The 57,671-nt window shown below is 35.9% G+C and carries 57 protein-coding genes, 3 tRNA genes, 2 pseudogenes and 1 other annotated feature (2 of these 63 cut by a window edge); of the genes and pseudogenes, 34 read left to right on the plus strand and 28 right to left on the minus strand.

Features of this window, described 5'->3' with window-relative positions; translation table 11 throughout:
* On the minus strand, positions 1–110 hold the start of the coding sequence (gene hisS / locus HMPREF0819_RS06270) for a histidine--tRNA ligase (protein WP_004233557.1). Its footprint begins 1,168 nt before the window's first position; only the first 110 of its 1,278 coding nucleotides appear in the window; its start codon is at positions 108–110; its stop codon lies off the left edge, out of view.
* A gap of 288 nt (positions 111–398) precedes the next feature.
* Here hisS and rpmF point away from each other — a divergent pair, with 288 nt between their 5' ends.
* Complete coding sequence (gene rpmF, locus HMPREF0819_RS06275; protein WP_003066947.1) at positions 399–575, plus strand: 50S ribosomal protein L32; 177 nt, start codon at positions 399–401, stop codon at positions 573–575.
* Between the two features lie 16 nt (positions 576–591).
* Complete coding sequence (gene rpmG, locus HMPREF0819_RS06280) at positions 592–741, plus strand: 50S ribosomal protein L33 (protein ID WP_002262412.1); 150 nt, start codon at positions 592–594, stop codon at positions 739–741.
* Positions 742–819: 78 nt separating this feature from the next.
* Here the strand turns inward: rpmG and HMPREF0819_RS09510 are convergent, their stop codons facing one another.
* A complete protein-coding gene (locus HMPREF0819_RS09510) occupies positions 820–1,005 on the minus strand; it encodes a hypothetical protein (protein ID WP_004233591.1) in 186 nt (61 codons plus the stop codon).
* 28 nt (positions 1,006–1,033) lie between these two features.
* Here HMPREF0819_RS09510 and HMPREF0819_RS06285 point away from each other — a divergent pair, with 28 nt between their 5' ends.
* The 3 genes and pseudogenes from HMPREF0819_RS06285 to HMPREF0819_RS06295 all read left to right on the plus strand — a co-directional run.
* Positions 1,034–1,648 carry a CadD family cadmium resistance transporter gene (locus HMPREF0819_RS06285; protein ID WP_004233592.1) on the plus strand — a complete coding sequence of 205 codons (615 nt, stop codon included), beginning with the start codon at positions 1,034–1,036 and terminating at the stop codon, positions 1,646–1,648.
* Between the two features lie 11 nt (positions 1,649–1,659).
* Positions 1,660–1,998, plus strand: coding sequence for a Cd(II)/Zn(II)-sensing metalloregulatory transcriptional regulator CadX (cadX, locus tag HMPREF0819_RS06290; RefSeq protein ID WP_000711078.1), 339 nt, complete (start codon positions 1,660–1,662; stop codon positions 1,996–1,998).
* Position 1,999: 1 nt separating this feature from the next.
* Positions 2,000–2,389 (plus strand): annotated as a pseudogene (locus HMPREF0819_RS06295) (tyrosine-type recombinase/integrase); the annotation flags it as partial.
* A 479-nt stretch (positions 2,390–2,868) separates the two neighbouring features.
* On the opposite strand, the gene HMPREF0819_RS06300 reads toward HMPREF0819_RS06295, so the two are convergent.
* Complete coding sequence (locus HMPREF0819_RS06300) at positions 2,869–3,522, minus strand: EcsC family protein (protein WP_004233597.1); 654 nt, start codon at positions 3,520–3,522, stop codon at positions 2,869–2,871.
* Between the two features lie 613 nt (positions 3,523–4,135).
* On the opposite strand from HMPREF0819_RS06300, the gene HMPREF0819_RS06305 reads away from it, so the two are divergent.
* From HMPREF0819_RS06305 to HMPREF0819_RS06325, 5 genes are all read left to right on the plus strand, one after another.
* Complete coding sequence (locus HMPREF0819_RS06305; RefSeq protein WP_004233599.1) at positions 4,136–4,375, plus strand: GlsB/YeaQ/YmgE family stress response membrane protein; 240 nt, start codon at positions 4,136–4,138, stop codon at positions 4,373–4,375.
* Between the two features lie 61 nt (positions 4,376–4,436).
* Entirely contained in the window at positions 4,437–5,003 is a 567-nt protein-coding gene (gene amaP / locus HMPREF0819_RS06310; protein ID WP_044023436.1) for an alkaline shock response membrane anchor protein AmaP, read from the plus strand.
* An 11-nt stretch (positions 5,004–5,014) separates the two neighbouring features.
* Positions 5,015–5,185, plus strand: coding sequence for a DUF2273 domain-containing protein (locus tag HMPREF0819_RS08775; RefSeq protein WP_004233604.1), 171 nt, complete (start codon positions 5,015–5,017; stop codon positions 5,183–5,185).
* Between the two features lie 14 nt (positions 5,186–5,199).
* Positions 5,200–5,760, plus strand: coding sequence for an Asp23/Gls24 family envelope stress response protein (locus HMPREF0819_RS06320; protein ID WP_044023385.1), 561 nt, complete (start codon positions 5,200–5,202; stop codon positions 5,758–5,760).
* Between the two features lie 84 nt (positions 5,761–5,844).
* Positions 5,845–6,048, plus strand: a complete 204-nt coding sequence (locus HMPREF0819_RS06325; RefSeq protein ID WP_044023386.1) for a CsbD family protein — start codon at positions 5,845–5,847, stop codon at positions 6,046–6,048.
* Positions 6,049–6,329: 281 nt separating this feature from the next.
* Here HMPREF0819_RS06325 and HMPREF0819_RS08780 read toward each other — a convergent pair.
* The 3 genes and pseudogenes from HMPREF0819_RS08780 to HMPREF0819_RS06345 form a co-directional block, all read right to left on the minus strand.
* Positions 6,330–7,680, minus strand: a pseudogene (locus tag HMPREF0819_RS08780) (IS3 family transposase).
* 78 nt (positions 7,681–7,758) lie between these two features.
* On the minus strand, positions 7,759–8,112 hold the full coding sequence (locus HMPREF0819_RS06340) for a DUF1304 domain-containing protein (protein WP_004233620.1): 354 nt from the start codon (positions 8,110–8,112) through the stop codon (positions 7,759–7,761).
* 148 nt (positions 8,113–8,260) lie between these two features.
* A complete protein-coding gene (locus HMPREF0819_RS06345; protein ID WP_044023387.1) occupies positions 8,261–10,783 on the minus strand; it encodes a YhgE/Pip domain-containing protein in 2,523 nt (840 codons plus the stop codon).
* Between the two features lie 132 nt (positions 10,784–10,915).
* Here HMPREF0819_RS06345 and HMPREF0819_RS06350 point away from each other — a divergent pair, with 132 nt between their 5' ends.
* Positions 10,916–11,455 carry a TetR-like C-terminal domain-containing protein gene (locus HMPREF0819_RS06350; protein WP_004233631.1) on the plus strand — a complete coding sequence of 180 codons (540 nt, stop codon included), beginning with the start codon at positions 10,916–10,918 and terminating at the stop codon, positions 11,453–11,455.
* 92 nt (positions 11,456–11,547) lie between these two features.
* Here the strand turns inward: HMPREF0819_RS06350 and rpsD are convergent, their stop codons facing one another.
* The 7 genes from rpsD to mnmA all read right to left on the minus strand — a co-directional run bounded on the left by rpsD (position 11,548) and on the right by mnmA (position 19,900).
* Positions 11,548–12,159 (minus strand): 30S ribosomal protein S4, encoded by a 612-nt coding sequence (gene rpsD, locus HMPREF0819_RS06355; RefSeq protein ID WP_004233633.1) that lies wholly within the window; start codon positions 12,157–12,159, stop codon positions 11,548–11,550.
* 256 nt (positions 12,160–12,415) lie between these two features.
* Positions 12,416–12,688, minus strand: coding sequence for a Veg family protein (locus HMPREF0819_RS06360; RefSeq protein ID WP_004233634.1), 273 nt, complete (start codon positions 12,686–12,688; stop codon positions 12,416–12,418).
* Positions 12,689–12,712: 24 nt separating this feature from the next.
* Positions 12,713–14,074 carry a replicative DNA helicase gene (gene dnaB, locus HMPREF0819_RS06365; protein WP_044023388.1) on the minus strand — a complete coding sequence of 454 codons (1,362 nt, stop codon included), beginning with the start codon at positions 14,072–14,074 and terminating at the stop codon, positions 12,713–12,715.
* A gap of 34 nt (positions 14,075–14,108) precedes the next feature.
* Positions 14,109–14,561 (minus strand): 50S ribosomal protein L9, encoded by a 453-nt coding sequence (rplI, locus tag HMPREF0819_RS06370; protein ID WP_004233636.1) that lies wholly within the window; start codon positions 14,559–14,561, stop codon positions 14,109–14,111.
* Positions 14,561–16,537, minus strand: a complete 1,977-nt coding sequence (locus HMPREF0819_RS06375) for a DHH family phosphoesterase (protein WP_004233638.1) — start codon at positions 16,535–16,537, stop codon at positions 14,561–14,563. Before HMPREF0819_RS06375 ends, rplI begins: the two co-directional genes overlap by 1 nt.
* 86 nt (positions 16,538–16,623) lie before the next feature.
* On the minus strand, positions 16,624–18,528 hold the full coding sequence (gene mnmG / locus HMPREF0819_RS06380) for a tRNA uridine-5-carboxymethylaminomethyl(34) synthesis enzyme MnmG (RefSeq protein WP_004233641.1): 1,905 nt from the start codon (positions 18,526–18,528) through the stop codon (positions 16,624–16,626).
* Positions 18,529–18,778: 250 nt separating this feature from the next.
* The gene (gene mnmA / locus HMPREF0819_RS06385) at positions 18,779–19,900 is read right to left on the minus strand and encodes a tRNA 2-thiouridine(34) synthase MnmA (protein ID WP_004233645.1); all 1,122 of its coding nucleotides are present in this window, start codon (positions 19,898–19,900) and stop codon (positions 18,779–18,781) included.
* Between the two features lie 258 nt (positions 19,901–20,158).
* Between mnmA and sdaAB the strand changes: the two genes are divergently transcribed.
* The 3 genes from sdaAB to HMPREF0819_RS06400 all read left to right on the plus strand — a co-directional run bounded on the left by sdaAB (position 20,159) and on the right by HMPREF0819_RS06400 (position 22,440).
* On the plus strand, positions 20,159–20,830 hold the full coding sequence (gene sdaAB, locus HMPREF0819_RS06390) for an L-serine ammonia-lyase, iron-sulfur-dependent subunit beta (protein ID WP_004233647.1): 672 nt from the start codon (positions 20,159–20,161) through the stop codon (positions 20,828–20,830).
* An 11-nt stretch (positions 20,831–20,841) separates the two neighbouring features.
* Entirely contained in the window at positions 20,842–21,714 is an 873-nt protein-coding gene (sdaAA, locus tag HMPREF0819_RS06395; RefSeq protein ID WP_004233649.1) for an L-serine ammonia-lyase, iron-sulfur-dependent, subunit alpha, read from the plus strand.
* Between the two features lie 90 nt (positions 21,715–21,804).
* A complete protein-coding gene (locus HMPREF0819_RS06400) occupies positions 21,805–22,440 on the plus strand; it encodes an HAD hydrolase-like protein (RefSeq protein ID WP_004233651.1) in 636 nt (211 codons plus the stop codon).
* Positions 22,441–22,465: 25 nt separating this feature from the next.
* Here the strand turns inward: HMPREF0819_RS06400 and HMPREF0819_RS06405 are convergent, their stop codons facing one another.
* The 9 genes from HMPREF0819_RS06405 to yfmF form a co-directional block, all read right to left on the minus strand.
* Positions 22,466–23,101 (minus strand): transglycosylase SLT domain-containing protein, encoded by a 636-nt coding sequence (locus HMPREF0819_RS06405; RefSeq protein ID WP_004233653.1) that lies wholly within the window; start codon positions 23,099–23,101, stop codon positions 22,466–22,468.
* Positions 23,102–23,315: 214 nt separating this feature from the next.
* Entirely contained in the window at positions 23,316–23,909 is a 594-nt protein-coding gene (gene apf, locus HMPREF0819_RS06410; protein WP_004233655.1) for an aggregation-promoting factor, read from the minus strand.
* Between the two features lie 137 nt (positions 23,910–24,046).
* Positions 24,047–24,844, minus strand: coding sequence for an energy-coupling factor transporter transmembrane component T family protein (locus tag HMPREF0819_RS06415; protein WP_004233657.1), 798 nt, complete (start codon positions 24,842–24,844; stop codon positions 24,047–24,049).
* Positions 24,837–25,679 carry an energy-coupling factor ABC transporter ATP-binding protein gene (locus tag HMPREF0819_RS06420; RefSeq protein ID WP_004233659.1) on the minus strand — a complete coding sequence of 281 codons (843 nt, stop codon included), beginning with the start codon at positions 25,677–25,679 and terminating at the stop codon, positions 24,837–24,839. The genes HMPREF0819_RS06415 and HMPREF0819_RS06420 overlap by 8 nt, the downstream gene beginning before the upstream one ends.
* Positions 25,655–26,497: an energy-coupling factor ABC transporter ATP-binding protein gene (locus HMPREF0819_RS06425; protein ID WP_004233661.1), complete on the minus strand. Its 843-nt coding sequence runs from the start codon at positions 26,495–26,497 to the stop codon at positions 25,655–25,657. The genes HMPREF0819_RS06420 and HMPREF0819_RS06425 overlap by 25 nt, the downstream gene beginning before the upstream one ends.
* Complete coding sequence (gene pgsA / locus HMPREF0819_RS06430; protein WP_004233663.1) at positions 26,494–27,048, minus strand: CDP-diacylglycerol--glycerol-3-phosphate 3-phosphatidyltransferase; 555 nt, start codon at positions 27,046–27,048, stop codon at positions 26,494–26,496. The genes HMPREF0819_RS06425 and pgsA overlap by 4 nt, the downstream gene beginning before the upstream one ends.
* Positions 27,049–27,057: 9 nt before the next feature.
* Complete coding sequence (locus HMPREF0819_RS06435; RefSeq protein ID WP_004233665.1) at positions 27,058–27,987, minus strand: helix-turn-helix domain-containing protein; 930 nt, start codon at positions 27,985–27,987, stop codon at positions 27,058–27,060.
* A 66-nt stretch (positions 27,988–28,053) separates the two neighbouring features.
* Entirely contained in the window at positions 28,054–29,343 is a 1,290-nt protein-coding gene (gene yfmH / locus HMPREF0819_RS06440) for an EF-P 5-aminopentanol modification-associated protein YfmH (RefSeq protein WP_004233667.1), read from the minus strand.
* Positions 29,344–30,588, minus strand: a complete 1,245-nt coding sequence (gene yfmF, locus HMPREF0819_RS06445) for an EF-P 5-aminopentanol modification-associated protein YfmF (protein WP_004233669.1) — start codon at positions 30,586–30,588, stop codon at positions 29,344–29,346.
* 86 nt (positions 30,589–30,674) lie between these two features.
* On the opposite strand from yfmF, the gene yaaA reads away from it, so the two are divergent.
* Positions 30,675–31,058 carry a S4 domain-containing protein YaaA gene (gene yaaA / locus HMPREF0819_RS06450; protein WP_044023392.1) on the plus strand — a complete coding sequence of 128 codons (384 nt, stop codon included), beginning with the start codon at positions 30,675–30,677 and terminating at the stop codon, positions 31,056–31,058.
* Between the two features lie 2 nt (positions 31,059–31,060).
* A complete protein-coding gene (recF, locus tag HMPREF0819_RS06455; RefSeq protein ID WP_004233673.1) occupies positions 31,061–32,155 on the plus strand; it encodes a DNA replication/repair protein RecF in 1,095 nt (364 codons plus the stop codon).
* Positions 32,156–32,221: 66 nt separating this feature from the next.
* Here recF and HMPREF0819_RS06460 read toward each other — a convergent pair whose 3' ends face one another.
* The 3 genes from HMPREF0819_RS06460 to trpS form a co-directional block, all read right to left on the minus strand.
* Positions 32,222–33,088, minus strand: coding sequence for a GRP family sugar transporter (locus tag HMPREF0819_RS06460; protein ID WP_004233674.1), 867 nt, complete (start codon positions 33,086–33,088; stop codon positions 32,222–32,224).
* A 241-nt stretch (positions 33,089–33,329) separates the two neighbouring features.
* A complete protein-coding gene (gene guaB / locus HMPREF0819_RS06465; protein WP_004233675.1) occupies positions 33,330–34,811 on the minus strand; it encodes an IMP dehydrogenase in 1,482 nt (493 codons plus the stop codon).
* A 226-nt stretch (positions 34,812–35,037) separates the two neighbouring features.
* Positions 35,038–36,060 carry a tryptophan--tRNA ligase gene (gene trpS / locus HMPREF0819_RS06470; protein ID WP_004233676.1) on the minus strand — a complete coding sequence of 341 codons (1,023 nt, stop codon included), beginning with the start codon at positions 36,058–36,060 and terminating at the stop codon, positions 35,038–35,040.
* Positions 36,061–36,112: 52 nt separating this feature from the next.
* Positions 36,113–36,321: a binding site (T-box leader), on the minus strand.
* 206 nt (positions 36,322–36,527) lie between these two features.
* On the opposite strand from trpS, the gene HMPREF0819_RS06475 reads away from it, so the two are divergent.
* The 3 genes from HMPREF0819_RS06475 (at position 36,528) to HMPREF0819_RS06485 (ending at position 41,783) form a co-directional block, all read left to right on the plus strand.
* Complete coding sequence (locus HMPREF0819_RS06475) at positions 36,528–37,400, plus strand: YitT family protein (RefSeq protein WP_004233678.1); 873 nt, start codon at positions 36,528–36,530, stop codon at positions 37,398–37,400.
* 93 nt (positions 37,401–37,493) lie between these two features.
* The gene (locus tag HMPREF0819_RS06480; protein ID WP_004233679.1) at positions 37,494–39,116 is read left to right on the plus strand and encodes an ATP-binding cassette domain-containing protein; all 1,623 of its coding nucleotides are present in this window, start codon (positions 37,494–37,496) and stop codon (positions 39,114–39,116) included.
* Positions 39,117–39,206: 90 nt separating this feature from the next.
* Positions 39,207–41,783: a YfhO family protein gene (locus tag HMPREF0819_RS06485; protein WP_004233680.1), complete on the plus strand. Its 2,577-nt coding sequence runs from the start codon at positions 39,207–39,209 to the stop codon at positions 41,781–41,783.
* A 180-nt stretch (positions 41,784–41,963) separates the two neighbouring features.
* On the opposite strand, the gene HMPREF0819_RS06490 is transcribed toward HMPREF0819_RS06485, so the two are convergent.
* Both HMPREF0819_RS06490 and HMPREF0819_RS06495 read right to left on the minus strand, forming a co-directional pair.
* Positions 41,964–42,037: transfer RNA gene (locus HMPREF0819_RS06490), tRNA-Asn, on the minus strand.
* A gap of 32 nt (positions 42,038–42,069) precedes the next feature.
* A tRNA-Glu gene (locus tag HMPREF0819_RS06495) sits at positions 42,070–42,141 on the minus strand.
* A gap of 346 nt (positions 42,142–42,487) precedes the next feature.
* Here HMPREF0819_RS06495 and HMPREF0819_RS06500 point away from each other — a divergent pair.
* Positions 42,488–43,420, plus strand: a complete 933-nt coding sequence (locus HMPREF0819_RS06500; RefSeq protein WP_004233681.1) for an IS30 family transposase — start codon at positions 42,488–42,490, stop codon at positions 43,418–43,420.
* Positions 43,421–43,532: 112 nt separating this feature from the next.
* Positions 43,533–43,606: transfer RNA gene (locus tag HMPREF0819_RS06505), tRNA-Arg, on the plus strand.
* Positions 43,607–43,688: 82 nt separating this feature from the next.
* On the opposite strand, the gene rlmH is transcribed toward HMPREF0819_RS06505, so the two are convergent.
* The gene (gene rlmH, locus HMPREF0819_RS06510; protein WP_004233682.1) at positions 43,689–44,168 is read right to left on the minus strand and encodes a 23S rRNA (pseudouridine(1915)-N(3))-methyltransferase RlmH; all 480 of its coding nucleotides are present in this window, start codon (positions 44,166–44,168) and stop codon (positions 43,689–43,691) included.
* A gap of 211 nt (positions 44,169–44,379) precedes the next feature.
* Between rlmH and HMPREF0819_RS06515 the strand changes: the two genes are divergently transcribed.
* From HMPREF0819_RS06515 to HMPREF0819_RS06575, 13 genes are all read left to right on the plus strand, one after another.
* Positions 44,380–45,639, plus strand: coding sequence for a S1C family serine protease (locus HMPREF0819_RS06515; RefSeq protein WP_004233683.1), 1,260 nt, complete (start codon positions 44,380–44,382; stop codon positions 45,637–45,639).
* A 60-nt stretch (positions 45,640–45,699) separates the two neighbouring features.
* Positions 45,700–46,482, plus strand: coding sequence for a ParB/RepB/Spo0J family partition protein (locus HMPREF0819_RS06520; protein ID WP_004233684.1), 783 nt, complete (start codon positions 45,700–45,702; stop codon positions 46,480–46,482).
* Positions 46,483–46,685: 203 nt separating this feature from the next.
* Complete coding sequence (dnaA, locus tag HMPREF0819_RS06525; RefSeq protein ID WP_004233686.1) at positions 46,686–48,041, plus strand: chromosomal replication initiator protein DnaA; 1,356 nt, start codon at positions 46,686–46,688, stop codon at positions 48,039–48,041.
* A 158-nt stretch (positions 48,042–48,199) separates the two neighbouring features.
* On the plus strand, positions 48,200–49,336 hold the full coding sequence (dnaN, locus tag HMPREF0819_RS06530) for a DNA polymerase III subunit beta (RefSeq protein WP_004233687.1): 1,137 nt from the start codon (positions 48,200–48,202) through the stop codon (positions 49,334–49,336).
* Positions 49,337–49,466: 130 nt separating this feature from the next.
* Entirely contained in the window at positions 49,467–50,351 is an 885-nt protein-coding gene (locus tag HMPREF0819_RS06535) for a diacylglycerol/lipid kinase family protein (protein WP_004233688.1), read from the plus strand.
* A 10-nt stretch (positions 50,352–50,361) separates the two neighbouring features.
* Complete coding sequence (locus tag HMPREF0819_RS06540) at positions 50,362–50,556, plus strand: DUF951 domain-containing protein (protein WP_004233691.1); 195 nt, start codon at positions 50,362–50,364, stop codon at positions 50,554–50,556.
* A 146-nt stretch (positions 50,557–50,702) separates the two neighbouring features.
* On the plus strand, positions 50,703–51,482 hold the full coding sequence (locus tag HMPREF0819_RS06545; protein WP_004233692.1) for a CPBP family intramembrane glutamic endopeptidase: 780 nt from the start codon (positions 50,703–50,705) through the stop codon (positions 51,480–51,482).
* A gap of 11 nt (positions 51,483–51,493) precedes the next feature.
* The gene (locus HMPREF0819_RS06550; RefSeq protein ID WP_232007671.1) at positions 51,494–51,826 is read left to right on the plus strand and encodes a helix-turn-helix domain-containing protein; all 333 of its coding nucleotides are present in this window, start codon (positions 51,494–51,496) and stop codon (positions 51,824–51,826) included.
* A gap of 108 nt (positions 51,827–51,934) precedes the next feature.
* The gene (ychF, locus tag HMPREF0819_RS06555) at positions 51,935–53,050 is read left to right on the plus strand and encodes a redox-regulated ATPase YchF (protein ID WP_004233695.1); all 1,116 of its coding nucleotides are present in this window, start codon (positions 51,935–51,937) and stop codon (positions 53,048–53,050) included.
* A gap of 75 nt (positions 53,051–53,125) precedes the next feature.
* Complete coding sequence (gene pth, locus HMPREF0819_RS06560) at positions 53,126–53,695, plus strand: aminoacyl-tRNA hydrolase (RefSeq protein WP_004233696.1); 570 nt, start codon at positions 53,126–53,128, stop codon at positions 53,693–53,695.
* A gap of 5 nt (positions 53,696–53,700) precedes the next feature.
* On the plus strand, positions 53,701–57,198 hold the full coding sequence (gene mfd, locus HMPREF0819_RS06565) for a transcription-repair coupling factor (RefSeq protein ID WP_004233697.1): 3,498 nt from the start codon (positions 53,701–53,703) through the stop codon (positions 57,196–57,198).
* 180 nt (positions 57,199–57,378) lie between these two features.
* Positions 57,379–57,651, plus strand: a complete 273-nt coding sequence (locus HMPREF0819_RS06570; protein WP_004233698.1) for an RNA-binding S4 domain-containing protein — start codon at positions 57,379–57,381, stop codon at positions 57,649–57,651.
* On the plus strand, positions 57,638–57,671 hold the 5' portion of the coding sequence (locus HMPREF0819_RS06575) for an FtsB family cell division protein (RefSeq protein ID WP_004233699.1). Its footprint extends 338 nt past the window's final position; only the first 34 of its 372 coding nucleotides appear in the window; it begins with the start codon at positions 57,638–57,640; its stop codon lies off the right edge, out of view. Before HMPREF0819_RS06570 ends, HMPREF0819_RS06575 begins: the two co-directional genes overlap by 14 nt.

Below are 57,671 nucleotides of genomic sequence, written 5' to 3' on the forward strand. Positions count from 1 at the left end.
CTGTAGTTATATTTCTTAAAAGTTTCACGCGCAACGGCTTCGACATATTGCCATTTAGCACTTTCGCTAGGTAAAATATCTTGTGTTCCTTTAGGTTTTTGTAATTTCATAAATAAGATATACCGGCACCAAATTTTTGCAAATTCAGCCCATTAATTCCTTTCTACTATTGTAGCTATTCAATCACTCTTTATTTTATCATAAAAAGGGCAGCTAAAGAAGAAGGGACTATTTATTTTTCGTATTTTATTAAACCCAAACTCGCCTGAAAACGTTAAATTACCAACTTTTTCAATTTTTTTGTCAAGTAACTTTACTTTACAAAAAAGATATGTTATTATGTTAAAGTTGATTCAAAATCAAGAACAAATTAAAAATATTATCGGAGGAAATAAAACATGGCAGTACCTGCACGTCACACTTCAAAAGCGAAGAAAAACAAACGTCGTACACACTACAAATTGACTGCTCCATCAGTTAAATTTGACGAAACTACTGGAGATTACTCACGTTCTCACCGTGTATCACTTAAAGGATACTACAAAGGACGTAAAATCGCTAAAGCAGCTAAATAATTAGAAGGGAGATACCATGCGCGTAAATATTACACTTGAACACAAAGAATCTGGTGAACGCTTGTACCTTACTTCAAAAAACAAACGTAACACTCCAGACCGTCTTCAATTGAAAAAATACTCACCAAAATTGCGTAAACACGTAATCTTTACTGAAGTTAAGTAAGGGGTTCACTACACGTCATTAGACGTCAAAACATTGATTTTAAGCGATTTTTGATTTTTTGAAACTCATTATATCGCACTACAAATCAATACAAACTCTACCTTTTACTCTACCTTTTTTAGATAAATATATCATCTGGATATTGAAGTTAAGCCCTGCTATCATTTCGATGGCAGGGCTTTTTAATATTTGGTACACTAACTTCTTATCTATATTTTGGTGGATTTTAAGTTGACATCTACAAAGTTTAATGTTAGAATACATTCAAAAATATATTTGAATGAGGTGTTTTATGATTCAAAATGTTGTTACTTCAATAATCCTGTATTCTGGGACAGCCGTAGACTTACTTATTATCCTAATGTTATTTTTTGCCAAAAGAAAAAGCAGAAAAGACATCATTAACATCTATTTAGGACAATTTCTAGGTTCTGTTAGTCTAATATTGCTAAGTTTGCTTTTTGCATTTGTCTTAAATTATATTCCTAGTAAAGAGATTTTAGGTTTACTCGGTTTGATTCCAATTTTCCTAGGCCTCAAAGTTTTGCTTTTAGGAGATTCTGATGGAGAAGCTATTGCAAAAGATGGTTTGCGAAAAGACAATAAAAACCTGATCTTTCTAGTCGCTATGATTACTTTTGCAAGTTGTGGCGCTGACAATATTGGTGTCTTTGTCCCATATTTTACCACCTTAAATTTAGCGAATTTGATAGTGACTTTACTTACTTTTCTAGTCATGATTTATCTCTTGGTTTTTTCTGCCCAAAAATTGGCACAAGTCCCTTCTATTGGAGAAACTTTGGAAAAATATAGCAGATGGTTTATTGCCGTTGTCTATTTAGGATTGGGGATGTATATCCTGATTGAAAACAACAGCTTTGACATGCTATGGGCTGTGTTAGGCTAGGAGAAAAAATTATGAAAAAAGATAGTATCTGTCAAGTGGATGTTATTAATCAACAAAATGTTACAACCGCAACGAACTACCTTGAAAAGGAAAAAGTCCAAAAATCACTTCGCATTTTATCAAAATTTACCGATAATAAACAGATAAATATCATCTTTTATCTCCTTGCCGTCGAAGAACTCTGTGTCTGCGATATAGCCTGTTTACTAAATCTCAGTATGGCATCTGCCTCCCATCATCTTCGCAAACTAGCCAATCAAAACATCTTGGACACTAGAAGAGAGGGGAAAATTATATATTATTTTATAAAAGATGAGGAAATCAGAGATTTTTTTAATCAACTAGGATAACAATCGCTCTATTCCAGTTCCTTTGTCTATACTTGAAGAACTTCGAGATTTTCACAATGAAATGAACGAGTATCTTAAATTACACAATAGACCTGAAACAAAACTGATTTTCCCAACAATATACGGAAACTATATGTGTGATAGAAACGAGCGAACAACTCTCAAGAATAGATTAGCAGGGCTAGGATTACCAGATTATGGTTTCCATTTATTCCGACACACTCATGCTTCAATGTTGCTTAATGCTGGCACAAATTGGAAAGAGCTTCAAGTGAGAATGGGACATAAATCAATTTCAACCACAATGGATACTTACGCTGAATTAGCACCTCAACGAAAGTTAGAAGCTGTTGGTATTTATCTTGATAAAATTGCTGAACTAACGCAATAACTACTCTACCATTCACTCTACCTTTTACTAAGGAACATTACAAAAACGTTGATATATAAACGTTTCTAACAGCTAAAATAGAAAATACTTAACCTTTACTGAGGTGAAATAGGGATTCAATACGAATCAATACAAAAGAAAAACGCTGATTTCAAGCGTTTTTTCTTTTTGTAAAATGCAGTATATTACACTGTATTTCAATTCAATCTCTACCTTTTTCTCTACCTTTTTAAATTAAAGGTTATGACTCCTTATTCATTATATAACATCAATAAACAAGTCTTCCCATTGAGCAATAGATGTTGGAAGAATCGACTTATTGTTATTAGTACCTTTTAGAACGAAATCTCATAAACACAAAAAGCATCTCGTATAATAAATTCGAAATGCCTTGAATATTTTATTTAGCCAACTATTTGGCTCAGTAAAATATTTAAAGTATTTTTCATTCTAAGAATTATTGTAGTGAAGATGATTTCTTAATTCTGTAATCTCTTTGTTTCTATATTACTATTTTTTTCATCAAACTTATTTTCAAAAAACCATTTATATGCTCTTTCTGAAATCATTTTTGTTTCTAAATAGTCTAAACCGCCACCGACTACAGCTCCTACACCTGGAACTAATTTCCCTAAATTAACAATCCCTTTATTTCCAAATTTAGTAATTAATCTGAAACCGATTTTCTTATTAATCGAAATAAGTACTTTCTCAGGGATTTTCTCCACCATCTTTATTGCTACTTTTTCTCCTAGCTTAATTCCAGCCTTCTTTAATATCTGATTGACTGCAACACCAGCTAAACAAGCATAAACTAATGTCTGGGGTTGATTGCTTTTTAAATCATACCCAGCCATATATGCACAACAAGCTATCATACGCATCTGCACATATAATACATTCGCAATATTGGCAGGTACTGCAACTGGCAAAGTAATAATACCTCCTAATCCACTAACAACTCCTGACGTGGTACATTTTATCATTTGTTTGTTTAACATTTCTTTGCAAGCTTTTTCTTTGGAATCATATTTACTTAAATAATCATCTGCAAAACTATCGATTGGCTTACTAACCATAGAAACGCCATTTAATACGTACCAATCCTTATCCAAATTCAACAATTTCTTCATTATTTACCATAATTTTAATCCTAAGTATAAATTCTGATTTTTTTATATTTTCGAATATTGTACCACTTTTCTCTTATAGAGATACATTTATATTAAATATGATAAAATATTCTTTGTTAGAGGGGATATAAAATAAAAAAACTGTTTACACATTTCAATTATACATTTTATTTCTACTCTCGTCACTCTCACTTCTTAGGGAGTTTTTTTTAACATTTTAATTGGCTAAAAATCTTATGGTCATACTAACACAATCAAAGGTTTTATTGATGAATCATTCAATTATAAGAATGGTCTAATAATAACAACTATATATGTAGAGTATTAACGAAACTGTTCAAAAAACTACAAGAATCATAGCATAAAATACTTGCAAATCTATGCAATCGTTTACAAAAACGGCTAACGGTTTTTACTCTTCTTTTGTAAACGGAAACATTTTAATTGACTTATCATTTTGAATAAATTATACTGTTATTAACAAGTATATACTGACATTAATCTTATGATTATTAAGATTAATATAAAAATATTTTAGCTAAAATGTAACTCTTTAGATTGTTTGATTTTCCAAATAATCTAACATTCCTCAATTTAGAAAGGGGGAGACATTATGCTTTGGGCTATTATCGTAGGAGGCCTTATAGGTTTTATTGCTGGTGGAATCACTAAAAAGGGAGGCTACATGGGAATAATCGCTAATATCATTGCAGGTTTAGTCGGTTCATCTGTTGGTCAATTACTTTTCGGTGCATGGGGACCTAGTCTAGCTGGAATGGCATTAATTCCATCAATCTTAGGAGCAGTCATTGTTGTTGCAGTAGTATCATTTTTCCTAGGGAAAAATGAATGAACTTGAATCTTTTTGACAGGAATAGATTAAAGTTCAAATTCTGTTGATGAAAGGATTCGATATGTCAAAAACCAAAAAAATACTTTACCTTATTTTATGTATTTTAATCTTGACAATTTTGATTCCTATTTTGCTAGATTATCATAAAGTCAGTGGCTTAGGACTTCATTTAGTTGATTGGAAACAAATTTCCTTTTTAGACTTTTATCTTTCAAGATATATTTTCTGGGGTACTCTAGTACTTTCAGCTGTAGTGTTATTTCTAATGCTTGTTACACTCTTTTATCCTAAACAATATTTAGAGATTCAATTACCTGATGTTGATGGTGAACTAAAATTAAAAAATTCAGCTATTGAAGGATTTGTGCGTTGTGTGGTTGCTAATCACAATTTTATAAAGGATCCTACTATTAAGGTAAACAGTCGTAAGAATAAATGTTTAGTTCACGTAGAAGGACAAATGCTTCCATCGGACAACATTATTAAACGAACTCAAATAATTAAAGATGAGATTGCTAATGGATTGACACAGTTTTTTGGAATGAATCATCGTGTAAAATTGTATATTTCTGTAAAAGAATACAAGCCAAAACCACCACGTAAAAAAACTGTTAGTCGTGTAAAGTAAGGAAGTAAAAAATGGAATGGTTAAAAAAATACCAATATCCATTTCTTTTCGGATTGGCAGGTGTTATCTTAGCTTGCTTCATCCTATCCTATGGTTTTTTTAAGACTTTATTTGTCTTGATTTGTGCCACTCTAGGAGTTGGAATTGGATATTATATTCAACAAAAACAATTATTTAAATAGTAAAGGAAATGCATATGTCAAAAGTAGAAAAAAAAGTAGAAGAAATAAAAGGCGAATTGACCTACGAAGATAAAGTCATTCAAAAAATTATTGGCCTTTCTTTAGAAAATATTCCAGGTTTGCTGGCTATTGATGGAGGCTTTTTCTCAAACCTAAGTGAAAAACTTGTCAACACTGATAACGTTGCAAGCGGAGTCAATGTGGAAGTTGGTAAAGAGCAAGTTGCTGTTGATTTGAACGTAATTGTCGAATATCAAAAGAATGTTCCTGAACTATACAAGAAAATCAAAGAGGTTGTTGTTTCAGAAATTTCTAAGATGACTGATTTGGAGGTAGTTGAAGTTAATGTAGATGTTGTTGATATCAAGACTAAAGAGCAACATGAAGCAGACTCAGTAAGCCTACAAGACCGAGTAACTGGAGTTGTTCAATCAACAAGTGAATTTACTTCCGATAAGTTTGGAAGCGCAAAACAGGGATTGAGTGATGGCTTCTCAGCTGTAAAGGAAAAAGTTAGTGAAGGTGTTGAAACTGTCTCTGAAGCGACAGCTAAAGCAGAACCAAGAGTTCACTAAATTCTTTTATGCCTAAAAAATTTAAATGAATTATTTAAAAACGTTCATTTTCAATAATCTGATTTTCCAATGGAGGATAACACCATGTCAGTAGAAGAAAAATTTAATCAAGCTAAAGGCACTATTAAAGAAGGTGTCGGAAAAGTAACTGATGATAAAAAAACTGAAAAAGAAGGAGCTGCTGAAAAAGTAGTTTCAAAAGTTAAAGAAGTTGCCGAAGATGCCAAAGAGGCTATTGAAGGGGGTATTGAAGGCGTTAAAAATATGGTTAAAAAGGACGATAAATAATTCTAAAATCGATTGATTTTTCACTTAAAACATGGAAATTACTCTACAAGAAATTTAAGGTTGTTTTACTCCTAACTACTCACTTTTAAAACAACACCAAAATCTATGACGAATTCCTAACATTACAATATTACTCAGGTGAAAAATCAGCTTTCTTTAGTTTAATTTGAGATCCTTTCTAACCTCATATGTATATTCCTTTTGATAGTAATAGCACTCTAAAATCTGTAGTTTTGTTTAAACTATAGAAGTGTACTGACCCCCAAAAGTTGGACACTTAATTATGATAAGGATTTAGTTCTGTATTGCACAGGACTGAGTCCTTTTAATTTTGCCTTGATACGTTTATTGTTGTAATAAAAAATATAATCTGTAATGGCTTGTTCCAGCTTGTCAACCGACTTAAGAGTCTTTTCATAACCGTAAAACATCTCAGATTTTAAGATGCCAAAGAAAGACTCTATCATCCCATTATCTGGGCTATTCTCTTTCATAGGCATGGACGGACGGATTCCCTTAGATGCCAAAAAATCATGATAAGACTGATGTTGATATTGCCACCCTTAATCGCTGTGAAGAATAGTCCATCTGTAAGAGTCAGCTGGAAAGGCTTTTTTAAGCATGGTTTGGACCTGTTTTAAATCAGGTGAGCGTGATAAGGTAAAGTCAATAATCTCACTATTGTAGCCATCAAGAACAGGAGATAAGTAGAGGTTCTCCTTAATGTTTGGTAGAGCGAATTCAGTGAAATCTGTATAACATTTCTCATAAGGCTTGGTCTCTTCAAACTGAAGTTGAATCAGTTTATCAGCTCTTTCCCCAATCTCTCCCTTGTAAGACGAGTATTTATGCTTACAACGAGTACGAGCAGCGAATCCCATGACTGTCATTAACTGTTGAACCTTCTTATGGTTGATAACAAATCCACGATTTCTTAGTTCTAAATGAATACGACGGTAACCATAGTTACCCTTATAGTCAACGTAAATGGTTTGAATCATCTCTTTGACTTTCTTATCTTTATTAGCTCTATTAAACTGTTTCAACTGATAATAGTTGGTAGAGCGAGCTAGCTTAGCGGTTTTCAGTAAGAGGTCTAATCGAAATCCTCCTGAGACCAGTTCTCTAACTGTCTCCACCTTTTGCGCTGTAAGGCTTCGTCCCTCAAGCGTAATTCTCTCAACTTTTTTAGATAAGCATTCTCCGTTCTAAGACGTTCAGTCTCTTCAAGAACACGCTCTAGTTCAGTCATCTCTTCCCATTTTTTCTTGGGTTTACGTCCCATCTTACTTGGCCTCCCTCTTGTTTTCTCAACAATAGTATACCTGTTTTCTTTTATTGTGCTATCCAATTTGTGAGTATAGACTGGTGGGGAAGAGCATAATCAAGCGATACAGTGAGCTGAGATTGACCTTCAATAAGAACTTTATTAATGATTTCCTGCTTTAAGTTTGGAGAATAATAGTTATTTTTACCTTTTCTAACAACCTCAACGCCATGTCTCTCCATAAGCCGTACCATGTCTTTAAGATTGGAGAGACACACACCGTACTTTCGACTAATATAAGGCTAGGAAAGGCTGTCCTGTCTTAACTGATATATTTCGAGTTTATCTTCATAACTTAATTTCATACAAAAACACCCCAATTGTTAGATTTTTTTCTGTCTAACTTTTGGGGTGCAGGTCACAATGCGATACCTTTTATTTTATTAAAATAAAAATGTTAACAAAGCTAAAATAGCTAGGCCACCTTGCTTAAGTATGATTTTTTTATCAGCGGTCAAGCTACCATAAATTGCTGCCAAAATAACGTTCAAAAGAAAAATAACCACAATACTAATATTTTCTGTAAAGATACCGTAAAGTAAAAATACCGCAATCAAACCATTATAAATTCCTTGATTTTTAAATAGACTAGTTACAGACTCACGTTGTAACTCTTCTTCTGACATGTTAAAGACACGTGCTGTCGCTTTGGACTGCGTCGCAAAAGTTTCTAAATACATGATGTAAAAATGCTCTAAGGCTACTAAAATAGCTAAAACTATTGTAATAATTGACATGTTTTTCCTCTTTTCATAAATTTAAAGTTTTACAAACCTGTAAACCTGCCGTAAACACTTCTAAACTATGTGACTTTTGTTAAGTATACAAAAACCTACACAGTTCTTCAAATGATTTGCTTACAAAAAACAGAGGATAGAAAATCTATCACTCTGCATCTTGTTTTCTATAAATGATAAGTCCTAATACCATGAAGGCAATAAGGAATCCAATTAGAACACCAACTTCTTTTCCAATTGAGCATGTCATTGAAATGGTTTGACGTAAACCTAAAACAATGTAGGACATTGGCATATATGGATGTACAACTTGGAAGAATTTCGGACTAAGTTCAATTGGATATGATCCACCTGCAGACCCTACTTGTAAGAGCAACATAAGCAATGAAGCAAATGAACCATAGCGGTTATCCCAACCGACCAAGGCTGTAACAAGTGCCATCAATGTCCACCCACTCAAGATGATGAAGAGAAGTGTTTGCCAACCATAGTTAGCTTCAACTCCAAGAAATTGAATAGCTACATAAAGCATGATTGAACCTGCTGTTGAAATCAAACCATTGATGAACAATTTTTGTTTTGCCCATTCAAAACGATTCTTCACAGGACGTCCTGATAATGAATCAGCGAAGATTACGTTTGTTGAAAGAGCAACAACCATAAGTGACACAGCAATCATGTAAGGCGCCATACCAATACCATTTGTTTTCACGCTATCATGGTCTGTTTCTTTTGTTGATACAGGATTGGAAACCAACTTGGCGTTCTTATTTGTTACAGAAACAAGTGATAATTGCTTACTTGCATTTGTAAGTGAAGAGGACAATGTTGAAAGACCGCTTGTCAACGTTGTCAATCCACTTGTCAACGTGCCACTGCCAGCAGCTAACTGACTTGAACCAGAAGCTAATGCTTCTGCACCAGATTGCAATTGAGAAGCACCACTATTTAGCTTATCATTGTTTGCAGCTAACTTGTTAGCACCTGATGCTGCTTCACTTGCACCGCTTCTTAACTCATCACTTTTAGAATCGAGTTGATTAGCGCCATCTGTTGCCTGTTTAACACCGTCCTTCACCTCATCATTGTGAGAAGCTAATTCACTACTTCCTAAATTCAATCGAGATTCAGCATCTAGTAATGACTTATTATTACCAACTATTTGGTTAGCTCCTGTAGTTAATTGACCAACAACTGCTGTATAGCTAGAAATACCTGAAGCCAAAGCTGGAATACCTTGATCTGATGTCAAACCTGCTTTAAATTGCGTTAAACCATCTACTAATTGTTGACTTCCTGCACTAGCCGCTTTTAAGGCAGCTACTTTATCAAGAAGAGCTGATAAATTCGTTAATTGTGCTGATAAATCTTGAAGTGAGGCAAGCTGTGTTTGAATACCTGAAATTTGACTTGTTAAATTATTTGCAGTTGTTGCACCATTATTAGTGATAGCAGCATTAATTTCAGCTTGTTGTTCTGGGCTAAGACCTTGGTAAGCAGACGTTGACTGTACTGCTGACAAGTCTGAACTATTAATAGATGAAATCGCTGAACTCATCGCAGACAAATCTTGTCCAAGTTGATTTAAATTATTAAGATTTGAAATGTCTGGCAAGCTTGTATTATTTAGTTCATTTTGAATGGCTTGTAAGCCGTTATTTAGGTTAGTCGCACCTGCAATTAATTGATCTAGATTATTGCTACTTTCTGTTTGTAATTGATTAATACCATCAGTTAAATTTTTAGATTTAGCATTTAATTGAGTCAAACCAGCTGAAAGCTGACTTACGCCATCAGTATATGAAATTACTGCTGTTTCAAAGGCAGATTGACCGGCTGATAATTTGCCAACACCATCGACATAATCATAAATATTACCTGATTTTTCTGTCAAACCAGCTGATAATTGTCCGACACCATTGGTATATGCTGAAACACCTCCAGAGAGTTTATCAAGACCAGGTGCTAGTTTTCCAACACCAGCTGTATATTCACCAAGACCATTGGCAAGTGTTGTTGAGCCATCAGCAAGTTGTTGGCTGCCTGATGCTGCTGTGTTGAGATTATCTGTAATGGTTTGACTACCAGATTCAAGCTGTTGGCTTCCTGAGAGCAATTCATTGCCACCGTCACTTGCTTCTTGTAAACCGTCTTGTAAACCAGACATGCTCTTGAATACAGCTTTCGTATAAGTCTTCGTGATATTTTCAGAAACAGTATCTTTAAGCTTGGTCATCGCAGATTCGCTCATTTTAGAAGCGACAAAGCTACGTCCAGCTGTTGTCTGATATTTAATGTTCAGTTTCTTCGGTTTATCTGTTAGTAAGCTTGAAGCTTTCTCTGACAAATCTTCTGGCAAAGTGATAACCATATAGTAGTCACCATCTTTTAAGCCTTTATCAGCTTTTTTCTGACTAACAAAATGATAATCGAGAGCTTTATTTTTAGACATGCTGTCTACCATGTCGTCACCGATTGTTAATTTCTTGTCATTAAGCGTTGCTGTCTTGTCCTCATTTACAACTGCCACTGGTAAGTTATCTAAACTACCGTAAGGGTCCCACATAGAGCCTAAGAATGACAAGTTATAAAGAGCTGGAACAAGCGCAACCCCAATCATTGTTACCCAAAGTTTAGGATTTTTAATAAGTGCTTTTAATTCTTCTAACATATTTTCTCCTAATTTAGACACACTGTCCAAAAATTATGATAATATATATTATACAAGGATATAAAATAATTTCAAGACAAAAGAAGGAGTTTTTGGACACCCTGTCTAAAAGTGTTCAAAAGAGTTTTTAGTATGGCACATGACAACCGCAAAGCAAACTCAAGAAAAGCTATCCAAAAGGCTATGGTAACTCTCTTAAAGTCCGAAAGCTTTGATGACATCACAGCTATTAAAATCGCTAAAGAAGCTGGTATCAGTCGCTCAAGTTTTTACACTCACTACAAAGATAAATTTGAGTTAATTGATTCTTACCAACAGACACTCTTCAACCAAGTCGAGTACATTTTTGAAAAGCACGAAGGTAGTAAAGAACAGGCCTTTTTGGAAATTTTCGAATTTCTACAACGCGAACAATTATTATCAGCTTTGATTTCAGCAAACGGGACACGCGAATTTCAAACGTTTATCATCAATAAAGTCCGTATCTTTATCAACACAGACTTGCAACATCAATTTGGACGTGAAGTTGCTTTATCACCAATTGAAAGAGAGTACAGCAGCATTTATTTCGCCTATGCCTTTTTTGGTGTTTGTCAAACATGGATTGCTAAAGGTAAGAACGAATCTCCACGTCAAATGACTAATCTCATTTTAAAGTTATTACCTCTTTAAACAATTTTACTGCTGTTAGGCGGTTTTTTATTTTTAAAAAATAAAAAACCACGGCAAAAACCGTGGTTTTAAATACTTCAATAAACTGAGAATTAAAGCATTTTGTTGTAGTATTCAACGATAAGAGCTTCGTTGATTTCTGGGTTGATTTCGTCGCGTTCTGGAAGACGAGTCAATGAACCTTCAAGTTTTTCAGCGTCGAATGATACGAATGCTGGACGTCCAAGAGTAGCTTCAACAGCTTCAAGGATAGCAGGTACTTTAGCTGATTTTTCGCGAACTGAGATAACTTGACCTGGAGTTACGCGGTATGAAGGGATATCAACACGTTTACCGTCAACAAGGATGTGACCGTGGTTAACGAATTGACGAGCTTGACGACGAGTAGTTGCAAGACCTAGACGGTAAACAACGTTGTCAAGACGACGTTCCAAAAGAACCATAAAGTTGAAACCAAGAGTTCCACCTTTAACTTTAGTAGCTTGTACGAACAAGTTACGGAATTGTTTTTCACCTACACCGTAAGTGAAACGAAGTTTTTGTTTTTCAGCCAATTGCAAACCGTATTCAGAAAGTTTGCTACGGTTGTTAGGACCGTGTTGACCTGGCACGTAGTTACGACGTGCTAATTCTTTACCTGTACCTGTAAGAGACAAGCCAAGGCGACGTGATTGTTTCCATGATGGACCAGTATAACGTGACATTTAAAATGTCCTCCTATAAAATAAAAATTTTGTAGGAAATAACAATTTAGAGAATCCTGATTCGTGCAGTTGACTTTCATCTAAACAGCCAAGATTACTTTTCCGACTTCTAGAAGCTTTTCCATAAAAAGAAAAACTGTAGAAGAGCCAACTGTTGACGAGCTTCATACTCTCCCGCTATTATTTCACACGGAATTTAGTTTAACATAAAAAAAAGGCTCTGTAAAGCCTTTTGTATGCTAATTCTAAGATTAATTTAATCAAAATAACGAATCAATGTTTTTTCAGTTAAAATATCTGAATATGTGTATGATTCAACGTAAGAATTATTGATAGCACCTGGAACATCAGAATTCTCATTGTATTCAACGATAAATAATGATGGGTACACTTCAGTTAAACGACCGATTTTATTTTTTTCACGTTTACGGCCATTTTCTAGCGTCAATTCAACCAATTGACCTTCGTGTGCTTTAATATCCTCTTTAATTTTCTTCATTTTAGCAACATCTGCAAATGCATCGCTCATATTTTATTGTACTCCTTAATTTTATTAACGCTCTTCAAACTGCGCAATACTAGAAAATTTATTGTATTCCTTCTGGAAAATGAGTTTTACTGTCCCACGCGCACCAGAACGGTTTTTTTCCAAGATAACTTCAATGGTATTATCTTCAACAGCCTCATCGCTCTCTTCACCCTCACGGCGATAGTAATCATCACGATACAAGAAGGCTACAATGTCGGCATCTTGTTCGATAGATCCTGATTCACGAATATCAGACAATACAGGACGCTTATCTTGACGCTGTTCAACACCACGAGATAACTGACTCAATGCGATAACTGGTACTTTCAATTCTTTCGCCAAGATTTTCAATTGACGTGAAATATCAGATACCTCTTGTTGACGGTTTTCAGGACGTGTACCTGTAATCAACTGAAGATAATCGATAACGATTAAACCAAGTCCACCCTCAACTTCTTGAGATAGTTTACGCGCACGCGCACGAATTTCAGTAATTTTAATACCAGGCGTATCATCGATGTAAATTGGTGCTTCAGCTAAGGCACCTTGAGCAATCGTAATATTATTCCACTCTTGATCGGTTAACTGACCTGTTCTAAGGTGATGAGAATCAACCATTCCTTCAGCAGCCAACATACGGTCAACCAAACTTTCAGCACCCATTTCTAGGGAGAAGATAGCTACTGGTCGATTTTGCTTAGTTCCGACATTCTGTGCGATATTTAGTGCAAAGGCAGTCTTCCCGACGGCTGGACGTGCTGCCAAAATAACCAATTGATCAGGGTGCAAACCTGTCGTAATCTTATCCAAATCACGGAAACCTGTCGGTAATCCCGTAATATCACTCGTTTGGCGTGAACGGATTTCTAAGTTTTCGTAGTTTACTTTCAAGACATCTGAAATCTTGCGAAAACCACTACGATTACTGTGCTCGTTAATCTCAACAAGAGCTTTTTCAGCACCAGCAATCACATCCTCTGAATCCGTAGCTCCTTCATAAGCTAGATTTACAGTTTCTGTCAATCTAGAGATGATATTACGCAGCATTGCTTTTTCAGCAACAATCTTAGCGTAATACTCCGCATTGGCACTTGTTGGAACACTATTGACCAACTCAACAATATAAGACAAGCCACCAATATTTTGCAAATCTCCTTGATCATCAAGAATGGTTCTCACTGTTGTAGCATCAATAGCCTCATTACGATCACTTAAAGTAATCATAGCTTTAAAAATCACTCGGTGTGAGTATTTATAAAAATCATCTGGGCTAACAAATTCACGAACAGTGATGAGTTTATCTGGCGAGATAAAAATAGAACCTAATACAGATTGCTCTGCTAATAAATCCTGTGGCTGAACTCTCAATTCTGGCTCTTCTGCCAAACTTTTCACCTCCCCTAATAAGCTCGAATACGAATTATGCTTCTTTAATGTTTAATTTGATTTCAGCGGTTACTTCTTTATGTAATTTCACAGGTACTTCGACAGAACCAATTGCACGAATTGGGTGATCTAAAGTAATAGAACGTTTGTTAATTTTTAGACCGAATTGTTTTGACAATTCTTCTGCAATTTTCTTAGCCGTAATTGAACCAAAAGTACGTCCATCTGGACCAACTTTTTCAGTGAATTTAACAACAGTTTCTTCTTTTTCAAGCTCTGCTTTAAGAGCTTTTGCTTCAGCCAAAACTTCAGCTTGCGCTTTTTCTTCTGACTTTTGTTTTCCTTTCAATTCACCAATGGCTTGATTAGTAGCTTCTTTAGCAAGATTTTTCTTAATCAAAAAGTTTTGAGCGTATCCAGTTGGAACTTCTTTAATTTCGCCTTTTTTACCTTTTCCTTTAACATCTGCTAGAAAAATTACTTTCATTATTCTGCCTCCATATTTTCTCTTAAATCATTTTCAATCACATCAAGTAGCATTGCTTCAGCTTGGCTGACCGTTGTATTTTCTAGCTGACAAGCAGCCAATGTAAAGTGACCACCACCGCCGATTTCTTCCATCATACGTTGGACATTAATCTTACTACGACTGCGTGCTGAGATAGCAACTGTGTTTGGTGCCACTTGCACCAATACAAATGTCGCCTCGATACCAGCTAAAGATAACATGGTATCTGCCGCCTTACTAGCAACTACTTTACTGTAATTAACATCATCACGCCCACTTGCAATGATGATATTGTCATAAATTCTGCGACCTCGAAGAATTAATTCATTAACCAATCGGTATTCCTCAAAATCTGTTTGAGAAATATTTTGAATCTCAATACTGTCACTACCATGAGCTCGAAGATAACTTGCAACATCAAATGTTCTGCTTGTAACACTTGCTGAGAAGTTCTTAGTATCAAGCATAATACCAGCCATCAAGATGCTTGCTTGAATCTTACTCAAACGTTTCTTAGCATTTTGAAATTGAATCAACTCTGTAACAAGTTCACTGGCACTACTTGCACCACTTTCAATAAATGTCAAAACAGCATTTTCTGGGAAATTATCATCACGACGGTGATGGTCAACGACAATCACATCGTTAAACTTATTATAGAGCTCTTGCGACAAGGTCAAATCAATCTTAGAGTGATCGACCATAATCAACAACGATCTCTCAGTCAACATTGACAAAGCCTGATTAATCGTAATCAGTTTGGTCTTTTCATCCTCTTGCAATCGTTTGATAGCACGCGTGATATCTGGAGTCATTTCATTTGGATTGTACACCACATAAGACTCTTCATTAACGTTACTTGCAAAGAACTGCATACCAACAGCAGAACCAAGCGCATCCATGTCAATGTTACGGTGACCAACCACAAACACACGATCAACACCTTTAATGTGATCTGAAATAGCAGTCATCATAGCACGCGTACGCGTACGAGTTCGCTTAACAGTAGAAACAGATCCGCCACCGAAGTACAATGGTTTCTTATACTCATCATTTTCACAAATAACGACCTGATCTCCACCTCGAACAAGCGCAGTATTCAAATTTTGCAACGCAACTTGTCCAATTTGTTGGTGATTATCATCGCCATAAGCCACTCCAATACTAAGGGTCAGTGGTAAATTGTGTTCTTCTTTTGCCTGTTTTCGGAAAGCCTCCAAAACATTGAATTTATCGTCAATTAAAGTACTCAATACCGCATAATCTGTGAAAAAGTAGAAACGATCTAAATTAACACGGCGATAAAAAATATTTTTTGATTTAGTAAAATTCGAAATAAAGTTGGCAATGAAGCTATTGATTTGTGAAATCTCAGCATCCGACAAATCATCTGTAATGTCATCATAGTTATCGATTGAGATAACTCCAATTACTGGGCGCAAAAAAGCCACATCGCCTAACTGACGATTTCCCATAGATGTATCGAAGAAATAGAAAATTCCCGTTGATGAATCGATGTAAGATGAGTACTTATTGCCATTCAACTCAAATGTCTGACTAGCATCACCTTCACGCTTATTCCCAATAATTCTCCGAATGATGTCGTCCTCAAACTCTCCTTCTTCACTAGTAAAAATAAGCTCTGCGTATGGATTAAACCACTCTACCTCATTTGTCTCTTGATCAAATTGAACAACACCTACTGGCATTTGTTCCAGAAGATGTTTTAATCCAACTTCTGTTTTGTCGTTTAACAATTCAATTTGTTCAAGCTCTGATAACTCATAAGTTTCCTTTTGATAGTAGAGCAAAGCTACAAGTAAAGAAAGCGCCAAAAAGATTGCAGCTAAGATAGCTGACTCCGTCTGAAAAAGTCTGACACAAATAGCCAAGATACCAAATAAAATAAGGCCAATCATGACTAAGTGGATAGTTGCAAATCGAAATCTTTTCATTGGTTAACCTCTTAGCTTACAATTATACCATAAAACAGCCCTATTTAATAGGGCTGCGTTCTGTTTAATAATTACAGTTTGATGACTTAATCTTCGTGATGGCGATGTTGTTTTTGTTTACCTTCCAAGTAAACCATCAAGATTGAAATATCGGCTGGGTTAACCCCTGAAATACGGCTAGCTTGACCGATAGTTTCTGGATTAATTTTCTTGAATTTTTGACGAGCTTCTGTCGCAATAGAATCAATATCATCCCAATCGATATTAGCAGGGATACGTTTTTCTTCCATGCGTTTCATCTTAGCCACTTGATCAAGAGCTTTGTTGATGTATCCTTCGTATTTGATTTCTGTTTCCAAAAGTTCAATCACTTTGCTATCAAGTTTTTCTTCGGCTGGACCAACAAAGCTTGTTGCAATTTCATAATTGATTTCAGGACGACGCATGAATTCTTTAGCTGTCAAGGCATCTGTCAATGGTTTGAAACCTAATGCTTCGATACGAGCATTTGTTTCCTTGACTGGCTTGATTTTAAGACTTGACAAACGTGTCAACTCATTGTCAAATTGACGTTTACGCTTCAAGAAACGAGCATAACGTTCTTCATCAACTAAACCAACACGATGACCAATCTCAGTCAAACGCATATCTGCATTATCATGACGCAAAATCAAACGATATTCTGCACGACTTGTCAACAAACGATAAGGTTCCAAAGTTCCTTTAGTTACCAAGTCATCGATCATAACACCAATGTAAGCATCACTACGTTTAAGAATCATTTCTGGTTTACCTTGAACTTTCAAAGCAGCATTAATACCAGCAACAATACCTTGACCAGCAGCTTCTTCATAACCTGATGTTCCGTTAGTTTGACCTGCTGTGAAAAGTCCTGAGATTTTCTTCGTTTCAAGCGTTGCACGCAATTGGTGTGGAAGAACGATATCGTATTCAATCGCATAACCTGTACGCATCATTTCGGCATTTTCAAGCCCTTTGATAGAATGAACTAATTCTTTTTGAACATCTTCTGGAAGACTAGTTGACAAACCTTGAATATAAACTTCTTCTGTTTCACGACCTTCTGGTTCTAAGAACAATTGGTGACGTTCTTTATCCGCAAATCGAACAATTTTATCTTCGATAGATGGGCAATAACGAGGACCAACACCTTTAACAATACCAGAGAACATTGGTGCACGGTAAAGGTTTTTATTGATAATATCGTGACTAGTTTGGTTAGTGTATGTCAACCAGCAAGGAATTTGATCTTTAAGATAATCTTCATCATTTGACATGAATGAGAAATGATTTGGTTTTTCATCACCTGGTTGGATTTCTGTTTCATCATAGTTGATAGAACTTGCTTTAACACGTGGAGGTGTTCCTGTTTTGAAACGTCCAATTTCAAGACCAAGTTCTTTCAAGTTGTCAGCAAGACCGATAGAAGCCAAACTATTATTAGGACCTGATGAGTACTTGAGTTCTCCTAAAATAATTTCTCCACGAAGAGCTGTTCCTGTTGTGATAACAACAGCTTTAGCTGAGAATTTTTGGTTAGTGGCTGTACGAACACCAACAACTTTTCCATCTTCAACTAGAACTTCTTCAATCATTGATTGACGTAAAGTCAAGTTTTCTTGTTGTTCAACCGTATGCTTCATTGTACGTGAGTAAAGTGCCTTATCAGCTTGAGCACGAAGAGCACGTACAGCAGGCCCTTTACCAGTATTGAGCATTTTCATTTGGATGTAAGTCTTGTCAATGTTTTTACCCATTTCCCCACCTAGGGCATCGATTTCACGAACGACAATCCCTTTAGCAGAACCCCCAATTGCAGGATTACATGGCATAAAGGATAACATTTCCAAGTTGATTGTAGCGAGCATTGTTTTACAACCCATACGAGCTGCAGCCAAACTAGCTTCAACACCAGCATGCCCTGCACCAACAACAATTACATCATAATTTTCAGCAAATTCATGTGTCATGATCTAATTACAATATCAAGTAAACAGTTACTAGGTTTTATCCAATTTGAACAGCTTAAAATCTAGCTATCTACTTAAAGCATTCCTTTCCAAATATAAAATGATTTATAAAACACAAAAATGATCAAAACCCTCGAAAATTGTGCAGGAAAAACGCACAATTCTCATGAGCTTTGACCATCATGATTATTGTTATGATTATTGTATCAAATTAAGTTAAAATGTCAACTTATCTTTACAAACTTGTCAATTAGATGTATTGGCAAGCAACGCCGTCTTTGTAAGCCATATCGATGATACCGCCACCTAGGCATTCTTCACCATCATAGAATACGACAGCTTGACCAGGTGTGATAGCACGTTGTGGTTCAGCAAAAACAACTTCTGCTTTGTCACCTTTTACATGAACAGTAACTTTTGAGTCCGGTTGACGGTAACGGAATTTAGCTGTTACTTCCATTGTAAATTCTTCTGGCATATCACGTGTGAAGTGAACGCTTGAAGCATCAAGGCTAGTTGACATTAATGATTCATGATAGAATCCTTGACCAACGTAAAGAATATTTTTTGAAAGGTCTTTTCCGACAACAAACCAAGGAGCATTATCGCCACCTTGTTGACCACCGATACCAAGACCTCCACGTTGACCAATTGTATAGTACATCAATCCAGCGTGTTCACCCATATCACGACCATCAACAGTCATCATACGACCTTTTTGAGCTGGTAAATATTGACTAAGGAATTGTTTAAAGTTCTTTTCACCGATAAAGCAAATTCCTGTTGAATCTTTTTTCTTAGCCGTAGCAAGACCTGCACGTTCTGCAATTTTACGTACTTCTGGTTTTTCCAAATGACCAAGCGGGAACATTACTTTTTGCAATTGTTCTTGTGACAATTGGCTCAAGAAATAAGTTTGGTCTTTGTTATTGTCCGCTCCGCGAAGCATGTGAACTGTACCATCTTCATCACGAGAAACTTGTGCGTAGTGTCCAGTCGCCACGTAATCAGCACCAAGTGTCATGGCATAATCAAGGAAAGCTTTAAATTTGATTTCTTTGTTACACATAACATCTGGATTTGGTGTACGTCCTGCACGATATTCCGCTAGGAAATATTCGAAAACGCGATCCCAATATTCCTTTTCAAAGTTAACAGAGTAGTAAGGAATACCAACTTGGTCAGCTACAGCTGCTACATCTTTATAATCTTCGGTTGCTGTACACACACCGAATTCATCTGTGTCATCCCAGTTTTTCATGAAAACACCAATAACATCGTAACCTTGTTCTTTCAAAAGAAGAGCTGTTACAGACGAATCAACGCCTCCACTCATACCGACAACAACACGTGTTTTTGAATTATCTGTCATGATAATCCTCCCATCAAGATATTTTTTCGAACATAGGCTTGAAGGGCCTAGTTTTTCAAAAATCGATTTGAAGGTCGATTTTGAACGCGTGAAACCACGCGAAATCTATTATAACATGAAATCTCTATTATGTAAGTCTTTTATGCTTTCCTTTTACATTTTTTTCTCATTTTTAATCAAGTTAAGCGGTTTATTATCGTTTACCCAAGTCATATCCTTTGTTATAATAAGTAAGCATAGATTCTTAAAGGAGTAGATATGAAAAATCTTAAATTCCAATCCGTATTTGACATTATCGGACCTGTTATGATTGGCCCATCAAGCAGCCACACTGCTGGAGCTGTTCGTATTGGAAAAATTGTTAACTCTATTTTCGGAGAAATCCCTGATTTCGTAACATTTCATTTATATAATTCATTTGCTAAAACTTACCGTGGACACGGAACTGATAAAGCACTCGTTGCAGGTATTCTAGGAATGGATACTGACAACCCAGATATTAAAAATTCATTAGAAATCGCCCACCAAAAAGGGGTTCGCATTTATTGGGATATTTTAAAAGACAGTAACGCTCCTCACCCCAATACGGCTAAAATTACCGTAGAAAAAGGGGATAAAAACATGAGTATCACTGGTGTGTCAATCGGTGGTGGAAATATCGAAGTCACTGAACTCAATGGCTTTTCTGTTTCTCTCAAGATGAATACACCTACTCTAATCATCGTTCACCAAGATATCCCTGGTATGATTGCTAAAGTAACAGACATCCTTTCTGAGCACAATATCAATATTGCTCAAATGAATGTTACCCGTGAGCGTGCTGGTGAAAAAGCAATTATGATTATCGAAGTAGATTCACGCGATTGTCACCAAGCTGTCGAACAAATTCAACACATTCCTCACTTACATAACGTGAACTTCTTCGATTAGAAAGGAAAAAGATGTTTTATTCTATTAAAGAATTAGTCGAACAAGCAGACCAGAGATTTGACGGCAACATCGCTGAATTGATGATTGCAACAGAAACTGAATTAAGTGGACGTAGCCGTGAAGAAATCATCCATATCATGGAAAAAAATCTTCAAGTCATGAAAAATTCTGTTACTGATGGATTAACACCAAGTAAATCTATCAGCGGTCTAACTGGCGGTGACGCTGTCAAAATGGACAATTACCTAAAATCAGGTAAAACATTGTCAGATACCACTGTTCTTACAGCAGTTCGAAATGCTATTGCTGTCAATGAACTAAATGCAAAAATGGGACTTGTCTGTGCCACTCCAACAGCTGGTTCTGCCGGATGCCTGCCTGCTGTACTAACAACTGCAATCGACAAACTAAACCTTTCTGAAAAAGAACAACTCGACTTTTTGTTCACTGCAGGAGCATTTGGTCTAGTAATCGGAAATAACGCCTCTATTTCTGGTGCTGAAGGTGGCTGTCAAGCCGAAGTTGGTTCTGCTTCAGCAATGAGTGCAGCTGCGCTAGTCAAGGCTGCTGGTGGATCTGCTTTCCAAGCCAGCCAAGCTGTTGCCTTTGTTATCAAAAATATGCTTGGGCTTATCTGTGACCCTGTCGCAGGGCTCGTCGAAGTTCCTTGTGTTAAACGCAACGCTTTAGGATCTAGTTTTGCACTGGTTGCTGCCGACATGGCTCTGGCTGGTATCGAATCACAAATTCCTGTTGACGAAGTCGTTGATGCGATGTACCAAGTTGGGGCAAGTCTTCCAACAGCCTTTCGTGAAACCGCCGAAGGCGGGCTCGCTGCTACACCAACTGGACGTCGTCTTCAGGCTAAAATATTTGGAGAATAAAGATTTAGTATTTTAATACTAAATTCAAAAATTGCTTAGTAATTGACGGAGTTGTCAATTAATGTTTACAAAATTTACAGGAGAGTAAATGTGAAATCAATTCTATTTGACCTCGATGGAACACTGGTAAATTCAAGTCCCGGCATCAAGGCAGCATTTAATTACGCTTTTGAAAAGTTACAATTACCTTCACAGACCGACAAACAACTGTCAACATTCATCGGTCCACCTTTAGAAGTCACTTTTGGGAATTATTTTGACCAAACCGATGACATTAATCACGCTATTAAAACGTTTAGAGACTATTATGGTACTAAAGGAATTCATCAAGTTTCGCTTTATGAAGGAATTTCTGATGTGCTAGAAGAGTTAAATCATTTAAACTATTCACTCTTTGTCACAACAAGTAAACATCAACCAATGGCAAGACAAATGTTAACAGACCTCGGTATCAATTCATATTTTGAAAAGGTCTACGGCTCTACACCTCAACACTTCCATAAGGCAGATGTTATTAAGGCTTGTCTGACAGAGCAAAAAATTCAAGCACATGAAGCTGTTATCGTTGGCGATACTAAATTCGATATGATTGGCGGTAAAAAAACTGGTGTTAGAAGAGTTGGAGTAACATGGGGCTTTGGTAGTCTAGAAAGCCTAAAAGAGCATGGAGCTGAGTCCATTTGCTATCAACCTGAAGATTTAAAAAAAGCACTATCATCTTTATAAGATGATTAGTGCTTTTTCTTTTTTGTTAATATCCCCAAGCTGATAAACCTTGAGTGTTGTAAACTGTAATAGCTGTTGCAATTTGGTCTTCAACAGTTGCCGTGGAACCCCAACCAGGCATTGTTTGGAATAAACCTGATGCACCTGATGCGTTAGCAACATTTGGGTCACCATTAGACTCACGTGCAATAATAGCTTCCCAAGTTGATTGAGGAACACCTGTAGCCGCAGCCATTTGAGCTGCTGCCGCTGAGCCAATTGCTCCTGCTGTATTGCCATTTGGTGCAACATATGAGCCTGTAGAAGATGCTACAGTCGTTACTGTGCTAGCTGTCATATCTACAGTAGAAGCTTCAACTGGGGCTTCCTCAACATATGCAACTTCAGTTTCTTGTACTTCCTCAGTAGATGATGATTCAGCTACTTCGCTCTCTTCTACTGAGCTTGAGCTGCTATTTTCTATAGAACTAGAGCTTTCTGATGATACTTCTGAACTTTCTGAAGTAGATTTAACAACTTTTGTTTCTGAACTAGTTGTGATTGTTTCTGCAAATGCCTCAATTTTTGGAGCCAGTGCGACAACCACTGTTGTCATTAAAATAGCACCTAAGACGCTGATAATTATTTTTCTAATTGCTTTATTATTGATTTTATTATACATAATAAATAAAATATATACCTCTCTAAACTCCTGTTTCCTATCATATAATCTGTTTATTACTCTGAGATTGAAAATATGTTAAAAATATTACAGAGATATTGAAATTCACTCCATTTTCACAATGAAAACGCTAATTTATCGAAAACAAATCAAAAAAATCGGAGAACATTCTCCGATTTTTTCATTCTAATACTGGTAATTCTATCTCTAAATCTTAGTACCAACCATTTGCATTCCAGAATGCAAGAGCTGCTGACCATGAACCGTAGCGTCCTGCAACGTATGAGTCTGCAACACGTTCTTGGTTTTCAGCTGACAGGTCACCGTTTAGGTATGACATTGTCAATTGGTAACGACCATAGTATTGACCGTTTTGAGCTGTGTAGCTACCGCTTGATTCGCGTTGAGCAATGATTTCTTTAGCTTGAGCATCTGAAGTACCCAAGTTTGATGCGTATGATGATGTAGTTGTTGTTTCAGCTGGTGCTGCGGCTACAGTTTCAGCTGAGTTAGCTGCTGGTGCAGCAGCTTCTGCAGAAGTTTCTACTGATGCTACAGTAGCTTCTGGATCTAGTTCTAAGATTTGACCTACAGTGATGACGTCAACGTCAGCAATTTGGTTTACTGAAGCCAATTTTTCAACTGTAGTGTTGTAAGTTACGGCAATTTTAGAAAGTGTATCACCTGATTGAACAGTGTATGAATCAGCGTTAGCAACTGTTGGGGCGATTAGTGCTACTGCTGCGGCTACACCGGCAAGACCAAGCTTAATTGAGTTAGAATTAGTTTTAAAAATATTTGTTTGCATTATATGCTCCTTTTTTGTTTCAAAATTAGTACAGGCTATATAATACAGACTTAATGTTACTCAGGCTTTAGACTTATATTAAAAATATTACAATTAGATTGATATAACATAAAGAAAACGCCTACAGATTAGGCGTTTTAGCTTTCTTTAAGATAAAATAAGAGAATTCCTAAAATTACAACAATCAAAATAGTCAAAGAATCTTTAAATCTCCATTGTAAAATTCGGTATTTTGTACGTCCATCTCCACCTTGATAGCCCCTTGCTTCCATCGCAAGTGCTAAAGCATCTGCACGTTTAAAGCTTGAAGCAAAGAGTGGAATTAGAATTGGAATAATAGATTTTACCTTCTGAATAAGATTTCCTTCACCAAAATCAACCCCACGCGCCTGTTGCGCCTTCATAATACGTGTTGTATCATCCATCAATGTTGGAACAAAACGCAAGCTTAATGACAACATCAAGCCGATTTCATGAGCTGGTACCTTAAATCGCACAAAAGGTTTTAAGAGAGATTCTACCCCATCAGCAAGGCTTAGAGGCGTCGTTGTAAGAGTCAATAGCGTTGAGAAGAAGATAATCAATACAAAACGCATGAAAATCAATACCGCTTGACTAAAACCATAGCTTGTAATTTTCAAGATTCCAAATTGGAAATAAGTTTCCCCACCTTGCGTAAAGAACATTTGGAATAAAGTTGTAAATAAAATAATACCAATCATCGGTCGAACGCCACGTAAGAAAAAGCTCAATTTAATCTTCGATAGAATAACAGCTACCAAAGTAAATGCAATCATCAAAAGATTGGTAACAAGGTTATTTGCCCAAAAAACAATAACAATATATAGAATCATCGCAAGTAACTTACTACGTGGGTCTAGGCGATGAATCAAGGAATCTCCAGGTATGTAACGACCAAGTATTAGTTTATCCATGTTTCACCACCTCAGCAAATTCTTCTATAGTAATTGGTAAACTTTCTAAATGCAACCCTCGTTTGACAAGCTTTTGAGCAAACTTTGTGATTTTAGGAACACCCAGTTGCTTACTTTCAAGGAAGTCTACATCTTGAAAGACCTCTTTTGGATAACCAGAACGAACTAATTGACCACCTTCAAGGACATTGACATAATCAGCATAATTAGCAACATCATCCATTAAATGTGTAACTAAAACAATTGTCATACCACTTTGATGCAATTCTTTAAATAACGTCATCAACTCACGGCGACCTTTTGGATCTAAACCTGCTGTCGGTTCATCTAAGACTAATACTTCTGGTTCCATAGCTAAAATACCAGCAATAGCAACTCGTCGCATCTGACCACCTGAAAGTTCAAAAGGATTTTTTTCAAAAAAATCTTCTTTAATTCCGACCATTGCAAGTTTTTCACGAGCAAGTTTTTCAGCATCTTCTAGAGAAACACCAAAATTTTGTGGTCCAAATGCAACATCTTTAAGAACCGTTTCTTCAAAAAGTTGACTTTCTGGAAATTGGAAGACAAGCCCCACTTTTTTACGAACAGGCTTAATCTCCTTGATTTTTGACTCAGCTGTAATTTTAATATCATCAACGATGACAGCACCTTCTGTTGGGATATTAAGCCCGTTTAGTAGCTGCATGATTGTTGATTTTCCTGAACCAGTATGTCCAATAAAAGCTGTATAAGAACCTTCTTTTATAGAAAGATTAATGTCAAAAAGGGCACGCCCTTCAAAAGGTGTCCCCGCTTGATATGTGTAATTTACACCTTCAAGAGTAATTCCCATAATTGATCTTCTAATTCCTTTTCCGTAAGATAATCCTCTGTAAATTCAAACCCTTTATCTTTTAAAGCAGAGATGAGATTAGCTGAAAAAGGAATATCAAGTCCTAATGTCAATAATTCTTCTCCTCTAGCAAAGAGTTCTCTTGGTGTTGAACTTGACTCAACTTTTCCTTTTTTCATGACTAAAACACGGTCGCTAAGCGCCACCTCATCCAAATCATGAGTAATAGAGATAACCGTCATATTATATTTATCACGAATCTCCTTGATCGTCTGAATTAATTCAATACGCCCTTCCGGATCTAACATACTTGTCGCTTCATCCAAAATAATAATGTTAGGACGCATAGCAATCGCCCCTGCAATCGCAACACGTTGTTTTTGTCCACCCGAAAGGCGAGAAGGCTCGCGGTTGGCAAAAGCAGACATACCAACAAGTTTGAGTGCTTCTTTAACACGTGCTTTCATTTCTTCTAAAGGAATTCCTTTATTTTCCAAACCAAAAGCTACGTCATCTTCGACTGTTGCACCAACAAATTGGTTATCCGGATTTTGAAAAACCATTCCTATTTTTTGACGAATGTTCCACACATTTTCTTCTGTTAATAGTTCACCTTCAACAAAGATTTGACCTGATTCAGCAGCTAACAACCCATCAATTAAGCGAACTGTAGTTGATTTTCCTGAACCATTATGGCCAATAATTGATAACCATTCTCCCTGTTTCACGTGAAACGATAAATCGTCTAAGGTATTATAATCTTGTTGATCAGTATATTTAAAAGTTAAATGCTTAACGTCAATACTATTTAATGTCATTTAAAAGTGTCCTTAAAGAGGAATCCCGCTCCTTTGAAGTAATCATATCCTGAATAGATAGTGAAAATCAAAGCAACATAAAGTAAGAGTGTTCCAATAAGTGAAAAATGGAAAAGCAAGAAAATAATAGAAAACATTTGAGTAAATGTTTTGATTTTACCAGGCATAGCTGCTGCTAAAACTGTTCCACCATTTTCAACAAGTAGTAAACGAAGCCCTGTTACAGCAAGTTCACGACAAATAATAATCGCTGCAATCCAAGCTGGAACCATTTTAAGCTCAACCAACATGATAAATGCAGTCATAACTAACATTTTGTCAGCCAATGGGTCTGCAAACTTCCCGAAATTTGTAACAACTTTCCATTTTCTAGCAAGATATCCATCCAAATAATCTGTAATACTTGCAAGTGCGAACACTACCGCCGCAACAGCGTGACCAGCAGTATTATTTGCAAAGCAAAGAATTAAAATAAATACTGGGATTAATACGATGCGTCCCAATGTTAACAAATTAGGAATATTTTCTTTTTTTGTAAAATCGACTTTCATTTTCCTACCTTATTGAATATTAATTGTAATATAACTTACTGTTGTGCTTGTCAAGGCTGACATATCAACTTCTTGACCATTAATTGAAACAGTGACTCCTTCTGTAACCCCTAAAGTAATTACAGATGTTTTAGCTCCAGCAACAAGTGCTGTTGAGAAGCTTGTAGTTCCTGCTGAAGAAAGAAGTGTTCCACCTTCACCAGTTTCTGAGTTACTTACAGAAACCCAGCTGCTATCAGCACCAGATAGTTTAATATCAACTGTCAAATTGTCTGTATCTGAAACGTTTGATACATTAACAGTCAAATTACTTCCGCTACCTTCAGTTTCCATTTTCAACCCTTTCTCTTCAGAAGAAGATTCGCTAGTTGAACTTTCTGAAGTTGATGAGCTGCTTTCTGATGAAGAACTATGAACAACAGAGTAGCTTGGTTTTGAATTATTATTACTATCAGTTTGAAGTTGACTCCAAGTCACAAATGTGACAAAAGCTAATATAGCAAGTGCAACCACACATAACATGACAATTGGAAGGTATGTAGTGTTTTTTTCAGCGCTCTTATAACGACTTGAGCGTGAACCAACACCAAATTCATCTTTATTTTCTACTTCTTGTTTTTGAACTGGCTTAACAGCTTGTTTATGACTTGGTACGATGGTAATTTTCTCATCTTCAGCAACTGCTGAACCTTTTTGAGTCTTGCCATTAATTAACTCTCGATAGCGCTTTAATAGCTTAGCCGAATCAGCATCAACCAAATCAGCATATTGAGTAAGATATTCCTCAACCTCATCTGCAGGAATCAGCTTAAATTTTTCTAATTCTAGTGCTAGAAGATGGGGCGATGGAATCGCTGTTTTTTCTTCGACTTCTTCTAGGGTCAAGTTTTTTGCAACTCGACCTTTTCTTAAGATCTCTCCGATTGTTTCTTCTCTCATACAAGGTTTCCTTTAACAAAAATATAATCAGATTTATTATAGCAAATTTTAGCCAGTATTTCGATTTTATTTTGGAAGGATTGTGAATTCTGTTGCATCTGATTTTGCAACAAATTCAGTTCCTATGTCCAATACTTCTTCAAAAGTTAAGGTAGCCAAAATTTTTGGAACAGCTAAATAAGTCTCCTCATCAGATAAATGATTGATAAATTGAGCAGATAAATTTTCAATGGAATCCAAACTCTTGAAAAAGTCACCATATAATTCCTTTTTGACAATTTCAAAATGTTCTTTCGATAAATCCTCTAAATTACTAGACTGCGCGACTTTCTCAAGATATTGTCGGAGGTTAGTCGCCATAGCAATTGGTGTTGGTGTATCTAGGGAAATAATCAAAAATTGGAAATTCTCATAAACTTCAACTTCAAAATCAAATGAATCATCGATTTGACCATTTTCATAAAGCTCCTGATAATGTTTTGATGTCCATCCTAAAATCATGGCAAAGAAAATCCTTAGAATCAATTCTTGTCGTAAAGTAGACATTCCTACAGATAAGGCTGGTCCTCTCAAACCAATTGCTAGTTTTGGTTGAACAACCTCCATCTGAACTGACTTTTGAGGCACTACAGGTTCATAGATTAATTTTTGACGTTCTAAGTGATGGGCATTCTTTACACTTTCTTTTTGAATGTCCTGAATTTGCTCAAAGATGACATCTTTATCAAAATTACCAACAACTAATAAAGCCATTTCTTGTGGCGAATAGAAAACTTCATGATTTTCTTTTAAGTCGTTAACAGAAATTTTAGCGACACTATCTTGAGTTCCTGCAATATCCTGAGCTAGCGCTGTTTTGGGATATAAATTCTCTAAAATACCTTGATATAATCGATAATCCGCATCATCCTGATACATATCAATTTCTTGTCCGATAATTGATTTTTCACGTTCAATTGACTCTTCTGTAAAGGCTGTATCTGATACAAAATGCTGCAATAAAGCTAGATTTTCACTTAAATTGTCTGTCGTTGAAAAATAAAAGCAAGTCTTATCAAAAGTTGTAAAGGCATTGCTGTTAGCACCTGCATTAGTGAATAATTCTGAAACATCTTGTCCATTTTCTAATTCAAATAATTTATGTTCTAAAAAGTGAGCAATTCCCTCTTCATAATTTCTAACCTTACCATTTTGTGTAAACTTATTGTCAAGCGATCCAAAATTGACCACCAACATTCCACAACTTTCTTGAAAATCATTTTTGGGAATCAAGTAAACTTTCATGCCATTATCTAGTATGGCAGTATAGAGATTTTCACCAATTTCAGAGAAAATTTTTTCAGTTAATATTGTCATTTACTTTCCCTCCAAAAAATATAAAGCTTGTAATCTAATTTTTCTTGTCAATTGAAGAATATCAGCTTTACTAACCTTGTTAATCTTGTCAATCATTTCGTCAATGTTATAGTGATTTTCCAAATACTGTCCATTATAGCAACGTTCAATCAAAACTTTTGGAGAATCTCCTGACAATCGCAAATTCACTATTAGCATCTTCTTAGTCTGCTTTAAAAGAGCTTCTGAAAAGTGTCCTGTCTTAATAATAGAAAATTGTTTATTAATCAACTGCATCGCCTTATTACGATTTTTTTGATCAATGCCAGCGTAAATATTCAGTAGACCTGTAAAAATATCAAAGTGGCTTCCGATAGTATATGCCAGCCCTTCTTTTTCACGAACTTCTGTAAACAAACGTGAATGGGCAAACCCACCAAAAAGTCCATTAAAAACAAGCAAAGCAAAATAATCTTTGTCACCATACCGTGTTGGAAAAGAATATCCCAACTGTAAAACTGACTGATTAACTTCTCTGCTTTCTAATTTTTCTTGAACAATATTGCCAAATTCTTGTTGGTAGTCAAATACTAAATCCTTGTGACGGTCTTCAAAAGGGAATTTATTAAACAGCTGCAACATACGATAATCATCAAATTCTCCTAATATGAAAATGTCCAGCTGATCTTCGCGAAGCATTTTCTGAAACTCTTGAAATGCTGTGTAAGAATTTTCAGCTGCTGCCAATTCTGCTGTACCATACTTTGAACTTTGAAAGGCTAGATTTTCAAAAAAGAGTTTTTTCAACCCTAATTCACTACTATAAAAACTGTCATCTTTATCAGCCTTCAAATAATTAATCAAATTAGTTTGTTCAAGTTCAAAAAGTTTGGATTGATACTGCTCAACAGTGACAAGCGGAGAAAAAAGAACCTGATACAAAAAATCAATGACTTCTTCTAAAAGATTTTCCTTAACCATTGTATAACGATTTTTCATAAATGATAATTCAATATCAACAATGTGAACTAGTCCCTTCGTTGACACTTTAGTTGATAAAGTGGCTCCGTATAAGCTTGCCAAGCGTTCTCTAAAGCGCTGAGCAGTCGGGTATTTGGCGTTAGCAGTTGCCAAAATTTGAGCCACTAAAACACGTCTTGCAACCGTTTTTTGATTAAAATCCCCAGAAAAACGAAAGGTAATGTGGTTCATCTTGAATTTTTCATTTTTAATTAAATGTAACTCAACACCATCAACTATTTTCATTACAAATTCCTTACTAATACACTTTATTAGCTAAAATTATACCACGTTTATGTTATAATTACTTGGATTACAAAATGGAGAAAACAATGGAATACAAATTATTTGATGACTATATTACTTTACAAGCTTTATTAAAGGAACTGGGCATTATCCAAAGTGGTGGTGCTATTAAAGGATACTTAGCAGAAACAACTGTCCTATTCAATGGTGAAGACGAAAAACGTCGTGGGAAAAAAATCCGCATTGATGATGTTGTAGCTATTCCAGAAGACAATATCACAATCAATATTATTGAACCAACAGCTAAAGAAAAAGAAGAACATCTTGAAGCTGTAGCTGAAAAAGCTCGTGTTGCTGCTATTGTCAAAGAGTTAAACGCTAAAAATAAAAAAGCTAAAAAGCAAAATCAACCTAAAAAACAAGCTAAACAAACGAAAGAACGTAAACCTATTCGTTTTCCAGGAACTTAATCATGTGGATTCAAAAAATAGCCTTAAAAAATTACCGTAATTATTTAAATAATGAACTTGAATTTTCCCCTGGACTCAATGTTTTTATTGGGAAAAATGCCCAAGGAAAAACTAATTTCTTAGAAGCTATTTATTTCTTATCTTTAACTCGCAGCCACCGTACACGTTTAGATAAAGAGCTGATTCATTTTCAAGAAAAAGAACTCCACGTCTCAGGTAATTTACAACGCTCAACTGGGGCAGTTCCTCTAGAAATCGACCTTTCAAGCAAAGGGCGTGTTACCAAAATCAATCACTTAAAACAAGCTAAATTATCTGATTACATTGGTGTAATGACTGTTGTTCTTTTTGCTCCCGAGGATTTGCAACTCATAAAAGGGGCACCAAGTCTTCGTCGCAAATTTATCGATATCGACCTTGGACAAATCAAGCCAGTTTATTTATCTGATTTATCAAATTACAACCATGTTCTTAAACAGCGTAATACCTACCTTAAAACGGCTGAAAAAGTCGATATTGACTTCCTAGCAGTACTTGATGAACAGCTAGCTGACTTTGGTAGCCGTGTTATGGAACACCGTCTAGATTTTATTGCTAATTTAGAAAAAGAAGCTGATTGCTACCACTATACCATTTCTGACGGCTTAGAACATTTGAAAATTCACTATTTATCATCCGTACCTTTTGATAAAAAATCTGATATCAAAGAACAATTTTTAAAGACTTTAGAAAGAAATCACAAACGTGATATTTTCAAAAAAAATACTGGTGCTGGTCCACACCGTGATGATTTAGAATTTTTCATCAATGATATGCCTGCTAATTTTGGGAGTCAAGGTCAGCATCGTAGCCTAATTTTATCTCTAAAAATGGCTGAAATTGAGCTCATCAAAAATGTTACGGGTGATTATCCGATTTTACTTCTCGACGATGTTATGAGTGAGTTAGATAATTACAGACAAACTGAGCTACTGAAAATGATTATCGCTAAAAATGTTCAGACTTTCATCACAACAACAAGTCTTGAACATTTATCACAACTCCCCAAAGAATTAAAAATTTTTACGGTTACCAAAGGACATATTCAAGAGAACTAAAAAAAGCTGGCTTAGCCAGCTTTTTATTTATGTTTACAAAATCATTGACATCACTGTCAACAAAGATTAATAAGATTTTACAATTCCTAGTAATACAGCTCCAAGAACAAAGCATGCAATGCCAATGACTAACCAACGCATTTCTTTACGTGTTTTAGTTTCACCTAAGAATAAGATACCACCCATGATTGAAATGATAACACCTAATTGTGAGAAACTAAAGGCAATTGCAAGACCAGCTTTTGCAGCAGCAAGAAGCATGAAGACATTACCAATCCCCCACATAAATCCAACGATAGCATTTTTAATAACAACTGTTTCAAATTTAACATTAAATTTCATGAAAACAACTGCTCCAAGAACCATACCAACAGCCATTGGGAAAATAACTGCCAAAGCATCAAAGTTCATGATATTGTTAAATAAGATAGTATAAGAAAGGTAACCAATTGTTGAATAAGTCAATGCACGGAAACCTTTACCAAAGTCAGTAAGAACACCTGATTCAATTTTTTCAGAATCACGTTTACTTGTGAAATAGAAACCGATAACCAACAGAAGCAAAGCTACAATACCTAGTGTGTATTGAATTGGTTTGCTCCATTCTCCAAATACAATTGCACCAATCAAGCTACCAAATACAAGTTGAGCACCACTTGATAGAGGGTTACCAACTGAAACCCCCATATATTGCATTGCACGGAATTGACCATTTTGTCCCATAGACCAAAGCATACCACCGATAATTCCGACAACCCAAAGTGTAACTGACATTTCTGGTTGAACAAACAACCATACAACAAAGGCAAATACAAGTGCCCCAAGAGTCATTCCTAATGTTTGTTGATCTGGTTTACCTCCAATTTTATTGCTGACAAACCCGATACTTCCCCATGCAACCATGGGAATCAATGCAAATAAAATACCCTGCATTTTTTCTCCTTTACGATATGTTTTACAGATTAGTAAACGTTGTTTACATTGGTGTAAATATATAAATTAGTCGTTCGCTTTTATGAAAACGCTTTTTCAGAAAAGTAAAAGAAAATTCCATGTTTTTGGCGAACATAGTTAAATATTCTAACATATTCTATAGCATTTTGTAAAGGCCTTCTTACAAAAAAATTCTGACAGCGTGTCGCCATCAGAATTTATATCTATTACTTATAAGATATTATTTTACAGAGTAGTTAGGAGCTTCATTCGTAATTTGAACATCGTGTGGGTGGCTTTCTACCAAACCTGCACCTGACATTTCAACGAATTGTGCTTTTTCATGAAGAGCTAGAATGTTTTCTGCTCCAACGTATCCCATACCTGAACGGATACCACCGATCATTTGGAAGACGATATCGGAAACAGCACCTTTATAAGCTACACGACCTTCAATTCCTTCTGGAACAAGTTTGTTAGCTTCATTAACTGAACCTTGAAAGTAACGGTCGCTTGAACCTTTCTTCATAGCTGCAATTGATCCCATACCACGGTATGTTTTGAATTTACGTCCTTGGAAGATTTCAGTTTCACCTGGAGCTTCATCAGTACCAGCAAACATAGAACCAAGCATTACAGCATTACCACCGGCTGCCAAAGCTTTAACGATATCACCTGAATATTTGATACCACCGTCAGCGATGATTGTTTTACCATATTCACGCGCAACTTGTGCTGCATCATAAATAGCTGTAATTTGAGGGACACCAACACCTGCAACAACACGTGTTGTACAGATTGAACCAGGACCGATTCCGACTTTAACAACATCAACACCTGCTTCATAAAGAGCACGTGCTCCTTCTGCAGTAGCAACGTTACCAGCAATCAATGTACGTTCTGGGAAGTGTTGACGAATTTCAGCGATTTTACGTAGAACACCTGCTGAGTGACCGTGAGCAGTATCAATAACAATTGCATCTGCACCAGCTTCAAAGAGTGCTTCAGCACGTTCAAATGTATCAGATGTAACACCAACAGCACCCGCAACTAAAAGACGACCAAATTCATCTTTAGCAGCATTAGGGAATTCAATAACTTTTTCAATATCTTTGATAGTGATGAGACCTGACAAACGTCCAGCTTCATCAACCAAAGGTAATTTTTCAATACGGTGTTCGTGAAGGATGCATTCTGCAGTTTCTAGGTCGGTTCCAACAGGAGCTGTTACCAATTTTTCACTTGTCATATGTGCAGAAATTGGAGCGTGATAATCTGAGATAAAACGCATATCACGGTTTGTGATAATCCCCACCAATTTACGATTTTCAAGAGTTTCAACAATTGGAACACCACTGATGCGGTAGCGTTGCATCAATTCTTCAGCTTCTGAAACAGAGTGTTTTGGTGTTAAGAAGAAAGGATCAATAATAACACCATTTTCAGAGCGTTTTACTTTACGAATTTCTTCAGCTTGATCTTGGATTGACATGTTTTTGTGAACAACACCAAGACCACCAGCACGTGCAATCGCAATTGCCATTCGACTGTCAGTAACAGTGTCCATAGCCGCTGTTACGATAGGAATGTTCAATGTCAAATTTTTTGCAAGTTTTGTTTGCATGTTAACTTCATTTGGAAGAACATGACTTTCAGCAGGAATGAGTAGTACGTCATCAAAAGTGTAACCTTTTTTCAAAAATTTAGTGTCCCAATTTGACATTAAATAAACCCTCTTTTCTATATATCTGTAGGGGATTTTTAACCCTAGCTAATTTTTTATTGTTATTATAATAACATGCCAAAATCATTTGTCAATAAATTAAATTCAATTTTTTCCAAAAATTCTCTTCTATATTAGACTGATTATTTTTGTAATTCTCATTTAAAACACATGTTTTATAGTTCTAAAAAAACTCCGAAGTAATCACCTCGGAGCTCTGTGTATTTTAGAAGTAGTTAATTCCCATAGCTGCTTTTACTTCAGCAAGTGTTTGTCCTGCAACTTCACGCGCAGCTTCACTTCCTTTTTCAAGCATACGGAAAACTTCACCCATATCTTTAGCGTATTCTAAACGACGTTCACGAATTGGTGCTAATTCGCGTTCAAGAATTTCAAGAAGGTAACGTTTTGTTTTCACATCGCCAAGACCACCACGTTGGTAGTGTTCTTTCATAGCAGCAATATCTGCTTGATCTTCTTCACGTCCGAAGACGTCAAGATAATGGAAGACCATATTTCCTTCGATTTGACCTGGATCTTCAACGCGAATGTGGTTAGGGTCAGTATACATGCTCATAACTTTTTTACGAACTGTATCAGCATCATCAGATAAGTAGATACCATTACCAAGTGATTTAGACATTTTGGCATTACCATCTAAACCTGGCAAACGACCAGCTGCTTCGTTTTCAGGGAAAATTCCTTCTGGTTCAACCAAGACATCAGTTTTATAAGTATGATTGAAACTACGAACGATTTCACGTGTTTGTTCAATCATTGGTTTTTGGTCATTTCCGACTGGCACATAATTAGCTTTGAAGGCTGTGATATCTGCAGCTTGTGAAATTGGATAAACCAAAAATCCTGTTGGGATTGAGCTTCCAAATCCTTTTTGTGCAATTTCCGTCTTAACTGTAGGATTGCGTTCCAAACGTGACAATGAAACAAGGTTCATGTAGTACATTGTCAATTCAGCTAATTCAGGGATTTGACTTTGAATGAAAATTGTTGATTTAGCTGGGTCAAGACCTACTGAAAGATAATCAAGTGCAACATTTCCTACTGATTCTCTAATAATTTCAGATTCTTTAGCATGGTCTGTCAAAGCTTGTTGGTCAGCCAAGAAAACAAACATGTCATATTTATCTTCATTTTGTAGAAGAACACGATTTTTCAAACTTCCAACATAGTGTCCCAAGTGCAATTTACCCGTTGGACGGTCACCTGTTAAAATAATTGGTTTTGCCATTTTATCACCTCAATAATTAATTCAAATAAAAACGCCTCACATAGTTTAACTACGTGAGGGCGTTATCGATACGCGGTACCACCTCAATTAATAGACTTATCTATCATCTCTTTACCACTATATAAACATTTACACAATCAATGCAAAGATTATTTCGTTTTTTATCATCAGCCCATTCATGTAAGGTTACTACTGATTCTCAGCACCATCAGCTCTCTAAAAGTACACGTTTACATTACTATTCTGAATCCTCTTCATTTTATGAAATTATACCTCCTTTGTCAAGTTCAGACCCTATCTCACAGGGTAGATTTTGGATATTCACTATTTCGGTATATTTATACAATTTCATTTTTAATTTTATTAGAAAGATTAAAATTTGATTTAGGGCATTATCCCAAAAAATCTTGACGATATGGTGCTTCTTTGCCATAATATAATCGTTTGTTATTAAGAAGAGGATTAATATGAAGAAAAAACTTATTGATTTTGGACTCGTAACTGCCGGGTCTTTTATTGCTGCTGTTGGTTTTAACTGCTTCTTCCTTGAAAACCACATCGCCTCTGGTGGGGTGGTCGGAATTGCTGTCAGTTTGAAGGCTTTACTTGGGTGGAATCCGGGTAACTTTGTCATGATGACCAACTTTCCATTATTGATTTCATGCTGGCTTTTCTTGGGAAAAGAAACATTTTTTAAAACAATTTACGGGTCATGGATTTACTCTATCTTCATCAAATTAACTGAAGACCTCCCAAATCTTACCCATAATCCACTACTTGCTGCTCTTTTTGGAGCTGTTATTTGTGGTTTTGGTCTAGGAGTTGTTTTCTGGGGAAATTCTTCAACTGGTGGAACAGGGATTATCACCCAAATTCTCCATAAATACACACCACTGCCTTTAGCAGTCGCAATGACTATCGTTGATGGCTGTAGTGTAGCTATGGGATTTCTAGCCTTCGACGTCGATACTGTTATGTACTCTATTATTGCTTTATTGGTCATTGGATATGTCGTTAACAGCATGCAAATCGGTGTTACATCGTCTCGTAACCTTATGATTATTTCTCCGAAAAATGATTTAATTAAAAATTATATTTCTATGGAAGCTGACCGTGGTGTAACAGAGATTCCTGTGACTGGTGGCTTCTCAGGCGAGCAACAAACAATGCTGATGACAACTGTCTCACGTCAAGAAGTTCCTCGTTTAGAAAAAAATATTCAAAAAATCGACGAAGCAGCCTTTATCGTTGTCATGCCTGCCACACAAGTTATGGGACGTGGTTTCAGCCTTAAAAAATACTACAAGCTTAACGAAAAAGATGCTATCTTACCAATGTAACTGAAATGTAACTCAAAGCCCCCTCTCTCTAATTGAAAATTGGGGATTTTTCATGTACAATGAGCTTATAGATAAATATTATGAGGTGAAAAATTGCTTACAGTTTCTGATGTATCACTACGTTTCAGCGATAGAAAACTGTTTGATGAGGTTAACATCAACTTTACAGCTGGAAATACCTATGGTTTAATCGGTGCCAACGGTGCAGGAAAATCTACATTTTTAAAAATCTTGGCAGGAGATATTGAACCAACAACAGGTCATGTTTCCCTTGGACCAGACGAACGTCTATCAGTTCTTCGTCAAAATCACTTTGACTATGAAGAAGAACGTGCGATTGACGTTGTTATCATGGGAAATGAGCGCCTATATAACATTATGAAAGAAAAAGACGCTATCTACATGAAACCTGATTTTTCAGATGAAGATGGTGTCCGCGCAGCAGAATTAGAAAGTGAATTTGCTGAGCTTGGCGGTTGGGAAGCCGAAAGTGAAGCTTCACAATTGCTCCAAAACCTTAATATCCCTGAAGACCTTCACTACCAAAACATGAGTGAACTTGCTAACGGTGACAAAGTGAAAGTTCTCCTTGCCAAAGCTCTTTTTGGTAAACCAGATGTTCTTCTTCTTGACGAACCAACCAACGGTCTTGACATCCAATCAATCACTTGGTTAGAAGATTTCTTGATTGACTTTGAAAACACTGTTATCGTTGTTTCCCATGACCGTCACTTCTTGAACAAAGTATGTACACACATGGCTGACCTTGATTTTGGTAAAATCAAACTCTACGTTGGTAACTACGACTTCTGGAAACAATCTTCTGAACTTGCTGCCCGCTTGCAAGCTGACCGTAACGCCAAAGCAGAAGAAAAAATCAAAGAATTGCAAGAATTCGTTGCTCGTTTCTCTGCCAACGCTTCTAAATCAAAACAAGCGACTTCTCGTAAGAAAATGCTTGATAAAATCGAACTTGAAGAAATTGTGCCATCAAGTCGTAAATATCCATTCATCAACTTCAAAGCTGAACGTGAACTTGGTAAAGATTTGCTAACAGTCGAAAACTTATCTGTCAAAATCGATGGGGAAACAGTTCTTGACAATATCAGCTTTATCCTACGTCCAGGTGATAAGACAGCATTTATCGGACAAAACGATATTCAAACAACAGCTCTTATCCGCGCTTTGATGGACGACATCGAATACGAAGGAACAATCAAATGGGGTGTAACTACTAGCCGTTCTTACCTTCCAAAAGATAACTCGCGTGATTTTGCATCTGGTGAATCAATCCTTGAATGGCTTCGCCAATTTGCTTCTAAAGAAGAAGACGATAATACTTTCCTTCGTGGTTTCCTAGGACGCATGCTTTTCTCTGGAGATGAAGTTAACAAATCAGTTAGCGTTCTTTCAGGGGGAGAAAAAGTGCGCGTGATGCTTTCTAAATTGATGCTTCTTAAATCAAACGTTCTTGTCCTTGATGATCCAACTAACCACTTAGACTTGGAATCAATCTCAAGCTTAAACGATGGTCTGAAAGATTTCAAAGAATCAATCATCTTTGCTAGTCACGACCATGAATTTATTCAAACTCTTGCTAACCACATCGTAGTTATCTCTAAAAATGGAGTTATCGACCGTATCGATGAAACTTACGATGAATTTCTTGAAAATGAAGAAGTTCAAGCAAAAGTTAAAGAACTTTGGAAAGATTAATCATTTTGTCATAGCTTGCTATGACGGCTACAATATTTTATAGAAAAGAAACAGGTTGGGATTTTTATCTCAACCTGTCTTACTAACATTATGACATTTAAATCATTTAAACTAACCAAAAACAAACTTTACTACGCAGCTGCTTTTTGTCTACCATTGTTTATCTTATTTTTTGCTCTGTTAGCTAAAAATATTACCTTCAACAGTGAGACAACCATTTTAGCCAGTGATGGTTTTCACCAATATGTTATTTTTGCTGAAAATCTCCGAAATATTTTACACGGCTCAGATAGCATTTTCTACACTTTTACAAGTGGACTTGGGCTCAATTTTTACGCTCTAATAAGCTACTATCTCGGAAGTTTCTTCTCGCCTTTAGTCTACTTTTTCAGCTTAAGAACTATGCCTGATGCCATATATCTTTTTACGCTATTAAAAGTTGCTTGTATGGGGCTATCTTGCTTTTATAGCTTGCGAAAACTTTATCCAAAAGTATTAGAATCATTCACTATCATCTTATCAACGTCATATGCTTTGATGAGTTTCGCCATTAGTCAAATTGAAATCAATATGTGGCTTGACGTCTTTATCCTCTTGCCACTTATTATTCTTGGTCTTAATCGTTTAATATTTCAAAAGAGATTCATTCTCTACTACGTTAGCTTAACCATTCTTTTCATCCAAAATTACTACTTTGGATTTATGGTAGCCATTTTCCTCACCTTGTATTTTCTTGTTCAATTAAGCAAAAATACAACCTGGAAAGATATTGGACGTCAATTCATCGACTTTACCGTCGTGTCAATCTTAGTAGGTCTATCTAGCTGTATCATGCTATTACCAACCTATTTAGACCTTTCAACGCATGGCGAAAAATTTTCTAGCTTTACAGAATGGTTTACAGACAGTTCTTGGTGCTTTGATTTATTTGCTAAGAACTTTGTCGGTGCTTATGACACCACCAAGTTTGGCTCTATTCCTATGATTTATGTAGGAATCTTTCCACTTATTCTTGCCCTTATCTTCTTTACAATCAAGTCAATCAAATGGCAAACACGCGTAGCATACGGACTAATGTTGTTACTAATTATTGCTAGCTTTTATCTCGAGCCCCTTGATTTGATGTGGCAAGGAATGCACTCACCAAATATGTTTCTTCATCGCTACTCATGGACTTTCTCTATCTTGGTTATCCTTCTTGCAGCTGAAACATTATCGCATCTGAAAGAGCTAGAAACCAGACACTATCTTACTGGACTTATCCCGCTTGCTGTTGGTTTCTTGGCTAGCGCAGTGTTAAAAAATCACTATGATTTCTTAGAAACTCCTCAAATTGTTATTACATTTTCTTTCTTAACCGCCTACGCTATTATCCTACTTAGCCATGCTAAGCAATATTTGACCTTTAATTTTGTTGTAGGCTTTACACTTATCTTTACACTCTTTGAAATTTCCCTTAATACTTATTACCAAATTAATGCTTTAAACATTGAATGGGTATTCCCATCTCGCCAAAGCTATGCTCATAATTTAACAGATATCGAAAAACTCGTTCAAAATACCAAGGAGCTAAATACAACATTCTACCGTACTGACGAATTACTACCACAAACAGGAAACGATAGCATGAAGTATAACTACAATGGTATTTCGCAGTTCTCATCTATTCGTAATACAATATCTAGCAGCACATTAGACCGACTGGGATTTAAATCAACTGGAACTAATCTAAATCTCCGTTACCAAAATAATACTTTGCTAATGGACAGTCTATTTGCAGTAAAATACAATCTTTCAGAAACAGATGTCAATAAATTTGGCTATAGTTGTGTTGATACTTCTGATAACATGTCACTATACGAAAATCAATATGCTTGCCAACTAGCTCTTCTGACAAATGGTCTTTACAAGGATGTTGACTTCAGTGTCAACACACTTGACAATCAAACCAATTTAATCAATAACATCACAGGACTTTCTGAAAATTACTTTACACGTCTAGCATCCCAGCTAACAAGTGGCGCAAGTAATTTAAACGGTCGTATAACAACAAATAACGGCGATGAATTAAGTGCTCACGCTAATTACAGCCTTACAGTAACTGGAAACACCCAACTTTATGTTAGCGTGCCAAATATTACCTTTGCTAACGAAAATAGCCAAAAAGTTCAAATTACTGTGAATGGTAAAAGCACAGAATATACTACTGATAATGCCTACACATTCTTTAATCTTGGTTACTTTAAAGACCCACAAACATTGCAAATTAGCTTTATATTCCCTGAAAATACTCAGGTATCATTCAATCAGCCAAACTTTTATGCACTTGATTTGACTAGCTACCAAAAAGCTATAGATGTTATCAATAGCCAGCCTGTCTCAGTTACCACTGATAAAAATGCCGTAACAGCGGCTTATACTGCAACAAAAGATTCATCACTGTTATTTACCATTCCCTATGACAAAGGATGGACAGCTACTCAAAATGGCAAAAAGCTATCATTATCTAGAGCTCAGAATGGCTTTATGAAAGTTAATGTAAAAGCTGGAAAAGGCAAAGTAACGTTAACCTATCTTCCAATAGGATTTAAGCAAGGAGTAATCCTATCGCTTAGTGGTGTTATTCTATTTATGATCTACCATACTATAAGAAAACGAAAAAAGTAATTAAACATCAAACATCCCTCTGTTAATAAGTTGACAGTGGGATGTTTCTTTCTTTAGTGACTAACAAAAAAGGCAGACCATAATTGTCTGACCTTACCTAAATTAATTTGAAAAGCTTGATTCTTTTGTTTATCTGAGCAATAAAAAATCCTAAGTAAAACTTAGGAAGGTGTCTTATCACTCCGGCAGTAGGACTCGAACCTACGACATCATGATTAACAGTCATGCGCTACTACCAACTGAGCTATGCCGGATAAAGAAAAAAAACTGCTAAGCAGTAGTTTTATAGTCCGTACGGGATTCGAACCCGTGTTACCGCCGTGAAAAGGCGGTGTCTTAACCCCTTGACCAACGGACCAGAAGTTTTAGGATTTCCCCTCAACACTCTTATTATTATAGCAGAAATTTTCGGTTTGTCTATAGTTTTTTTCAATTTTTTTACTTTTTTTTTGAAGTTTTTTTGCACTAAAATATCGCCGAAAAATTCAAATAATTTTAACGTTCCAAAAATCCCTAAATAACAGGCTTTTTGAGATACTCTTATAGTAAATATAAAGTAGTTGTTTACTAGTAAAAAGATGATATTTCGTTTACTACTTTTTTTCTTTTGATAAATTGTAAAATAAAGTGCAACAAAAAAACTCATAGCCCCTCAATCGTGTAAACTATAAGTAACCACACTAACAAGAACACGAGAGGAATCTATGAGCTATCACCATCTTACCATAACTGAGCGTATAAAGATAGAGACTTATCTAGAACTAGGTTTGAAACCAAGTCATATTGCCAAAAAATTGGAGGTTAATAGGTCCACTATCTCTAGAGAGTTAAAGCGATGTCAGGGAACTTATTCGGCAGAAAGTGCCCAGAAACACTATAATCAGCGCGCCAAGCATAAGGGCAGAAAATCGATTTGCACTCCAAATCTCAAATATGAGATTGAAAGTCAGTTAAAAGCCTCTTGGTCTCCAGAACAAATTTCTGGTCGCTATCAGCGTGAACAGAGACCAATGGTATCCTTCAAGACTATCTATAATTGGCTCTACAAGGGCTTGATTTCCTGTGATTTGACCGTTTTGAGACGCAAAGGAAAGAGTCGACAACCTCGTGAAACTCGTGGGAAATTTACCATTGGAACTCCTATCTCCAAACGCCCAAAGGAGGTTAAAAAGAGAGAAAGTGTTGGTCACTGGGAATTAGATACGGTTGTCTCTTCTCGTGGTAAAAGCAAAGGGTGTTTAGCCACTTTTGTCGAACGAAAGACACGATTTTACCTGGCCTTTAAAATACCAGACCGAACCGCAACTTCAATGTTTTCAGCCATTCAGCAGCTCTACCAGCTATTTCCCAAAGACCTTCTTAAAAGCTTTACTTCAGATAGGGGAAAGGAATTCGCTTGTTACCCTTTAGTCGAAAATCTAGGCATTGACTTTTACTTTTCGGATGCCTATTCTTCTTGGCAAAGAGGGAGCAATGAGAACTCTAACGGCTTACTAAGGGAATATTTCCCTAAGAAAACTGATTTAGCCCTTATTAGTGATGAGGACTTATTCTCAGCTCTTTTTGCTATCAATCACCGCCCACGAAAATGCTTAGGTTACAGAACATCCTTTGAGGCACTTTTAAGTGAGTTATAAAAGTTGCACTTATTCTTGCAATTTATCTTTTAAAAAAAATCACTTCTGCCCGAAAGTACGATTTTTAGTTGACAGAAAAGCTGTTATTTTGATAGAATGATTAAGTTGATATGGTCTCATAGCTCAGCTGGATAGAGCATTCGCCTTCTAAGCGAACGGTCGCAGGTTCGAATCCTGCTGGGATCAAATCTTTAGCCGACGTAAATCGGCTTTTTTTATACATGTTTCACACGAAACCATAAAAAAGCAGTTCAGCTGAACTGCTTTTTTATTTATGATAAGGACTTCCTTGTTGAATCATGAAAGCACGGTAGATTTGCTCAGATAGCACTAAACGCATCAACTGATGAGGTAATGTCAGCAAACCAAAACTCATTTTCAAGTTAGCTCGCTTTTTAACCTTATCAGCTAATCCTAAGCTTCCTCCAATAACAAATACAATATCTGAATAGCCTCTCAACGTTGCATCAGCAATAATCTTACTAAATTCTTCTGATGGGAACTGCTTACCTTCAATAGCTAAGACAATGACGTAGTCACGATCTGAAATTTTACCTAAGATACGCTCGCCCTCTTTTTCCATAATTTGTTGATTTTGAGCGTCACTGGCATTATCAGGTGTTTTTTCATCGGGTAATTCGATAATTTCAAATTTTGCAAAGCGACTCATGCGTTTGCCATATTCAGAAATACCATCTTTTAAATATTTTTCTTTTAATTTTCCTACAGCGATAATTTTAACTTTCATGCTTTTATTTTACCACATATTCACAAGCTTTTCACACATTATCCACATGTTAACAAGCTATAAACAGGGCTATAATCGCCTTATTAGCGGCTTTTTTGCACAAAAACAAAAAGTTTTCCACAGCCTGTGGATTACTTTATTTTTTTTGACTTTTAAGGTATAATTAAGTCGTTTTTTGTATGCTAGCTATAAATAAAAAGGAGGAAGAGACATGAAAAAAGTCAATTTTCCAAAAGTTAAATCAAAAAAAATTCTCAAGCCGCTGTCTATCATTTTAATCGGATTCATCGGAGGTGTAGCTGGGACGCTACTGATTTTAAATATGGCTGGCATTTCGATAAATAACGTTAGCGGTTCAAGTACTAAAACAACCACAAGTAAAGTAAGTTATTCAAATTCTAATGATACGACAAAAGCGGTTTCAAAAGTTCAAGACGCTGTTGTATCCGTTATTAATTATCAATCAAATACTTCATCAAATGATCTGTACGCTCAATTATTTGGCGATAATGCAAATAGTAACAATTCAACATCTGATGACGCTTTAAACATCTCTAGCGAAGGTTCTGGTGTTATTTACAAAAAAGACGGAAATTCTGCCTACGTTGTAACAAATAACCATGTCGTTGACGGCGCTGAACAGCTCGAAATCATGCTATCTGATGGTACAAAAGTCGTTGGAGAATTAGTCGGAGCTGATACTTATTCAGATATAGCTGTTGTCAAAATTGCTTCTGATAAAGTTTCTACCGTTGCCGAATTTGCTGACTCAGATAAAATTACCGTCGGGGAAACAGCTATTGCCATTGGTAGCCCACTTGGAACTGAATACGCAAACTCTGTAACACAAGGGATTGTCTCAAGTCTAAGTCGTACAGTAACAATGACTAATGACGATGGCGAAACTATCTCAACAAATGCTATCCAAACCGATGCTGCTATTAACCCAGGTAACTCTGGAGGTGCTTTGATTAATATCGAAGGACAAGTTATCGGTATCAACTCAAGTAAAATTTCTTCTACATCTAGTTCAAGTGAGTCTGTAGAAGGTATGGGATTTGCCATTCCATCTAATGATGTTGTTAAAATCATCAATCAATTGGAAGAAAACGGAAAAGTTATTCGTCCAGCACTTGGTATCACAATGGCTAACTTAAGCGATCTCTCAACTGTATCTATTAGCCACCTCAACATTCCAACTAGTGTTACTGGAGGAGTTGTTGTAGCCTCAGTACAATCAGGTATGCCTGCTGAAGGAACTCTTGAAAGATACGATGTCATCACAGCTATTGATGGTGAAGAAGTTAACTCAATCACAGACCTTCAAAGTATCCTTTACGGACACTCAACTGGAGACTCTGTCAAAGTTACTTTCTACCGCGGTACAACTAAGAAAACTGAAACAATTAAATTAACTAAAACAACTCAAGATCTCTCTTCTTCATCAGATTCATCAAATCAAAATCAATAATTTATAATCAAAAATCAATGAGGCTGAGTTCTCTCAGCCTCATTTTTTAAAGGAAAAAATATGACTGAGACACTTAACCTAATAAATATTGACGATATTTCTCCAAATCCTTACCAACCACGCTTAGAATTTAAACAAGAAGAATTAGAAGAGCTATCTCGATCAATCAAAGCTAATGGCCTCATTCAGCCCATTATCGTTCGAAAATCTGCTATCTTCGGATATGAACTTATAGCAGGAGAGAGACGTCTTAAAGCTTCTAAAATGGCTGGTTTGAGCGAAATTCCAGCGATTATCAAAGAAATTTCTAATAAAGAAAGTATGCAACTGGCTATTGTCGAAAATTTGCAACGTTCAGACCTTAATCCCATCGAGGAAGCAAAAGCCTATCAGCAGTTATTAGACAGAAATCAGATGACACACGAAGAATTAGCTCAATTCATGGGAAAATCTCGTCCTTACATCACCAATTGCTTACGATTATTGAATTTACCAAGTGCCATTTCTAAAGCTGTTGAGCGAGGGCAACTATCCCAAGGTCACGCGCGCGTGCTTCTCACATTAAAAAATAAAAAAGAACAAGAGAAGTGGTATCAAAAAGTCATTACTGAAGAAATTAGCGTCCGAAAACTGGAAGAACTGGTCAAAAAATCTAAACCCACTAAAAAATCTTCAAAAAAAAATGAAAAAAATATTTTTATTCGTCATCAAGAAGAAGAACTGTCAAAATTGTTAGGAGTCCCAGTTAGCTTATCCCTTGCCAAATCAGGCTTCAAGGGAGATTTGCAATTGCGTTTTCAGAGCGAAGAAGACTTTAACAGAATTATCAACAGGCTAAAATAGCTTGTGAATTGTTCATTTTTTATTTCATAGTTTTCCACAAGAAAAAAAGGCTAAATCACCCGATTTTAAGCCTTTTTTGTGTTATCCACAACCTGTTGATAACTTTTATAAACACTGTGGATTTTTATTTTTCCTTGTTGTGGAAAACTTTTTTATTTTATGTTAGAATATTGTATGAATTATCCACAAAAAAGGAAACTACTATGACTGAAAATGAACAAATTTTTTGGAATAGGGTTCTCGAGTTAGCAAAAAGTCAACTAAAACAAGCAACATACGAATTTTTCGTTTTAGATGCCAGGCTGATTCAAATTGAGCAAAATATAGCGACAATTTATCTAGACCCTATGAAAGAACTATTTTGGGATAAAAATTTGAAACCAATCATTTTGACGGCTGGTTTCGAGGTTTATAACGCTGAAATTGTAGTAAACTATATTTTCGAAGAAGACTTAGCAAAACAAGCAGTAGCTAAACCAACATCCCAAGTTCTCCAAGCACCAAAAAAAAGTAACTTGCCACAGGTTGATTCAGACCTAAATACAAAGTACACTTTTGACAACTTTGTACAAGGAGATGAAAACCGTTGGGCTTTTTCTGCGTCTTACGCTGTTGCGGACGCCCCAGGAACGACTTACAACCCTTTATTTATTTGGGGTGGACCTGGACTTGGAAAAACTCACTTGCTAAATGCCATTGGTAATGCCGTACTTCAAAACAATCCTAAGGCACGTGTGAAGTACATCACTGCAGAAAATTTCATCAATGAATTTGTTATCCATATTCGATTGGATACTATGGAAGAATTAAAAGAAAAATTCCGTAATCTTGATGTCTTGCTCATTGATGATATCCAATCTTTAGCGAAAAAAACACTATCTGGTACACAAGAAGAATTTTTCAATACCTTCAATGCGCTTTACGATAACAACAAGCAAATCGTGCTCACCAGCGACCGCACACCTGATCATCTGGACAATTTGGAACAACGTCTGGTCACGCGCTTCAAATGGGGATTAACTATTAATATCACACCGCCTGATTTTGAAACCCGTGTTGCCATTTTGACAAACAAAACACAAGAATATGATTTTGTATTCCCGCAGGATACTATTGAATATCTAGCAGGACAGTTTGATTCTAACGTGCGTGATCTTGAAGGTGCTTTGAAAGATATTAGTCTTGTTGCAAGTATCAAAAAAGCTAAAACAATCACCGTTGATATTGCTGCGGAAGCCATCCGTGCACGTAAGCAAGATGGTCCAAAAATGACAGTCATTCCAATTGAAGAGATCCAAAGTCAAGTTGGAAAATTCTATGGTGTTACCGTCAAAGAAATTAAAGCAACCAAACGAACACAAGATATCGTTTTGGCGCGACAAGTAGCAATGTACCTCACACGTGAAATGACAGATAACTCACTTCCAAAAATCGGTAAGGAATTTGGTGGACGTGACCACTCAACGGTCCTTCACGCTTATAATAAAATCAAAAATATGATAGCTCAAGATAACAACTTACGTATTGAAATCGAAACTATCAAAAACAAGATTAAATAGTGGGTGTGGATAACGCGCCAAAATTTTAGAGAGTTATCCACAAGTTGTGAACAACTCTCTTTCGCTGATTTTTCTAGCGTTTTTAAAGTTATCAACAGTTTAAACAAGACCTACTACTACTACTAACTTAATACTTATAAAAATAAAGGAGTTATCTCATGATAAAATTCTCAATTAATAAATCATTCTTTCTTCAAGCATTGAATGCAACTAAGAGAGCAATCTCTACGAAGAACGCACTTCCAATTTTATCTACAATCAAAATTGAAGTACAAAACAACAATATTACTTTAACTGGTTCTAATGGACAAATTTCTATTGAAAACACAATTCCAACAACAAATGAAAATGCAGGTCTATTAATTACATCACCAGGTGCAGTACTATTAGAAGCAAACTTCTTTATTAATATTGTTTCAAGTCTTCCAGATGTAACATTAGATTTTGAAGAAATTGAAAGTCACCAAATCGTATTGATAAGTGGTAAATCAGAAATCACACTTAAAGGAAAAGATGTTGACCTTTATCCTCGTCTTCAAGAAATGGCTACTGAAAACCCACTTGTTATTGAAACAAAACTATTAAAATCAATTATTACTGAAACAGCATTTGCAGCTAGTCTTCAAGAAAGTCGTCCAATTTTGACAGGTGTTCACATGGTTCTTAGTGATCACAAAGATTTTAAAGCAGTAGCAACTGACTCACACCGTATGAGCCAACGTAAATTAACTTTAGAAAATACATCAAACGACTTTAATGTTGTTGTTCCAAGTAAATCACTTCGCGAATTTGCGGCTGTATTTACAGATGACATTGAAACTGTCGAAGTCTTCTTCTCAGATAGCCAAATGCTCTTTAGAAGTGACTACATTAGTTTCTACACACGTCTTCTAGAAGGAAATTACCCTGATACTGACCGTTTGTTGACAAATTCATTTGAAACTGAAGTTACATTCAATACAAATGCTCTTCGTTCAGCTATGGAACGTGCTCACTTGATTTCAAATGCTACACAAAATGGTACTGTTAAACTTGAAATTACAAATAACAGCGTATCAGCACACGTTAACTCTCCAGAAGTTGGTAAAGTAAACGAAGAACTTGATATCATTGACCAATCAGGTAGCGATTTAACAATCAGCTTTAACCCAACTTATCTGATTGAAGCTCTTAAAGCTTTGAAGAGTGAAACAGTTATTATCCGTTTCATCTCTCCAGTACGTCCATTTACTTTGGTACCAGGTGATGATGCTGAAAATCTTATCCAACTTATCACACCAGTTCGTACAAACTAAAAATCTTTAAGAAAAGTTTTAGGATGACTTCGTATACTATAATCATCCTAAAACTTTTCTTTTTCATAATCTCCGGCAAGAGTACTGTCTATGCAGTGCTCTTGCTTTTTATGTTATAATATCTTTTGATATGACACTTTATATTATTGCTAATCCTCATTCAGGAAATCGTAGTGCCAAAGATATTATTGCAACGTTGAAAAATCACTCAGAGCAAAACGTAATTACTTTTTTTACGCGATATCGAAATGATGAAGAAAATCAAGTTAAGCAAGTTTTAAAATTTTTTCAATGCTCACAAGATAAGTTATTGATTCTTGGTGGTGATGGAACTTTGTCTAAAGTGTTGTATTATTGGCTAGCTGAGATTCCATTTGCTTATTATCCAATTGGTTCGGGAAATGATTTTGCGCGTGCTCTTGGTTTTAGAAAAAATCCAATGCAGCTAATGAAATCACTGGAAAAAGCGCCAAAAGAGATTACTGTTTTCACTTATCAGAAAGGTTTAGTGTTAAATAGTTTAGACCTTGGTTTTGCTTCATGGGTGATTAATCACGTTGAACATTCAAAGCTTAAAGCGAAACTCAATAAATATCATTTAGGAAATTTAATTTACGTTTTAACGGCAATTCAGTGTTTGATTAAAAAACCAGCATTTGCTTCACTTGTTTTAGAAAATGAAGTGGGAGAGTCTATTGAGCTGAAAGACCTTTTCTTTTTTTCACTAGCCAATAACACTTATTTTGGTGGTGGCGTGATGATTAGGCCAGATGCAACGGCCTATACGGGAAATTTAGATTGTGTTTATGCTAAAGGTGAGACTTTGTGGAAACGAGTTTTGGTGTTGCTTACTTTAGTTTTGAAACAGCACAAGCGTCTCAATTATTTTCAGCATCAGACTTACCGAAAAATCACTCTAAAACCAGCTGAGAGCAGCCTAATCGAGATTGATGGAGAAATTGTATCGCTTGATAAAGTGACTTTATCACCTCAGAAACGTTATATTTATTTGTAAAGGAGAAATCATGTACGAAATTGGAAGCCTTGTTGAAATGAAAAAGCCTCATGCATGCACTATCAAAGCCACTGGTAAAAAAGCGAATGAGTGGGAAGTTGTTCGTGTCGGTGCAGATATTAAAATTCGCTGCACTAACTGTGACCATATTGTCATGATGAGTCGTCATGATTTCGAACGTAAATTGAAAAAAGTATTGTCATAAGAATATATCAATTTGAAAGCAACTTAAAGAAGCTTGATTTATCAAGCTTCTTTAGTTTTCAGCAACTGATAATTGCATCAAAAAGTGCTAGTTTTTATAAAAAAGACATTCTATACTGAGTTTAAAAATAATGTATAGGAGTAATTATGATGTTTAAGGATAAGAGTAAAAATTTTCCTTTACTTAATTCGATTGTTGTTACGGTACTGTTTTTAATATTAGGGGAATTAGTAGCAGTTTTCGCTCTTCCTACTCCGATTAATGAAGTTCTTCTTTTAGCAGTTTATTCAAGTTTGGCGTATTTTTTTATTAAGAAAATTGATAGGCAGTCCTTAGATGGATTAGAGTTGAATATTTCTAAGAAGTCTTTTAGAGGATTTTGTATAAGTTTAGTTTTTACGTCTTTTATTATTGTTGTCGCAACTATTAGTTCTCGTATGTTATTTCACGATGAAATTATTAAGTTAAGAGGTACGGTCAATTTTATCACTGTATCAATAACGTTAATACTATTTTTTATTGAATCTTTTATTAAACAGGGATTTCCAGAAGAATTAATTTTTCGTGGGTATATGGTTCAAACATTGCGGATAAAATATAATAATTTTTATACAATGTGTTTATCAGTTGTTCTATTTACTTTGATGCATGCTATCCATATATTTATGGATGGACTTAATTATGGTATATTAACAATGTTTTATGCTTTTAGTTTTGCATGTCTAGCTTATTTGTTAAAAAGCATATTTAAAACAACGTGGGCTGCTGTTGCAGTACACGGAGGCGTTCATATGACGAGAATGGTATTAATGTTATTTGGTTTTTCAGAGACTAATCATGCAATTCTTTTACAGAGTATATTACTATTTATAGCGTCATTATTGGTATTTTTTAAGGTTAAAAACAGTATATTTGGTATTAAATAATGGAGGTTGGAATGATTTTTTCTACTCAATTAAAAAAATTACGCGTGGAAAGAAAATTATCTCAGGATGCTCTTGCAGAACAATTATTCATATCACGTCAATCAATTTCAAAATATGAAACAGGTGAGTCAACTCCTGACTTAGAGAATTTAATAAAAATTGCTGATATTTTAGGAGTGAGCTTAGATGAATTAGTTTTAGGTAAAAAGCCATGCAAGATTGTTGAACGCGTTATTGAGAGGAAAGAAAGTAGCTCTATGAATATTTGGGAATTTTTAGATAAAAAATGGTGGTTAGTGTTTCCAATCGGTACATTTTTATGGTTAATAGCTCTTGCTTTGTAGTAATAAAATTTGATTAAGTGATTAAGTCTGCGCATATAGCGGGCTTTTTTGTTTGATTTTATGCTATAATAGTTTTGATTGAATAAATTTAACGGAGACTAATAAAATATGGCTTTAACAGCAGGTATCGTTGGTTTACCAAACGTCGGAAAATCAACACTTTTTAATGCGATTACAAAGGCAGGTGCGGAAGCTGCTAACTATCCTTTCGCGACAATTGACCCTAACGTTGGTATGGTAGAAGTCCCAGATGAACGTCTACAAAAATTGACTGAACTTATTACACCTAAAAAAACAGTTCCAACAACATTTGAATTTACTGATATTGCAGGTATCGTAAAAGGTGCATCTCGTGGTGAAGGCCTTGGTAATAAATTCCTTGCTAACATTCGTGAAGTTGATGCGATTGTTCACGTTGTTCGTGCATTTGATGACGAAAACGTTATGCGTGAACAAGGTCGTGAAGATGCCTTTGTTGATCCACTTGCTGATATCGATACAATCAACTTGGAATTGATTCTTGCTGACTTAGAATCAGTCAACAAACGTTATGCGCGTGTTGAAAAAGTGGCACGTACACAAAAAGATAAAGATTCTATTGCAGAATTTAACGTTCTTCAAAAAATCAAACCAGTACTTGAAGATGGTAAATCAGCCCGTACAATTGAATTTACAGAAGATGAACAAAAAATTGTTAAACAATTGTTCCTTTTGACAACAAAACCAGTTCTTTACGTAGCAAACGTCGATGAAGATAAAGTTGCTAATCCAGATGATATCGAATATGTGAAACAAATTCGTGAATTTGCAGCAACTGAAAATGCTGAAGTTGTTGTTATCTCAGCACGTGCAGAAGAAGAAATCTCTGAACTTGACGATGAAGATAAAGAATTCTTCCTTGAAGATCTTGGTTTGAAAGAATCTGGTGTTGACCGTTTGACTCGCGCCGCCTACCGCTTGCTTGGTCTTGGAACTTATTTCACTGCAGGTGAAAAAGAAGTTCGTGCATGGACATTTAAACGTGGTATCAAAGCACCTCAAGCAGCTGGTATCATTCACTCTGACTTCGAACGTGGATTCATCCGTGCAATTACAATGTCTTACGATGATTTAATCAAATACGGTTCAGAAAAAGCTGTCAAGGAAGCAGGTCGTCTTCGTGAAGAAGGGAAAGATTATGTGGTTCAAGATGGTGACATCATGGAATTCCGCTTTAACGTCTAAGCTAATTAATAATTGAAAATCAAATGAGGTTGGAAAAATTTTTTCCAGCCCTTTTGACATTTGAAAGGAAAAATAATGGTAAAAATGATTGTTGGTCTGGGAAATCCAGGCAGTAAATATCACGAAACACGTCACAATATTGGTTTTATGGCAATTGACCGTCTGGCAAAAGACTTAAATGTGACATTTTCAGAAGACAAAAACTTTAAAGCAGAAGTTGGCTCTGCTTTTATCAACGGTGAAAAAGTTTATCTTGTAAAACCAACAACTTTTATGAATAATTCTGGAATTGCGGTTCATGCTTTGTTGACTTATTATAATATCGCTATTGAAGATTTTATGGTAATTTATGATGATTTAGACATGGAAGTTGGTCGTATTCGTCTTCGTCAAAAAGGTTCTGCTGGTGGTCACAACGGTATCAAATCAATTATTGCTCATGCAGGAACGCAAGCATTTGACCGTATTAAAGTTGGCATTGGACGTCCGAAACAAGGACGATCAGTTGTTGATCATGTTCTTGGAAAATTTGATAAAGATGATTACATCACAGTAACGAATACGCTTGAAAAAGTGAATGATGTCGTTCAATTTTATTTACAGGAAGCAGACTTTGTGAAGACAATGCAAAAATTTAATGGGTAAAGTTTATGAATATCATTGATTTATTTAGCCGGAATAAGCTGATTCAAACATGGCATAGAGGAGTATCAAATCTTGGTAGACAACTTATAATGGGGTTGTCAGGAGCAAGCAAGGCTCTTGCCATTGCTTCGGCTTATCAGGCAAATGAAGAAAAAATTGTTGTTCTGACATCAACTCAACATGAAGTCGAAAAATTAGCCAGTGATTTATCTGGGTTAATTGGTGAGGATAAGGTTTATACATTTTTTGCGGATGACGTTGCAGCAGCAGAATTTATTTTTGCGTCTATGGATAAAGCTCACTCGCGATTGGAAGCTTTAAATTTTTTACAAGATACTACACAAACAGGAATCTTAATTACAAGCTTGGTAGGGACACGAGTTTTATTACCAAATCCCAAAGCTTATGCTGAGAGTCAGTTGAAATTTGTTGTTGGTGAGGATTACAACCTTGACAAGGTTGTAAAGGTTTTGTCAAACGTAGGTTACAAGAAGGTATCCCAAGCTTTAAATCCTGGAGAGTTTAGCAGACGTGGTGATATTGTAGATATTTATGAGGTGACGGCTGACTATCCTTATCGTTTAGAATTCTTTGGTGATGAAGTCGATGGTATTCGTGAGTTCGATGCTGAAACTCAAAAATCACTTAGTAACGTTGATCAAGTTACAATCTACCCTGCAGATGAATTGATTTTGTCTGAGGAAGACTTTACTAGAGCTAGTACAGCTTTTGAAAAATACCTAGAGACAGCTAAAGATGCTCAACATGCTTATCTAAGTGAACTTTATGCTACAACACAGGAACATTATCGTCATCAGGATATAAGACGTTTCTTATCGCTCTTTTATGCTAAAGAATGGACGCTTTTGGATTACATTCCAAAAGGGACACCTGTGTTCTTTGATGACTATCAAAAGATTGTTGATCGCAATGCTAAGTTTGATTTAGAGATTGCAAACTTGTTGACAGAGGATTTACAACGTGGTAAAGCTGTGTCAAGTTTGGTTTACTTTGCTGATATTTATAAAGATTTGCGTCAGTATCAGCCAGCAACCTTTTTCTCAAACTTCCATAAAGGATTGGGAAATCTAAAATTTGATAGTCTGCACAATTTTACGCAATATCCTATGCAGGAATTTTTCAATCAGTTTCCATTATTGATTGACGAAATCAATCGTTATCAAAAGTCCAGAGCAACTATTCTAATTCAGTCGGACACCCAACATGGCTTAGAGCGTCTGCAGGAAAACTTGCAGGAGTATGGTTTGGATTTGCCAATGGTTTCTGCAGATGAAGTACAAGAACATCAGGCACAGCTAATTACCGGTAACCTTTCAAATGGTTTTTACTTTGCTGATGAAAAAATTGTCTTAATAACAGAGCATGAAATTTATCACAAGAAAGTCAAACGTCGTATTCGTCGTTCAAATATCAGCAATGCTGAACGTTTAAAAGACTATAATGAACTTTCTAAAGGTGATTATGTTGTTCACCATGTACATGGTATTGGTAAGTTTTTAGGAATTGAGACAATTGCAATTCATGGGGTGCATCGTGACTATTTGACCATTCAATATCAAGGTTCTTCGACAATTTCCTTGCCAGTTGAGCAGATTGAAAGTTTATCAAAATATGTTTCAGCTGATGGCAAAGAGCCTAAAATTAATAAATTAAATGATGGTCGTTTCCAAAAGACTAAACAAAAAGTTTCTAAGCAAGTTGAAGATATTGCTGATGATTTATTGAAATTATACGCCGAACGTAGCCAGATGAAAGGTTTTGCTTTCTCACCAGACGACGATCTTCAACGAGAGTTTGATGATGATTTTGCTTATGTTGAGACAGAAGATCAACTTCGTTCAATCAAGGAAATCAAACACGACATGGAAGAAGCTAAACCTATGGATCGTCTTTTGGTAGGTGATGTTGGTTTTGGTAAAACAGAAGTTGCTATGCGTGCAGCCTTCAAGGCAGTTAATGACCACAAGCAAGTAGCTGTTTTGGTGCCAACTACTGTTCTTGCTCAACAGCACTTCACAAATTTCTCAGAGCGTTTTGATAATTATCCCGTAGAGGTGGCTGTTCTTAGCCGTTTCCAAAGTAAAAAAGAGCAAAATGAGACTTTAGAGAAATTAAAACAAGGTCAAGTTGATATCATTATTGGTACGCATCGACTCTTGTCTAAAGACGTTGAATTTGCTGATTTAGGTCTGATTATTATTGATGAAGAACAGCGTTTTGGTGTTAAGCACAAGGAAAAATTAAAAGAGCTTAAAACTAAAGTCGACGTGCTAACGTTAACGGCAACCCCAATTCCACGAACTTTGCATATGTCCATGTTAGGAATTCGTGATTTGTCAGTTATCGAAACGCCACCGACAAATCGTTATCCTGTTCAAACTTATGTTTTGGAAACTAATCCTGGCTTGATTCGCGAAGCCATTATTCGTGAAATGGATCGTGGTGGTCAAGTTTTCTACGTTTATAATCGAGTTGATACGATTGACCAAAAAGTATCAGAACTGCAAGAGCTAGTTCCTGAAGCTAGTATTGGTTTTGTTCATGGTCAAATGAGTGAAATTCAACTTGAAAACACGTTGATGGATTTTATTGAAGGTGTTTACGACGTTCTTGTTGCGACGACTATCATTGAAACAGGCGTTGATATTTCAAATGTTAATACACTTTTCATTGAAAATGCTGACCATATGGGCTTGTCAACTTTGTATCAACTTCGTGGTCGTGTTGGGCGTTCTAATCGTATTGCTTATGCTTACCTCATGTATCGCCCAGACAAGAATTTGACAGAAGTTTCTGAGAAACGTTTGGATGCTATTAAGGGTTTTACAGAGCTTGGATCTGGTTTCAAGATTGCAATGCGAGATTTGTCTATTCGTGGTGCGGGAAACATCCTCGGTGCCTCACAAAGTGGTTTTATCGATTCAGTTGGATTTGAAATGTATTCGCAACTGCTAGAAGAAGCTATTGCTAAGAAGCAGGGTAAATCTCAAACACGTCGTAAGAGCAATGCTGAAATCAATCTACAAATTGATGCTTATCTTCCAAGTGATTATATTGATGACGAACGTCAAAAAATCGAAATTTACAAACGTATTCGTGAAATTGAAAGTCAAAATGATTATCAAACTTTACAGGATGAATTAATTGACCGTTTTGGAGAGTATCCAGATCAGGTTGCTTATCTTCTTGAAATTGGTCTTGTGAAATCGTACATGGACAATGCCTTTACTGAACTTGTTGAACGTAAAGATAACAATTTGTTGGTGCGTTTTGAGAAAGCTTCGCTGCAACACTATTTAACACAAGATTATTTTGAGGCTCTTTCTAAAACAGATTTGAAAGCCCGCATTGGAGAAAATCAAGGAAAGATTGAAATTACGTTCAATGTCAGAGGTAAAAAAGATTACGAAATTCTAGAAGAACTTCAAAAATTTGGTAGCATGCTGGCTGAAATCAAAGCCAGAAAAGCCCAAGAAAACTAGTTGTCAAAGAATTTTGACAATGTTTCACGTCGAACATTTTTATACCTATTATAGTAGAAATAGTATTTTCACTAAGAGAGCATTTGCTCTCTTTTTATTACATTATCTTAACAAACAGATTGAAAGCATCTATTTTCTGAAAAAAAGTGATAAAATAGAAAAGATTGCGAGGTAAAATATATGAGACTAGATAAATATTTAAAAGTATCCCGTATTATTAAACGTCGTCCAGTAGCGAAAGAAGTTGCTGATAAAGGACGTATCAAAGTTAATGGCATCTTAGCCAAATCATCAACAGATTTAAAACTTAACGACGAAGTTGAAATTCGTTTTGGAAATAAATTGCTGACAGTACGTGTCCTTGAAATGAAAGACAGTACCAAAAAAGAAGATGCTACTAAAATGTATGAAATCATCAATGAAACAAGGATAGAAGCGGATGGAGAAGCCTAATATCGTTCAGTTGAACAATC

This window comes from Streptococcus equinus ATCC 9812 (assembly GCF_000187265.1).
GTDB lineage: Bacteria > Bacillota > Bacilli > Lactobacillales > Streptococcaceae > Streptococcus > Streptococcus equinus.

Bases quoted from the DNA above. Each gene is read 5' to 3' on its own strand.
- rpmF (WP_003066947.1), top strand. From the start codon at position 399: ATGGCAGTACCTGCACGTCACACTTCAAAAGCGAAGAAAAACAAACGT.
- rpmG (WP_002262412.1), top strand. From the start codon at position 592: ATGCGCGTAAATATTACACTTGAACACAAAGAATCTGGTGAACGCTTG.
- HMPREF0819_RS09510 (WP_004233591.1), bottom strand. From the start codon at position 1,005: ATGTATTCTAACATTAAACTTTGTAGATGTCAACTTAAAATCCACCAA.
- HMPREF0819_RS06285 (WP_004233592.1), top strand. From the start codon at position 1,034: ATGATTCAAAATGTTGTTACTTCAATAATCCTGTATTCTGGGACAGCC.
- cadX (WP_000711078.1), top strand. From the start codon at position 1,660: ATGAAAAAAGATAGTATCTGTCAAGTGGATGTTATTAATCAACAAAAT.
- HMPREF0819_RS06300 (WP_004233597.1), bottom strand. From the start codon at position 3,522: ATGAAGAAATTGTTGAATTTGGATAAGGATTGGTACGTATTAAATGGC.
- HMPREF0819_RS06305 (WP_004233599.1), top strand. From the start codon at position 4,136: ATGCTTTGGGCTATTATCGTAGGAGGCCTTATAGGTTTTATTGCTGGT.
- amaP (WP_044023436.1), top strand. From the start codon at position 4,437: ATGTCAAAAACCAAAAAAATACTTTACCTTATTTTATGTATTTTAATC.
- HMPREF0819_RS08775 (WP_004233604.1), top strand. From the start codon at position 5,015: ATGGAATGGTTAAAAAAATACCAATATCCATTTCTTTTCGGATTGGCA.
- HMPREF0819_RS06320 (WP_044023385.1), top strand. From the start codon at position 5,200: ATGTCAAAAGTAGAAAAAAAAGTAGAAGAAATAAAAGGCGAATTGACC.
- HMPREF0819_RS06325 (WP_044023386.1), top strand. From the start codon at position 5,845: ATGTCAGTAGAAGAAAAATTTAATCAAGCTAAAGGCACTATTAAAGAA.
- HMPREF0819_RS06340 (WP_004233620.1), bottom strand. From the start codon at position 8,112: ATGTCAATTATTACAATAGTTTTAGCTATTTTAGTAGCCTTAGAGCAT.
- HMPREF0819_RS06345 (WP_044023387.1), bottom strand. From the start codon at position 10,783: ATGTTAGAAGAATTAAAAGCACTTATTAAAAATCCTAAACTTTGGGTA.
- HMPREF0819_RS06350 (WP_004233631.1), top strand. From the start codon at position 10,916: ATGGCACATGACAACCGCAAAGCAAACTCAAGAAAAGCTATCCAAAAG.
- rpsD (WP_004233633.1), bottom strand. From the start codon at position 12,159: ATGTCACGTTATACTGGTCCATCATGGAAACAATCACGTCGCCTTGGC.
- HMPREF0819_RS06360 (WP_004233634.1), bottom strand. From the start codon at position 12,688: ATGAGCGATGCATTTGCAGATGTTGCTAAAATGAAGAAAATTAAAGAG.
- rplI (WP_004233636.1), bottom strand. From the start codon at position 14,561: ATGAAAGTAATTTTTCTAGCAGATGTTAAAGGAAAAGGTAAAAAAGGC.
- HMPREF0819_RS06375 (WP_004233638.1), bottom strand. From the start codon at position 16,537: ATGAAAAGATTTCGATTTGCAACTATCCACTTAGTCATGATTGGCCTT.
- mnmG (WP_004233641.1), bottom strand. From the start codon at position 18,528: ATGACACATGAATTTGCTGAAAATTATGATGTAATTGTTGTTGGTGCA.
- mnmA (WP_004233645.1), bottom strand. From the start codon at position 19,900: ATGACAGATAATTCAAAAACACGTGTTGTTGTCGGTATGAGTGGAGGC.
- sdaAB (WP_004233647.1), top strand. From the start codon at position 20,159: ATGAAAAATCTTAAATTCCAATCCGTATTTGACATTATCGGACCTGTT.
- sdaAA (WP_004233649.1), top strand. From the start codon at position 20,842: ATGTTTTATTCTATTAAAGAATTAGTCGAACAAGCAGACCAGAGATTT.
- HMPREF0819_RS06405 (WP_004233653.1), bottom strand. From the start codon at position 23,101: ATGTATAATAAAATCAATAATAAAGCAATTAGAAAAATAATTATCAGC.
- apf (WP_004233655.1), bottom strand. From the start codon at position 23,909: ATGCAAACAAATATTTTTAAAACTAATTCTAACTCAATTAAGCTTGGT.
- HMPREF0819_RS06415 (WP_004233657.1), bottom strand. From the start codon at position 24,844: ATGGATAAACTAATACTTGGTCGTTACATACCTGGAGATTCCTTGATT.
- HMPREF0819_RS06420 (WP_004233659.1), bottom strand. From the start codon at position 25,679: ATGGGAATTACTCTTGAAGGTGTAAATTACACATATCAAGCGGGGACA.
- HMPREF0819_RS06425 (WP_004233661.1), bottom strand. From the start codon at position 26,497: ATGACATTAAATAGTATTGACGTTAAGCATTTAACTTTTAAATATACT.
- pgsA (WP_004233663.1), bottom strand. From the start codon at position 27,048: ATGAAAGTCGATTTTACAAAAAAAGAAAATATTCCTAATTTGTTAACA.
- HMPREF0819_RS06435 (WP_004233665.1), bottom strand. From the start codon at position 27,987: ATGAGAGAAGAAACAATCGGAGAGATCTTAAGAAAAGGTCGAGTTGCA.
- yfmH (WP_004233667.1), bottom strand. From the start codon at position 29,343: ATGACAATATTAACTGAAAAAATTTTCTCTGAAATTGGTGAAAATCTC.
- yfmF (WP_004233669.1), bottom strand. From the start codon at position 30,588: ATGAAAATAGTTGATGGTGTTGAGTTACATTTAATTAAAAATGAAAAA.
- yaaA (WP_044023392.1), top strand. From the start codon at position 30,675: ATGGAATACAAATTATTTGATGACTATATTACTTTACAAGCTTTATTA.
- recF (WP_004233673.1), top strand. From the start codon at position 31,061: ATGTGGATTCAAAAAATAGCCTTAAAAAATTACCGTAATTATTTAAAT.
- HMPREF0819_RS06460 (WP_004233674.1), bottom strand. From the start codon at position 33,088: ATGCAGGGTATTTTATTTGCATTGATTCCCATGGTTGCATGGGGAAGT.
- guaB (WP_004233675.1), bottom strand. From the start codon at position 34,811: ATGTCAAATTGGGACACTAAATTTTTGAAAAAAGGTTACACTTTTGAT.
- trpS (WP_004233676.1), bottom strand. From the start codon at position 36,060: ATGGCAAAACCAATTATTTTAACAGGTGACCGTCCAACGGGTAAATTG.
- HMPREF0819_RS06475 (WP_004233678.1), top strand. From the start codon at position 36,528: ATGAAGAAAAAACTTATTGATTTTGGACTCGTAACTGCCGGGTCTTTT.
- HMPREF0819_RS06485 (WP_004233680.1), top strand. From the start codon at position 39,207: ATGACATTTAAATCATTTAAACTAACCAAAAACAAACTTTACTACGCA.
- HMPREF0819_RS06500 (WP_004233681.1), top strand. From the start codon at position 42,488: ATGAGCTATCACCATCTTACCATAACTGAGCGTATAAAGATAGAGACT.
- rlmH (WP_004233682.1), bottom strand. From the start codon at position 44,168: ATGAAAGTTAAAATTATCGCTGTAGGAAAATTAAAAGAAAAATATTTA.
- HMPREF0819_RS06515 (WP_004233683.1), top strand. From the start codon at position 44,380: ATGAAAAAAGTCAATTTTCCAAAAGTTAAATCAAAAAAAATTCTCAAG.
- HMPREF0819_RS06520 (WP_004233684.1), top strand. From the start codon at position 45,700: ATGACTGAGACACTTAACCTAATAAATATTGACGATATTTCTCCAAAT.
- dnaA (WP_004233686.1), top strand. From the start codon at position 46,686: ATGACTGAAAATGAACAAATTTTTTGGAATAGGGTTCTCGAGTTAGCA.
- dnaN (WP_004233687.1), top strand. From the start codon at position 48,200: ATGATAAAATTCTCAATTAATAAATCATTCTTTCTTCAAGCATTGAAT.
- HMPREF0819_RS06535 (WP_004233688.1), top strand. From the start codon at position 49,467: ATGACACTTTATATTATTGCTAATCCTCATTCAGGAAATCGTAGTGCC.
- HMPREF0819_RS06540 (WP_004233691.1), top strand. From the start codon at position 50,362: ATGTACGAAATTGGAAGCCTTGTTGAAATGAAAAAGCCTCATGCATGC.
- HMPREF0819_RS06545 (WP_004233692.1), top strand. From the start codon at position 50,703: ATGATGTTTAAGGATAAGAGTAAAAATTTTCCTTTACTTAATTCGATT.
- HMPREF0819_RS06550 (WP_232007671.1), top strand. From the start codon at position 51,494: ATGATTTTTTCTACTCAATTAAAAAAATTACGCGTGGAAAGAAAATTA.
- ychF (WP_004233695.1), top strand. From the start codon at position 51,935: ATGGCTTTAACAGCAGGTATCGTTGGTTTACCAAACGTCGGAAAATCA.
- pth (WP_004233696.1), top strand. From the start codon at position 53,126: ATGGTAAAAATGATTGTTGGTCTGGGAAATCCAGGCAGTAAATATCAC.
- mfd (WP_004233697.1), top strand. From the start codon at position 53,701: ATGAATATCATTGATTTATTTAGCCGGAATAAGCTGATTCAAACATGG.
- HMPREF0819_RS06570 (WP_004233698.1), top strand. From the start codon at position 57,379: ATGAGACTAGATAAATATTTAAAAGTATCCCGTATTATTAAACGTCGT.